Source organism: Methylomonas aurea (genome assembly GCF_024505045.1).
In the GTDB taxonomy this organism is placed as follows: Bacteria; Pseudomonadota; Gammaproteobacteria; order Methylococcales; family Methylomonadaceae; genus Methylomonas; species Methylomonas aurea.
Map to the genome: position 1 here is coordinate 114,787 of NZ_JANIBM010000007.1, position 56,850 is coordinate 171,636.

Sequence of the window (56,850 nt, forward strand, 5' to 3'; positions counted from 1 at the left end):
GTTTCATGTAAGCCCGGTGAAAGTTGCGGTGGCTAGAATCGACGCCACCCAACAATCAGATAAGTGGCTGCCATGAAAAAAACCGTATTAGTGCCGACCGATTTTTCGGAGCCCTCTCTGCAATTGGTCGAACACGTCATTTCCCATTCCGAAAGCCGTCCGCTCGACATTGTTTTGACCTATTGCATGTCGTTACCCGATTCGATCTCCGATTTGTTGTTTTTCTCCAAGATCGAGACCATCCGCGGCCTGCGCAGCCGCGACTACGTCAATGCCTATCGTGCCATGCTGCGCAGGCATGCCGATAAAGACATATCGATCAGAACCGATCTGTTCACCGGTTGGAACCAAGCCGCCTTCAATAACTTTTTGGCGGGGAACCAGATCGACGAGGCGGTAATTCCGAAACATTACCGGCTGGCGCTGCACCGGAAGGACAGCTTCGACCCGCTTCCGTTCATCCGGAAAAGCAAATTGAAAGTCACCGAAGTCGAGATTTGAACCGGCCCTCCCGCTTAACCTCCGTTAATCCCTGAGATGGAACCATGAATTCAATCGAAAAAAACCGCTACCAGCCGGCCGCCAACCGTGCACCGGACCTGCTCGCCAATTCCGATCCGGAACCTTCAGTCACTCTGTTGCAACGGCTGAAAAGCTTCAACACCTTCTGGGATGACCGATTCGAAGATCTGACTCCCGAGACGTGGCTAAAAACCACCTATCGCGACATGAGCGCGGGTTTGGTCGTCGCACTGACGGCAATTCCAATGGCCATGGGCTTCGCCATGGCCATGGGGCTAAGGCCCGAGCAAGGCATCATTGCCGGCGCATTGGCCTGCATTATCGGCCGAACTTGGGGAGGCTCCAAATACCAGGTCTACGGACCGACCGCAGCCTTTATCCCCATCATCGCCGGGCTGATGCAGAAATACGGCGAAGCTAACGGCGGCACCTTCGCCGAGGCGCACGGCTTCCTGGTATTCGTATCGGTGATAGCCGGCGTAATTTTGATGTTGATGGGTTTATTCGGACTCGGCCGCTACGCCAAGCTGGTGCCCAATTCGATCATCGTCGGTTTTACGGTCGGCATCGCCACCGCGATTGCCTTGACCAACCTGGAATCGATCCTCGGGATCGAAAGTTTCAACGAACTGCTCGGAGAAGACGAGGATATCCAAGGCGGCTTGCTGCACAACCTGACGCAAGCATTTTCCAATCTCGGCAGAATCAACCTATGGTCGGTCATGCTGGGCCTGATGACCTTTATCCTGACCAAGGGTTTGCTGCGCATATCGATCTTCATCCCCGCGCCGCTGATCGCAATCGGCATTTCCACGGTGCTGGCCGCTACGGTATTGGCAGACAAGGGCGTCATTTTAGTCCGCGACATTTACGGCTCGATTCCGAATAATTTCTTCGTTTTTACCCCGCCGGCAATGCCCGAATTCACCGCCGGCGTCGTCGGCGACATTGCCTACTTCGTCGCCGCTATCGTGTTCGTTTCCGCCATCGAAAGCCTGTTATGCTCGTCGATGGCCGACCGTCTGGCCGGGAACCGCAAAACGCCGTTCAATCCGGACAAGGAGTTCTGGGGCCAGGGGTTGGTGCAGATTATTACGCCGCTGGCCAACGGCTTTCCTTGTACCGGCGCTCTGGCCCGCACCGCAACCAGCATCAAGGCGGGCGCGGTCACGCCGCTGGCCGGTTATTTCAAAGGCTTGTTCAAACTGACATTGGCGTATTACATTGCCGGTTATTTGGAACTGGTGCCGATGGCCTGCATCGGCGGCATCTTGTTGTGGGTCGCCTCGAACATGATCAAGGTTTCCGAAATCAAAGAAGTGTTCGGCCATAACCGTTTTCACGCCGGCCTGATGGTGTTTACCGCGGTGATGGTGCCGGCCACCGACTTTCTGACCGGGGTTCTGGCCGCGCTGGTAATCTATTTTGCGGCGCGCCGTTTCTGCGACAGGCCCGCGGCAGCCCATAAGGCGGCCGTACCCATCGAACCGGCGGCAAAACTCGACACCCCCGCGGCAGCGCTGATTTTCGATAACGTCAGCGTCGCATTGGCGCTCAGAGACGAAGACGCTAGCTTGCTGCGCTACGTCGAGCGCCTTGCCGAACTTGGTATCGGCAAAACCTTTTACTTTGTCCATGTCGCCAGTCCGAAAGACGAGGCCACCAATCTGTTGGAGCGCATGCGCGAGACCGTACAACAGCGTCTGGCCGCAAAATTGCCGAAAGCCGGAGTGCATTACCGATTGCTGCACGGCCCCAACCGGATCGACGCCTTGGTCGGACACTCGCTTGCGGCAAAATCCGACGTCACCCTGCTCGGACACCGTACCGACCGCAGCGGCCGGCGCTCGTTGGCGCGCCGTTTGGCAATGCTGGGCCAGGGTTGCGTCTGGATGGTGCCCAACGGCAGCAACCCGGAATTCCGCAGCATACTGGTGCCTATCGACTTCTCGGCATCCTCTGCCGCCGGCCTGTCTCAGGCTGCGGCCATCGCCAGGGCCGCCGGCGTCGGCGAGTGTTCGGCAATACACGTGTTCGTTGACGATTCGGTAATTCGTTACGAAGAGCACGACGCGATCAAACGCGGCGAAGAGGAAACCGCATTTGCCCGGTTTGTGGTTTCCGCCGAGACCCAAGGCATCAACGTCATTCCGATTTACGAAGAAGGTTTCGACGCGACGCGCACCATTCTGGAATGCGCGGAACGGCGAAACGCCGGCCTTATCGTGATTAGCACCCACGGCCACAGCCAAGCCGCCGCCGCGTTGCTTGGCAGCACGACTGCGGAAATCATGGCGAACTCCGCCGTACCGGTGCTGGTCGTGAAACATGATAACGACCGTGCGCCGATACGCGAGGTTCTGCTGGCCAATCGTTATTGGCAACGCCAAGACCCGAGAACGAATTGACGGCAAAGGCGCCGGATCAAAATCGGCAAGCCGACCTTGCCGGCTGCCGAACTCCCAACGGCTGGTTGCGAAAGCCGCCGGTGGCCGAGAGGGCAGCGGCGGCCGGCCCACTAATAAATTGGGCGTTTAATCCATGAATATCCTACTCGTCGAAGACGACTCCGTATTGGCGGACGGCTTGCGCCATACCTTGAGGCAATCCGGCTACGACGTGACCTCCGCGGCCACCGCAACCTATGCCGAAGGCATGTTACTGGCAAAAAATTTCGATCTGATCGTGCTGGACCTGGGTTTGCCCGACATGGACGGCCAGAAACTGTTACGGAATTTGCGTACGCGCCAGGTCACCGTTCCGGTTTTGGTATTGACCGCGCGCGATGCGCTCGACGACCGCATCGAAGCTCTGAAAAAAGGCGCGGACGATTATATGGCCAAGCCGTTCGACCTCGCCGAACTGGAAACCCGGATTCATGCCTTGATTAGGCGCAGTTACGGCAATTTCAGCAAGGACATCGTCTGCGGGCGGCTTACCCTCGATACGCTGGAACATAGGGTCCTGGCCGACGGCGAACCGTTGATCCTGTTCGCACGGGAGTACGGCATTCTGGAGTGCCTGATGTTGCAAATCGGCCGGGTGGTCAGTAAGGAAAAGATCGCCCAACGGCTGGCGACCGGGGACGACGAATTGGGCGACAATGCTATCGAGGTCAATATCCACCGTTTGCGCAAACGCATCAAGCCTTACGGTGCGCGCATCCGCACCTTGCGCGGTTTGGGCTATTTGCTCGAACAACACTCCGGCGAAGCCTGAGCATTGCCGGCGGCGCCTGCCGGCAGGGCCGGAAACGCCACTTCGATACGCGTGCCGCGCGAGCCTTGCTCGCCGCGGCCGAGCTCGATCCGCGCCCGGTGGAGATCGGCGATTTCCTTTACGATCGCCAAACCCAATCCGCAGCCGGTACCCGGACCGAGGCGGTAAAACCGTTCGAACACCCGACCGATTTCGCTATCCGGTATACCCGGCCCATCGTCGGATACGGTCAGCTTCGGCTGCGGCCACTCCTGCAACACGACGGAGACATTGCCGCGCTCGAATCCGTAACGAATGGCGTTATCCAGGAGATTGCCCAGTAACTCGCGAAGCAGGGTAGCGTCGCCCGCGACCAACACCGGATGCCCCGGCCCGTCAAAGGCCAGTTCCATCTGCCGTTGCAAAGCCAAAGGCGCCCATTCCATGCAAATCTCGCGCGACAACCCATGCAAATCGACCGGCTCCAACTCGGAACCGCCCTTGATCGGCTCCGATTTTGCCAATACCAGCAGTTGCGAAGTCAAGTGCGACAAACGGTCGGCGCAGTCGCGAATCTGCAATAAGGCCGGCGCGTAGGCTATCGCCCCCGGTTCGCGCAGAACCCGCTCCGCTTGGATTTTCAAGCCTGCCAACGGCGTTCTCAGTTGATGCGCGGCATTGGCAATGAAACGGTTCTGCGTCTCGACGGCTTGGCGGAGTTGGCCCAGCAAATCGTTGATGGTATCCGTCAACGTGCGCACTTCGATGAACGTTTCGATATCCGAAATCGGACTCAATTCGCGCGGCGAACGGCGGGCAACCTGGCCGGCCAATACTTGTAGCGGCTGCAAGCCATGGCGGGTTCCGGCCAATAGGTAGAAGCCCGTCAACATCACCAACAGCAGCTGCGTCACCAAATCGACCAACAAAAAATCGCGCATCATCGTCCTGCGCTTGTTTTTGGTTTCGGCGACGCAAACGAAAACCGGTTCAGCCCCACTCCGCAACTCAATGCGGATCGACACGACTCTGGCCGGCTCCCCATTCAGGCTGGCGTCGTAGACGACGGGAACCGACCAGTCCTCGACCTGTAATGGCGGATCGGGCACGATCGCATCGCCGGCCAGCAGAGCATATTCGGCCGAGACGATTTTGAAATGAATCTTGTCCTCTTCATCCCATTTGAACATTTCCAACGCCACCGGCGGCAATTCCACCGATACCATGTCCTGCCTGACCCTGATTTCCTGAATCAACGACTTGGCGGAATCGGTCAGCCAACGGTCATACGTTTCATTGACGTAATGTTGCGTCACGTAATACGACAGTACCGAGTCGGCAACGACGAAAAACACCAGCGGCAGGCTCAAACTCAATAGCATCTGGTGCTTCAAACTTCTGAGTTTATTCATCCGTGCCCGCCTCCAACAGGTAGCCCAGGCCGCGCACGGTACGAATCGCCACGCCGTAGCCGCCAATGCGTTTACGTAACCGGTACAGGTAAATGTCGATGGCATTATCGGTTTGCGTTTCGTCGTCGGCGGAAAGCAGGCGGCCTATACGTTCCTTGGCGACGACTTTGCCCGCTTGCTGCATCAGGATTTCCAACACCCTATAGTCCCGCGCGGTCAATTCGATCGGCTCGCCGTCGGCGCTGATCCGGCGGAATTGTGCTTCCAACGTCAAGCGTCCCACCGTGGTGCTACAGCCGAACGCGCCATGACAGCGCCGCATCAGGGCATGGATTCTCGCTTCGAGTTCCTGCAGTGCAAACGGCTTAACCATATAGTCGTCTGCGCCCTGGCGGATACCCTCGATCCGGTCTCGCATTCCGTCCCGCGCGGTCAAAATCAGTACGGGTAGCAGGATACGTCGTTCGCGCAGTCTGCGCAGCCAATCCAGCCCGTCCATATCCGGCAGGCCCAAATCGAGCACGGCCAGTTCGAAACTCCGGCTTTGTACTAATTCTTCCGCGCCGATACCGGTTGCAGCCCATGTGACGCGATAACCGCTTTGACTCAGCGCATGAATCAATCCGTCCGCCAAAACAGTATCGTCTTCCACCAAAAGTATCGTCATTTTCGAGCTTCCGTTTTGCGGTTGCGGCGCCGGCCGCAGGATGAGGCACCGGTATGGCCGCGGGAGAAATATCGGCCGGCCTTAGCCGGAATTTGCAATGGTACGGCCCGGATTTTACTAACAGCTCTGCCAATGAGGGCAATTTAACTGCATAGCGGCAGGAATCTGGACGCTACCGATCGAACGATACCCACGCCGACCGAGCACGGGGCAAGGCCGGACGATAGCCGGGGCGACAATGCCGGACCGGCCAATCCGACTTGCCGAAAACAGGCTTATATGGCACCATCCCGCGATTTTCGACGATTCTAAAATTCCAAGGAGAAGCAGATGGCGGGTCGCAATCACCTTTTTGTTCCAGGTCCAACCAACACCCCACACGAAATTCTGAGCGCGATGCACGTGCCGATGGAAGACCACCGCTCGCCGATCTTCCCCAAACTGTTGTCGCCGATTCTGGAAGACCTGAAAAAAGTGTTCCGCACCGAAACCGGCCAATGCTTCGTGTTCCCGGCGACCGGCACCGCCGGCTGGGAAGTGGCGATGACCAACTGTTTGAACCAGGGCGATAAAGTCTTGATTTACCGTTTCGGCCAATTCGGCCATTTGTGGGCGGAAGCCGCTAAAAAATTGGGTTTCGACGTGGAAATCCACCAAGTCGAATGGGGCAAAGGCATTCCGCTGGACCATCTGGAAGCTCGCCTGAGAGAAGATAAAAACCACGAGATCAAAGCGGTTCTGGCGACGCATAACGAAACTTCGACCGGCGTTACCAGCGATATTCCCGGCGTACGCAAAGCCCTGGACGCTGCCGGCCACCCTGCCCTGCTGTTCTCGGACGGTGTCAGCGCGATCGGCAGCATCGATTTCCGCCAAGACGAATGGGGCGTTGACGCCAGTATCGCCGGCTCGCAAAAGGGCTTCATGTTGCCGGCCGGCCTGGCGATCTTGGGCTTCAGCCAAAAAGCCCTGGCCGCAATCGACAACAGCAACTTCCCGCGCTCGTTCTTTTCATTGAAAGACATGGCGGCATCCAATAAAGATGGTTACACCCCTTACACACCGTCCACGCCGATGCTGTACGGCTTGCGTAAAGCGTTGGAGTTATTGCTGGCAGAAGGCATGGAAAACGTCTACGCCCGCCACCACCGTTTAGGCGAAGGCGTGCGCCGCGCCGTGGCGGCCTGGGGCTTGCAAACCTGCGCCCAGGAAGGTTGGGCTTCGGATACCGTTACCGCCATCGTCGTGCCGGCCGATAAGGACGCGCGCCACGTGATCAGCACCGCGTACAACAAATACAATATTTCGTTAGGCGCCGGCTTGAGCGAAGTGGCCGGCAAGGTATTCCGCATCGGCCACGTCGGCGATATGAACGATGTATCTTTGTTGGGCGCGATCGCCGGCGTGGAAATGGCGATGCTGGACCATGGCTTCGACATCAAGGCCGGCAGCGGCGTCGCCGCGGCGATCGAATACTACCGTTCTACCGCGAAGTAACCCTCGCTATCGGTTCGGGCGGCGAATTCCGGTTCGCCGCCCGCTCGCAAACCGGCGCCATTCCTCTCCGCTACCGGCAGTTTGCCGCTCGCAGCGGCGCAAAACACACCAAAATCGATCGGCAGCCGCACCAAAATCCGGCAAAAACTCTCGTCCAACCTGGTCAAACACCGGCCTAAAAACAATTAACCTATTGTAATTCATTAATTTTTTAAATATAGGCGCCATTTTTGCTTTTAAAAGCCGAGGACCAACTGTTATGTAACAGCCAAGGGAGGATGTCATGAAACACTCAGCACTGTTAATCGCGTTATTGGCCACCCCAGCCCAAGTCAACCCGACCGACCGGCCCGACACCGGCCTGACTCCGGATTTTGCGGCTTCGCCCGCGCCTATTCTCGACCCTTTCCACGTTATCGAAACCGAATCCGCGGCCCCAGCTCTGTTTTCCGCGACTATTGCCCGCTGCTCGGCCGATGTCGACCGGCTCGGACAATGTGGGCCGATAGACTGGCCGGCCGTCGATTACATGGCGCTCAGCAGCTTAGCTTGGAACCTAATTCCCGAAGCCAGTTACCGGCTGGCAATCGGCGGATTCGACAGCCCAGTACCGCAACGCGGCATAGCGGACAACCCAGCGGAAGCGCAACGGCTATCCGGCCTGCCGCTAGCTGGCGTTGCCTGGTTTTCGCTGGGTTGCCTGCTCGGCTCGCTGGCCTTGTTGCGTCGCCGCCAAACCGGTATCGGCAACGCCATCGCCTGACGGATTTTCGCGGGTTTATTTGCGCTGAAGCCGCGAGTTGCCTATAGTCGCAGCCACCGATGATTCCATCGGCGGCGGCCGCCGGCAAACCTGCCGATACGCCGCCACGACTCACGACAAGGCGAGAGGCTCAGGCCATGGCGAAAACCTTATACCAATTGCTGAACTTACCGGAATCGGCGACCGCGCAACAAATCCATAGCGCCTTCAAAACCGTGGAACGACTCTACGCCGGGCGCCATGACGATGCGTCGCTGGCGAGTCTGACCCGCGCCAGAGAGGCATTCCTGATCCTGTCGGACGCGCAGCGCCGCCTGGCTTACGACCGCAAATTGGTCATGGCGCAGGTCGCGACCGACTCGGCAAATCTACCGGCCGAGCAACATCGGCCTTTCCAACTTACGCCGCGGCAGGTTGCGGTCGCCGCCGTACTGGCGGCGGCGGCCGGAGTCTGGCTGTACCGGGATTACCAAAAAACCGAACAATTGGCCGCCGCGGCCTCAGCCCTGCTGCGCCAACAAGAATCGCTAGCGCAGCACAGCCGAATCGAGCGCGAACAAGCTCGAATCGAAGCCGAACGCAGTCTGCACCAACAACAAATAGAAGAGGCCAACCGCCTGGCGTCGCAGCAGCTGGCCAACCAACAACGAGCCTTGGAATTATTGCAAAGCCGGGTGGATGCCGAATCCCGGCTGGACGAGCAGGATATCGCCGCCGGCCGGCTGGAAATGCAATACCGAAAGCCCGAATTGGCGCTGGAATTGCAGCAGCAGAAACAGCAGTACGCTGCGACCCAGCGCGAACGCGCACTGCGACAGCACGACGAGAACATTGCCAGTATCAACAGCCTGCGGGCGGCCCGGATCAGAGCTTACGACCGCGAACATACCACCGGCGAGATTTCCCGTTCGAACCCGGCTTTGGACCCTTAGCCGCCGCACCGAAAATCGCCGCCGGCTGGCTTATACTAGCGGCCCGAATCGCAGCCTTACAGGAATTTTTGATGAGCAAACCCAAAGTGTTGATTAGCCGGCGCTGGCCGGCGACCGTCGAAGCCAAATTGCAGGAACTGTTCGATACGACCTTGAATAGCGACGACCACCCGATGAGCGCCGACGAGTTTCGAACGGCCCTGCAAAACTACGACGCAGTCTGCCCGAGCGTTTGCGATGCGCTACCGGCCGAGGTGCTGAACGTCGCCAATAAACGCTGCCGGATCCTGGGAAATTTCGGCGTCGGCTATAACCATATCGACATTGCCGCCGCGCGCGAGCAAGGCTTGATTGTGACCAACACGCCCGGCGTGCTGACGGAAAGTACCGCCGATATCGCCATGACCTTGTTGCTGATGACCGCGCGGCGCGGCGCCGAAGGCGACCGCTTAGTCCGCTCCGGCCGATGGCGCGGCTGGTGTCCGACTCACATGATGAGTAGCGACGTCACCGGCGCCACGTTGGGATTGGTCGGCTTCGGCCGCATCGCCCAGGCCATGGCCCGGAAAGCGCACCACGGCTTCGGCATGAAAATTTTGTACGTCAAACCCAGCCCGGCCGATCCGGAAATCGTCACGAACCTGCAAGCGGTGCGTTGCGAGACGATCGAAGAACTCTTGCCGCAGTGCGATTACGTGTCGCTGCATTGCCCCGGCGGCGCCGACACCCGGCATCTGATCAACGAACGCCGCTTGAACCTGATGAAGCCCAGCGCGCACTTGATCAATACCGCTCGCGGCGATGTGGTCGACAGTAAAGCCTTGATTCGGGTGTTGCGGGAAAAACGCATTGCCGGCGCCGGCCTCGATGTCTACGAAGGCGAGCCGAATATCGACCCCGGCTTTTTGGAATTGGAAAATGCCGCCTTATTGCCGCATTTGGGCAGTGCCACGATCGCCACCCGCACTGCGATGGGCGAAAAAGTGCTGGCCAATTTGCAAGCGTTTTTCGCCGGCCAGGCGCTACCGGACCGGGTGGTGTGAGGCCGGCGGCTCGGTACGTCCGGCCCGGGCGCTCGCCGGCGAAGATCAGGCGGGTTGTTCGCTTCGGCGTTTTTTCAGGCCCAACATGCCGATCACGCCGGCCAGAAACGACCAGACCGCGGCCGGCAGCGGCACCGGCGAGGCCTCCAAATGGTTATCCATCCGCACGTCGGCGTACAAGCCTTCGGTCTGGCCGGCCGCCAATTCGAAGCCGAACAGGCCGCTACTGCCGGCCCGCACCACGTTCAGCTCATTGAACGCGGTATCGGCCCGGTCATAACCTTGCCACAGGCCGTCGCCGTTAAAGAAATCGATAGTGACGGAACTGGAATCGGTCGCCGATCCGGCCGCCGCGCCGAGCAGGTAATCCAGGCGCAAACTGATGGCGTAACTGTCGCTGCCGTTATTGCGAAACTCCAAGCCGTACCAAGCCAAATGGTGCGCATCCAGCATACCCTCAGCCAGCGTGCCGCTGACGGCGAAGGTGTAACTGAAACTGCCGCTGGTGGACAACTCCGGATTGTTGGCGCTGACCAAGCCGCTGCCGTGGATTTGCACTTGCGAATATTCGTCGCCGGGATAGGCCGGCGCATCGATCTGCCGGAAGTAGCCGACTATTTCCAGTCCGGATAGATCCCCCGGATTGTTCAGATTGGCGATACCTTCGATGCTGTAGCTCAGCGCGGCGGAGCTGTTGAAACTGGCGGCGGCATTGGCCGTCTCGGTGGCGGCCAAGCCCAATCCGGCCAATAATGCTAGCGAAACCCTGCTATTGATGGAACTCTGCATATATTAATCTCTACTTGATCATGATGTTCTGAAGGCCCGCGCTGCCTGACGCGACGCGGGCCGCTGTTATCGCAACCGACAATCTACCGGTCAGCGCGCCAACAACTGGTCGAACGGCAACAGCGGATCGGTCGCACCGTTGGCGCCGACCGCAGGCACGACCAGCACTTCATCCTTGGCCAGATCGGCTTGCAACGAATTGCCGGATACCACCGCCTCGTGGTTACCGACATGGCCGTTCGGCACGATTACCTCCGGATGGTCGAACGGCGCTTTTTCGTAGCGCACCCGGTCGTCGGTGAAGGTTTTTAGGTAAGCGATCAGATCGGCCCGGTTAGCCGGCGAATTGATCGAAGACGAGATGGTGCTAACCTGAAAGTGCAAATTTTCGTTATGGAAATTGCCTTGCCGGCCGTAAAACTCGATCACTTGCTCCAGCGTTGCCATACTGCCGTTGTGCATATAGGGGCCGGTCAGTTCGATATTGCGTAACGTCGGCACTTTAAAGGCCGCCTTGACCGCCACTCCCAGATTCGCCGCATTGGCTTCATCGCGCGCCGCGCTTGGCGACGGAATAAAGGCCGTCGCCGGATCGGCACAGTTTTGGTTGCGCAAGGCGCCTTCGCGGCTGCCATCCGCCTGCACCCCTTCCACGGCGGTGAAGTAATAAGGTTCCGGAAATTCGCTATCGATCGCGATCGCGGTGATGAAATCGCAGGCCCGAATATTTCTGACCAGGCTGTCCTTAATGCCTTGCGGACGGTCTTGCAGGTATTGAACATATTGCGAACTGAACGACAGCGGGTTGCCGAAATCGTCCACACCGCCGATCCCCGGATCGGCATGCGGATCGGCAACGCCGGTATTTACATAGCCCAAATCCATCAGCAAGGGCAACACATCGCCGTTATAGTCGCGGGTTACCGGATTGACATACTGGGTCATGCCGGCCGCGTAGGCTGCATTACCCGGTCCGAATGCATTCGGGCCGTAAGAAATCGGCGTTGCTGCCGGGCCGAAAGTTTTGCCCGCTTCCGGTTTTAACAAAGCTGCGTTGGTCGCCACCGCGGCCAGACTCAAGCTCGGCCCGGTATGGCATAAATTGCAGTGGTTGTTGAAAAACAAATTGCTACCGCGCTTCAAGGATTGACGCTTAGCGTCGGTTTCGGCGGGCGTGGCACCAACGATGTTGCTCCAGGTCGGACGCAACCCGGCATCCACCGGACTCAGGTCGAACGGCGACTGGTCCGACACCAAGGTCGACTGGTAAAGCTGCAGCGCCAATCCGAAGAACATCGAGAAATTGGCCTCCATCTGGTTGTAAGCCGCCTGCCCCGGCGGCGCGCCGAACGGGCCGAGGCCGCTATAAGACCAGTATTTGGCATTGAACGCCTGCATTACCAGATTTTTATAAGTGGTATTCAGCCCCGGCTGCAAATTGCCGATACTACTCAGACTGTAAGGCCCCAACACGCTATCTTCGTAGTGAACTTTTTGGTTTTGCAGCGCCTGCCGCGCCAGCAGCTTACGGCCGATATCCGCCCAAGTCCGTTTCTGGCAACTCATCTCGGTATCGCTCAAGCCGGGTCCGGTCGCCAACGATGCCAACGACGAATTCTCCAGACGCAGTTTTTCTTTAACCACCGAACGCGAATTGACCTTGACCCAGACTCCGGCGTTCGGATCGCGCTCGCCCCAAGGGCTGCTGCCGTTGAAGATATTGTTGGCCCTGCCGTCCCAGAAATTGCGTTGGTTGAATACGGCGTTGATTACGGTCGGCGCGTTACGCGGCTCCACCCGCCGGGTGCCGGTTTGATTGACATGGAACACTTCATCGACGCTACGCGCACATTGGTCGGCATTGCCGCTGAAACGCGACGCACCGCTGAATTGTCCGCTGAAGGTACCGGAAGACGCCACGACATCGTCGGTGGTAAAGGTCACGGTACTGAATTTATCCGCAGGATCGGCGACGCGATGCAACGGAAAATCTTCCGGGCGCAAGGTGTGGTTGGGTCCGCCGCTGCCGGAAGCCAAGGTATCGAAAGTTTGGCCGCTGGTATTACTGCTCTTCGCACCCGGATTCAACTGATTCTTGACCCTGGCATCGGCGCCGGCATGAAAGTGGCAGGAACCGCAGGCCATGCCGTCGCTACCGACGTTCATGTCCCAAAACAGGGCCTTGCCTAACGCAATCGCCGCGGATTTATTCACGACAATCGGACTCGAGCCGTCCAGCAAGCCCGGCACCGGCGGCACCGGTACCCGCTGTAACGAGACCGGTACCGGGCCGTGCGCCGCCACCGGCATCGCCGCTAGTGCGGCAATCAATAAAAAAAGGATTTTCGGAAAAAGGTTCATGCCTGCCTCGCAAACCCCTCATGCCTGCAGCGCCGCAACAGCGAGAGGCGGTCCGCAGGATCGGAGATGGGCCGAACGGTTGCGCGTCGCAGATTGCGCCGGTTCGGCCGAAACTTAAGAATGTGGCGCCGGCGGCAAACGCAGAAAACTCTGAAGCCGGCTACTTGTTATGTTGGAAACGGCCGCGAACCGGACTGGTTTCGCACAATCGCCACTAGCGATTGGTTGCGAGAAGAGGCCCGGTTGGCGGTCGCGCTGTATCAAACAGCCAGCGGCTTTTTCCGGCCGAACGCGGTAACGCCGAACAATGCCGAACCGAACAGCCACACCGCGCCCGGCAGCGGAACCGCACTGACGCCGGTGTTGCTGATGGTCATGCGGTATGCCTGGCCGGCGGCCGTGCCGCAATTCTGGCCGTTGGCGTTATCGTCCGGACAGCTTCCGGCCCAGCCGATCAAGTAGTAACCTGCCTTCAACCCCTGTAGCGTCAGCATCGCTTCGCCGGCACTCAAGGTGGCGAAACCGGTGTAGACGTAAGGCGAATTTTCATTGACATTGGCCAATGCTGTGCCGTTCAGCGGATCGCTAGCACCGCCGCCGTACTGGCCAACGTTTCCGGGATTGCTCGCGCCGGCGAATAGACCTTGAACTTTATCGCCGTCGCCGTTAGTAAAGGAGTAACCGGCATTGGCGTAACCGATCCAACCGTCATGGCCGCTAACCAGCGTACCGCCGTTGGATTTCATCCAGCCGTTACTGCCCAGGCTCGGATTGACGCCGACTTCTTTGTCGTGGCCGGCCACTCCGCCATCGGACGGGCCGCGGACCTGGCTCCATTCATGGCCGTAACCGCCGCCCGTGGCCGATCCGACGACCATAGGCGCAGAGCCGCTGGTCCAGATCGAAAAGCCCGGATAATTCATCGGCGACGCGCCGCCGTTTTGTTTCAGATTGACGTTGACGTCGAACCGGGTGCCGGCGGCCAAGTCCGCAGAATTACCGACCTGAAAAATCCGGAACTGTGCGGTGTGAGTCCAGCCGTAGTTGAAGCCGGTACCGTAATCGGCCCAGGCCCGCTTCGGCGCGTTGCCGGAAACCGTCGCGCTGTCGCCGGCGCCGATCACGCCCAAGCTTAAAGGACTGATAGCGGCCGCCTGCCCGGAATATGCGGTCATGGCGCCGGCGCCGAGTACGGCAAGAATGGCATGGCGTAAGCTGTGTTGGTTGATACCCATCATTTGGATGCCTCGATACATGGTTCAAAAATAAGAAATTGCATGATTGCCTGTTCCGGGGCAGTCAGGCCGTCTCCGCACGAGACCCCTGAATTTCCGCATCCTCCTCACGGCAGGTTTGGCTTTTTCCCGACAGTGATATCGTTTCGCGCTATCACACAAGGCATTAAGCACAATCCATACCTATTTTTTTCATTTAAATTTCAATATGTTACAAAATAAATACCAAAGTCTGCGGGATATGCCGCAGTTTTTGCCGATTTGCGGCCCAAAACGGCAAAATCCGGCAAAAACACAATAAAACCAAATTGTTTCAACGCCTTGCGGCCTCCGACCGCTACAGGCCGGATAGCGCTTAAACCGGCTTCCGCCCCGCCTTTGGTTGTAACAGCGGCCGGTCGCAACGGCGGCCAAACCGCTGCGGAAAGAAGCAACCCCATTACGCTATACGATTGTTTTATATCGATTAATTATCAGAAAAAGCCCAAAGCGCTGCAGATATCTAACAACCGGAATCGATCTCAGCCGCACAAATAAACACACAAATTATGTGATTTCACTTGTTTCTGCGGCATATCCCGCAGTTTGCAATCGGCCGCCGCTCCCATTTCCAGGCCGGGTTTCACATGGTGATCCCGAGTGAAGGCGTCGGGAGAAATCGTGCCACCCAATGCCGCAACCCGCTCCGGCTGCGCGCTTCCGGCCGCGGCCAATCCGGCAAAACGGCACGCCGAGACTGTTTTCGACACCGAAACACCGTTTCGCCGACGCAAGGCAGACAAGCGGATAAAATGAATACAACACTTTGATTTAATTGAACTTATCCCAACGCAGGCATGGCTATTGCTTACCGGACTTACCGACTGCCCGCCCCGGCACGGAAATTTGCGGCAACCCTTCAGTAAGGCGTTTGCTGCGATTCTTTCGGCCCCAACGCGCAGCGGCTTTGTCAGTTCGATGGTGGATTTAATATGAAATTACCCTATAAGCGTGCGTTGGCCTTCGCGGCCGCACTCGGAATCGGATTTATCCTTGCGCCGCAGCCGGATGCGCCGTTTACCGGCCACGGCGACCCCGAAGCTCTAAGCCGGTTGTACCAACGCTGGAAAAACGCGCACGAGCAATCCGCTAGTCCGGACACGCTGCAAATCGGCTTGAGCTACTCCAAGGCGCTATCCGCGCGCTTCAGCCCGGCCGCCGGCCGGCTCCAACTCAATCTACGTACCGGCCTGCTGCAGGCAACGGCGTCCGATTTACCCGAAACAAGCCAATACGAACTCTGGTTATTGGATAACCATCAGCAAACCCGGCAACGGCTGCGTATCGGCCGACTAGAGCCGGCAGCGGGCGGCCAACGCCTGACGGTACAACTCGATCCGCAGCAAATGCGCGGATTTACGCTGGACGCTGCGGCGATCGTCCAAGCGGGAACGTCTCCTGATAACGGCGGCCTGTTGTTCGGCTCGCCGAGCCTGCTGCAGCGCCTGTATTTCACCGAGCACGACTGGCCGGGTGCGACGCTGGCCTCCGCCGGCGACATGTCCACCCCGGAGCGCGCGCCGTTCGAATTTCTATTGCCCAAGACTGCCCAAGCCGGCAATTTCGGCCGCGGCCCGCAATTGGCGCAGCTAATCGCCCGCGGCCAGAAGATTTTTACCGAAGAGACCTTCGGCGGTAACGGCCGCACCTGCGCCACCTGCCACCGCCCGGACAATAACCATACGATCGATCCGAATTACATCGCCAAATTGCCGAAGAGCGACCCGCTGTTTGTCGCCGAGATCAAGCCGGAACTGGCCGATTTGGAAAAACCGGCACTGTTGCGCCAGTTTGCGCTTTTCGTCGCCAACGCCGACGGCTTCGACCGGCCGCCGGTAATGCGCAGCGCATCGCACTTACTGGGTCTGGCCAACACGCTGACCTTCGAACGCGCGGTCAATCCGGGCTACGGTAACGGCGAATTCCCCCAGGACGAAGCCTATTTCAACGACCACGATCCTGAAGCGCAGCAGTCCGGCACCCACACCCAAGCCATAGGTTGGTCCGGCGACGGCGCGCCGGACGGCGGTTCGTTGCGCGACTTCGCCAAGGGCGCGATCAAGCAGCATATGCCGAAAACGCTGGTCCGGGCCGAAAACATCGATTTCCGAATGCCCAGCGAGGACGAACTAGACGCCTTGGAAGCCTATATGCTGTCCTTGGGGCGCAGCGGCGAATTGGACCTAGGCAAGCTGTATTTCAAATCGCCGCTGGTACAAAACGGCCTGTTATTGTTCAACACCAAAAACAATCCGAAAGCCGCGGACGGTTCGGTCATTTTCGGCGCCACGGCCAACTGTAACGGTTGCCACTTCAACGCTGGCGGCATCAGTTCCACCACCAACGCCAATCCGACCCGTGATACCGGCGTCGAGCGGATGCGCGACCAGTTGCACCATTTGGCCGATCCGACCCTGGCTTACGACGGCGGCTTCGGCCAGATCCAGCAAAACGATTGCGGCCCGAATTTCGACGAAATCTGTTTTAGCGACGGTAGCGTTGCGCCGAACGGTACCACCTCGCGGCCGGCCGGACACCACGGTTTGAACCGTTTCAACACCCCATCACTGGTCGAGGCAGCCGACACGGCGCCGTTCTTCCATAACAACAGCGTGACGACGCTGGAAGAAAGCGTCGCCTACTACAGTTCCGACGCCTTCAACAGCTCGCCCGGCGCGTTTACCTCCAGTAAAGCGAATCGGCAGGGCAAATTGGACTCGTCGCAAGTCATCGCCGTAGCATTGTTTTTACGCTCGATCAATGTCCTGGAAAACATCCGCAGCTCCAACCTGCTGGACAAAAGAGCCATGGAACAAAACGGCGAGCAAAGCTTGAAGTCAGTGAGATTGGCAATAGCGGATACCCAAGACGCAGTCGAGGTATTGCAGCAAGCCGTCATCAACCCCTATCCGGAGGCGTTGGCAAAGTTACAGCAGGCGCTGAATCTGGAGACGATGGCCGGCAACCGATTTTATCCGGGCAGAATCGGGCTGTTGCGCCAAGCAATTGCGTTAAAGGAACAGGCCCGCAACCTGATGGTGAGCGGCGGTTAGGTCAGAAGGGCGGAATGCGACGGGATATTGCAGCGCAGGCAGGACTGACACCACCGCCTTGCAAATTCTGCCGCAGCCGATTTTCGGCAGGCATAAAAAAAGCCGGCGAGGCGCACCTCGTCCGGCTCTCGAAGGGTTTAGGCTTCGGCCGAAGCTTAAGCTTGAACCAGCGTTTTCCGGCGTCCGGTGTAAAGGAAACCCAACAAAGCGCTTGTCATGAACCAGATAGAGGCAGGAAGAGGAACTACAGAACCACCACCTTGATCAGCAGCAGGCTTGATATCGAAGCCGTACAGCAAAACCAAATTGTTGGAAGGCACGCTTGTTTTGGCAAAACTCAACAAATACATATTGCCAAGCAATGAGCCATTAGCGGCTTCACCCAGCCACTTACCCGCATCCCAAAGGCCCAATTTAAAGCTGCCGGTAGCAGTATAGCTACCAATACCTGTAAATGAGTAAAGTGGTGCGGCGGTGTTCAAATCAGCATTCGCTGCGAAAATACCGAAAGTTTCAGAGCTCGGTAATCCAAACAGGCTAATTGACAGGAAATTACTATCTCCGTCAGTTGATTCCCAAATGGTACTCGCAGAACTTGCAGTCGAAACGGCCAACAATAACGCGGCAAGCCAGAGTCTTAAAGATAAAAGCGTTTTCATGGATATTCCCCATTAATTAACGTTAACAAACGGCCATCCATCTGGCCACCTAGTCCGGAGTTGGAGATTTTTCCAAAATAACCGCCTCCGAACCGAGGATGAAAGCCGCAGCCTTCACCCAAAATTAATTATACAAGAAACATGCCAATAAAATTCAAATATAGATTTCAACGGATTAAGTTTGCCGGATTGAAGCGAATGTAAAATTAGCCGACACTTTTCCCTGTAAATTGAGTGATTAACGTCTCGGCTGCGCCATTTTGGTACTAATCGCACTCCGCCGCCGGCAGCCGCTGCTGCGGAGCGCCTCCGGCCACGGCCCGGGAGGCGCCGAAACGCACGAACAAAGCCTGCCGAGTTTTGCTGCGCTGCCTGACCTCGGCCCGAATACCGCGCGCCGCAAGCTGCTCGCGAAACGACTGCGCCCGGTTCTTCTCGACAAAAACGCCCAAAGACAATGCGCCTTTCAGATCGCCTTCCGGAACCATCCAGATGTCGACAACCCCCTTGGCTTGCAACATCATTTTATTGATCCGGGATTGTTCCGGATCCTTGGCGGCCGGGTAGTAGACTTGATAATCCGCCGGAACCGCCAATTCCCGGTAGTACCGGCGAACCGACAATAAAGATTTACCGTGCAACCAACGTTGCAATTCGCTGTCGTCGGCAAACGGCCCGGCTTCGTAACAATGGATCCGGACCGGCTCGCGTTTGACCTGAAGCGGCCGCGGCGGCTTTTTCTCGGCTGTTTCGCTAAAGCCCACCAGCCGTTGGGGCTGAGCCGGCAAAAGACTATCCAGCCCAGCGAAGCGTTGCAGTTCGGCGGCGTCCCGATCCAGGATGCGGGAAATTGCGGCGCCGCGCCGCGCCGTATTCCATTCTTCGACCAACAAAATCGGCGGCAGCCCGGATGGCGTATCGGCAGTCTGCGTCAACGCACCAAAATGGAGCTCCCAAAAGAAAAACAACACATTGGCCAGACATAGCAGCAAAAAAACCGGCTTCACCCGACCGTCTCCGATTCGACACAGCAACGTAACAGCCCTTTGAATACCAATTGCACATCCAGCACCTTGTCCACCGTCAGTTGCTGAGCCACCAGCGTCGCATCGCCCCCGGTCAGTACCAAACGATAATTCTGCTTTTGGCGGCGCAGCGCCGCTTCGACCAGTCCGGCCGCCGCCCACTGCACTCCGGCCTGGATTGCAGCGTCGGTATCGGTCCCCAGAGCCGTCGCTCCTGCGCCGGCCGCGACCGGCAAGGCATGGGTGTTAGCCGCCAATGCCTGTGTCATCAAACGTAATCCGGGGCAAATCAGACCGCCTTGGTGGCGGCCGTCGGCAGCAACGAAATCGACGGTAATGGCAGTGCCGCAATCGACAACACAATTGGCGCCGGGATAAGCATGCAGCGCACCAATCATCGCCAACCAACGGTCGACACCCAGTTTTTCGGGTTTGCAATAGGCGCTGGTAAGGCCTAACCCCTGCCGGGCCGAGGCCGGTCGCACCCATTTTGCCTCGGGCCACAGGCTTCGCCCGAGCCGGAACACATCCTCCACGACATCGGGAGCGGCGACGGCCGCCAACCCGATGGCCTCGGGTGCCGCCAATTCGCCCCAAGCTTGGGTTAAGGCAGTAATGAAATGGGTTTCGCGGTAGTTCAGATAACGGGTCTCGGCGATCCCGCCCTGCTCGGCCACGGCCCACTTGAAATAGGAATTGCCAATATCGACCAGCAAAATCATGACGGTCTGAAACTGACTTCGCCGGACGCGAAGGCTCGTATCTCGCCGTCGGCCTGGCGCAACAGCAGCAAGCCTTGGGCATCGACGCCGGCCACTTCGCCGTCGAAGCGCTGTTCGCCCAAAAATACGCTGACCGGCCGATGCAGCATGCAGTCGTAACTGCGCCACTCATCCAAGAAATGGGCCAACGTGCGCGATTCGAACTCGGCCAGTGCCGGCAGCAAGTGGTTCAGCAGTTCCGCGGTCAACCGGTTGCGCAAAGTATGTGCATCGCCGGCCAGGATAGCCTGCAAATCCACCCAGGCCTGGTCGATTGCCGCGGCATGCCGGCCGGGCAAGAACACGTTCAATCCCAAGCCCATTACGGCATGGCAGGGCCCGCCGCTTTCGCCGCCGACTTCGATCAATATGCCGGCCAACTTACGCTGCCGCCAATAAATGTCGTTAGGCCACTTCAATCCGACTTCTTCGATGCCCAACGCCCGCAACGCCCGCACCGTTGCCACGCCCATGGCCAGACTCAATCCGCTCAAGCCTGCCGGCCCGCCTTGAAACCGCCAGAGTATCGACAGATACACGTTATGGCCGAACGGAGACACCCATTGCCGGCCGCGACGCCCTCTTCCGGCAGTCTGCAGCTCGGCCAGACAGACCACGCCGCTATCGCCCGAGCTGCGCGCGATTTCCAGCAAATGGGCGTTGGTGGAATGGATACGATCGTGGATTTCGATGCGCTCGAGCAAGGCGGAGGCCTGGTTCGACAAGTGCTCCAGAATCTGTTGCTCCTGCAATAGTTGCAACGGATGGCTCAGCCGGTAGCCTTTACCGGATACGGCGAGCAATTCGACGCCGACGTCGGCCAGCGCCTGCTGATATTTCCACACTGCGGACCGGCTGATTCCCAGTACTTGCGCCAGTTCGGTGCCGGAATGAAATCGGCCGTCGCCTAACAGAGCGATTAGTTGTTTTAGTTTCGGTGCCAGCGGCTTCGCGCCCTCCGCGGCTCCGCTACCGGATTTGGACATCGGGGACGGCGCTCAGGATTCGTTTTTGTCGCGCAATTGCTGTAACTGCTTTTTGATGACATGCTTGATCAACAGCTCTCTGTTATCTTCGGTCAGATTGATATATTCCACGCAAATCGCGAACGGCCGCAACGGATTGTCCGCAGAGATATCCTTGCACTGCACGACTCTGGCGTAGGCGACGATGACCGCCATGCACGAGGTCAGCAACATGCGTAGTTCCAGGATTTCGCCGACCGCTATCGGTGTTTCGTTACTGAAGGCAAGACCGGTCGCGCTCAGGCTGACTTCGCGGGTATCGTGCTCGGAAAAGTTATCGGTTTGAGCGTTGATCGCCTGCGCAATCAAATTGATTTTGGTGTCGATGATCTTCAAATACTCAAACATCTCCGGATCGCGCCGCTCCAAGCGCGGTCCCAGCATCCGGGCTTCCTGGGCCAGTACGTCCAGTGCCGAGGACAACGAACAATTGCTCAATACATCGTTGGAGACATGGCTGGCGGCATCGAAATTCTTTTTGTCGATCACCTTGTGCAACAGATTGATGGTATCGTTGACCCGGAAGTAGCGCCGTTTTTCTTCAATTTCATCCGCCATGGCGTGTTCGATCCTCTTTAATGGAATTGGAATTTTTAAACGGCAATTCTAGCCGATGCCGCGGCGGCCGGGTGTAACGCCGGGATTTCAATCGGGAACGACAGCGAAAAAACCGGCAATCAAAGCGTTAATTTCGCTGCGGCCGACCAATCTCACCGGCAGGATTAAATCTTCCGGGGTCAGCCCTCGCTCCTGCAGCGACTCGCGTTCCACACAAAGCTCCGTGACTTCATAAAGCTCTAACGCCTTAAAAATAGCCGAGGTATCTTTCAACGCCAAACTTTCCGGCTGTTGCCGCGCCAGTAACTGCAATACGCCATCGTCCAGCCACAGTACCGCCACCCGCTGGTCAAAGGCGGCGGCCGTCAACAAGGCGTCCAGCGTTTCGGACAATCGAACCCCGCTGTGGGGCGGCCGGCGCATTACGAACAAAAACGACTTCACGGCAGCCTCAAGCAAATACCAGGCAACGGTCGGCCAGCAACGCGGCTTCCAGCCACTGCCCCAGGCCGGCGATCCGAAATCCGGCCGCCAAATCGTCGTCCTGCTTGCCTTGCCGGCGCGCCTCGTCCGCGCACAACAAACCACGGCGCTGCGCAGCCGAGATGCAAACGGCCAAGTCGACGCCACGGTCGAGCGCCAGTTCGCTCCATAGCCTGCCGAGCTGGATTTCGTCTTCCGGCGGACTGGCGTAGCGAAAAGCGTGGTAAACGCCGTCCTTGTAGAAAAATACGCGCACCACATCGTGGCCGGCCTCGAGCGCGGCCAGGATAAAGCGGTAGGCGCTCAGGCCGGCGTTGCCGGAGCAAGGCCCGGCATTAACTTGAACGGCATATTTCATCGCACTGTAGAATACTGTCATTGCCAATTGATAGCCGCATTTTAATACGCAGCCGCCAATCTTGCCTGTTTTGCCGCTGAGCCGTTTGCGATGGAACCAAATTCGATGCCCCCGGTCCGACCCGCCATGAGATCAATACCCTGCCTACTCGCCCTTGGCTTGAGCCTGTTTTGCCCGCCGCCGCAGGCGTTGGAAATCGAGAAAATCCAGTTGCCGGATATGGGCGATTCCGCCGGCGCCATCATTTCGCCTCTGCAGGAAAAAGAGTTCGGCGAAGCCTTCTTCCGTAACCTGCATCGGCAGGCGGAGATCAATCAGGACGTCGAGATCCAGCAATACATCGAGAATATAGGCCGACAGTTGGCGTCGCACAGCGACACGCCGTCCAACCCATTCCATTTCTTCGTGGTAATGGACCAGAACATCAACGCTTTCGCTGGCCCCGGCGGCTACATCGGCGTCAATTCAGGTCTGATTCTGCTGACCGAAGCCGAAAGCGAACTGGCGTCGGTCATGGCGCACGAGATCGCCCACGTCACACAGCGCCACTTGTACCGCTCGATCGAGAAAGCCAGCAAACTGTCGATTCCGACTGTCGCCGCGACGCTGGCGGCAATCCTGATCGGGACCCAGTCGCCGAACATGGGCCAAGCGGCATTGATGGCGATCCAGGCCGGCAACATTCAATTTCAAATCGACTTTACTCGCGACCATGAGAAAGAAGCCGACCGAGTCGGCATGCAAACGCTAGCCGAGTCGAATTTCGACCCGCGGGCAATGCCGGCATTCTTCGAAAAACTGCAACAGTCGACCCGTTATTACGGCAAAGGCGTTCCTGAGTTCTTGAGAACCCACCCAGTCTCGGAAAATCGGGTTGCCGACACCCGCGGCCGCGCCGAAATTTATCCTTACCGGCAATATCCGGATTCGCTGGCCTACCAGTTGACCAAAGCCAAGTTGGCTGTGGTCACTGCCAAGGACCCCAAAGCGGCGATGCAGCATTTCGCCACATTGGAAATGCAAGGCACCAGCGAACAGCGCGCGGTCGCTCGCTACGGCATGGGTTTGGTGCAGCTACAGAATCTGCAATTCGCTGCGGCCAGCCAGATATTCCAGCAGTTGGCAGAACAATACCCCAATCAACCCCAATACATCGCGGCGTTGGCCCGCACCGCGAGCGAAAGCCACGATTACGAAAAGGCCGGCAAGTTATACGAAGCCGCTCTGGCCCGGTTTCCGAACAACGATGCGTTGAAAATCGAGTACACCCGCAGCCTGTTGAAAGGCAGCCGCGCCGAACGAGCCAAACAGGTTCTGCAAAGCCTGTCCGACGGCCAGAAAGACCAACCCTTTTATTACGAGCTACTGGCGCAGATTTTCGCCGACCTGAAACAACCCGGCGAATCTCACCGCTATACGGCCGAATACTATTACGCCAGCGGCGATACCGAATCGGCAATCATGCAAATCAGGCTGGCCAAACAGCAACCCGATCTCAGCTTCCAGTTGCAAGCCATCCTCAACGAACGCTTGAATTTTTTCCTAAGTGAGGAAGAAACCCGGCGAGCGGAACGTTAGTCGAAATATTAGAACTATCTAACACTTTCTAAGCTTTTGTTTAAACTGATCAATTTCGAGCCGAAACCATTTTTTGTCGAAAAGCGCATTTTTTGTTGGACACCCGATTTTTTTTAAAATACACTTCGCCCACCTTTTACGGAGTGCATTCAACCCGACAGGGTTGCATCTTTGAGGGGGAGGGAAGCGGCCTGTAAAAAAGGCTGACAATAATAATAATAAATAGTAACTGCTTGACTAAACTGCCGTAAGGCAGGCGTCCAATATAATAACAATAATAATTACAACAAACAGGACGGGCCCGCGCTGAGCGGGCTTTTTATTGTCCGTCGCCCTGACTTGATCCCTGCCTCGCATCTGGCTTAAGACTTGCTTTTGCCTTATAATTCAGCTCTCTCCGCTTGAAGCCGTTGCGGCTTTTCAAGCCTCAAATCCCATAAACTCGACCAAGGTTTAATCATGGCACGCGTGACTGTCGAAGATTGCTTAGAAAATGTAGAAAACCGTTTCAAACTGGTGTTGCTGGCCAGCAAAAGAGCCCGCCAACTGGAAAAAGGCGCGGATGAATTCGTGCCGCGCGGCAAGGATAAAGATACCGTCGTGGCGCTACGCGAAATTGCCGCCGGCTTCGTCAACGAGGAAAACATCGACCGCCTGCATCGCTCCAGCTACGTATCGGAAACCCACCTGGAAATCTGAGCAGTATGCCCGAGACAGCTGCCAAGCCCACTCCAGCGCTTCCGGCCATAGAGCATCCGGAAGAAAAGCTGTTGCACCAGCTCTGCGATATTCTGCGCAGCTATCTCGACCAAGAACAAATCAACGATGTCGTCCGCGCCTACCATTTCGGCGCGGCCGCCCACTCCGGCCAATTCCGTCGGAGCGGCGAAGCTTACATTTGTCACCCGGTTTCAGTCGCGATTACGTTGGCCGGCATGCACATGGATGCCCATGGCATCATGGCGGCCATTCTGCACGATGTGATCGAAGACACCCCCATCACCAAGGAACAACTTAGCGAACAATTCGGTTCCGAGGTTGCCGATCTGGTGGATGGGGTCACCAAACTATCCAAGATCGACAGCCGCTCCCGCGCCGAGGCGCAAGCGGAAAACGTCCGCAAAATGTTTTTAGCCATGGCTCAAGATCTGCGGGTGATCGTGGTCAAACTGGCGGATCGGCTGCACAACATGCAAACCATGGGCAATATGCCGTTGGACAAAAAGCGCCGGATCGCCAAGGAAACGCTGGAAATCTACGCGCCGATCGCCAACCGCCTCGGCATGAACGACGTTCGCCACCAGCTTGAATCGCTGGGTTTCAAGGCTCTTTATCCCAACCGTTACGCGGCGATCAACAACGCGGTAAAAAAATCGCGCGGTAACCGCAAGGAAATCATCGACACGATCCAGAACGCGATTCAAAACCGGCTGAAAGAATCCGGGCTGGACGGCACCGTAGCGGGACGGGAAAAAAACATCGCTAGCATCTACCAGAAAATGCTGAACAAACGAATTTCGTTTACCGACGTGTTTGACGTATACGCATTTCGCATTTATTGCTCGCAAGTCGACGATTGCTACCGCGCCCTCGGTTGCGTGCATAACCTGTACAAACCGGTACCCGGCCGGTTCAAGGACTATATCGCCCTGCCCAAAGCCAACGGCTACCAGTCGCTGCACACGATTCTGATCGGCCCTTACGGCGTACCGATCGAGATCCAGATCCGCACCCACGAAATGCACCGCCTGTCCGAGTCCGGCATCGCCGCTCATTGGCTATACAAGTCGGACAACGACAAAAGCGAGACGATACAAGCCCGCGCCAACGAATGGCTGCGCGACCTACTGGAAATTCAGAAATCGGCCGGCGATTCGCTCGAATTCATCGACAACCTCAAGGTTGACCTGTTTCCGCAGGAAGTATTCGTGTTTACGCCGAAAGGTAAGATTATCAAGCTACCGCGCGGCGCTACCGTGGTCGACTTCGCTTACATGGTGCATACCGACGTCGGCAACGCCTGCATTTCGGCGCGGATCGATAAAAAACTGGTGCCGCTACAAACCAAGCTGGAAAACGGTATGACGGTCGAAGTAATCACCGCCGCCTGGGCCAGACCCAATCCGTTGTGGCTGAATTACGTGATCACCGCCAAGGCCCGCAGTTGCATCCGCGCCTATTTGAAGAACTTCAACCAGCAGGAAGCCATCAACCTCGGCCGCCGCCTGTTGGAAAAAGAACTGCACAGCCTGGGCATTCAATTGGAAAGCGTCGACAACACCCGCATTCTGCAGGTGTTGCAAGTCTTGAAAAAACACTCGTTGAACGAATTGCTGGAAGATATCGGCCTCGGCAACCGGATGCCGTTCCTGGTTGCCAAACGCATCAGTCAGACCGACGTCAACGCCGCAGTCAAACTGGACGACAACGAACCGCACCATAAGACCCCGTTGATCATCAAGGGCACCGAGGGCATCGTCGTCAGTCTGGCCAAATGTTGCCGGCCGATTCCGGGGGATCCGATCATCGGTTTTTTCAACCCCGGCAAAGGCATCGTGGTCCACCACCACGAATGCCGCAACAGTAACGAAGTCCGCAAAAAACAAACCACCTGGCTGGATGTGGAATGGAGCCCGGAAGCGAGCGGCGAATTCCCGGCCGAAATCCGGATCGAGTTGCTGAACCAGCGCGGCTCGCTGGCCACGATTGCCTCGACCATCTCCAGCATGGATTCTAACATCGAGAACATCAACGTCGTCAGCCAGGACGACCGGGTCTCGGTGGATTTGCTGGTTCTTGCCGTGCGCGACCGCGTGCATCTGGCCAACATCATCCGCAAGTTGAAAAAGCTGTCCATCGTTTTAAAAATCACCCGCATCAAGGCATAACATGAGCAAGGAAACCGTCTCCACGCCGCTGGCGCCGCAAGCCATCGGCACTTACTCGCAAGCCGTCAAAGTCGACAATACCGTCTACCTGTCCGGACAAATTCCGCTGGATCCGCAAACCATGCAAATGGTCGACGGCGATATCAGCCTGCAAATCCGCCGGGTATTCGACAATCTGCAAGCTGTAGCCGAAGCCGCCGGCGGCAACTTGAACGACATCGTCAAACTGAACGTGTTTCTGACCGATCTAAGCCATTTTCCGATCGTCAACGAAATCATGGCGGAATACTTCCACCAACCCTACCCTGCCCGCGCCGCGATTGGCGTTGCCGCACTGCCCAAATCGGCCGGCGTCGAAATGGACGCCATTTTGGTTTTACCCAACGAATATTACTGACCTCGGCGCCGTGCGGCGGAAACAAACGTCCGCCCCGCCCCTAGTACCGATGCCTACCGAACCGCACCAGCATCCGGACCCGCGGTCGTTGCCGGTCACCACATTGAACGGAATCGGCGCCCAATCCGCCGCCCGCCTGGAAAAACTCGGCATCCGCCATGTGCAGGACCTGTTGTTCCACCTGCCGTTACGTTACCAGGACCGCAGCCGGATTACGCCGCTCAACCAATTGCTGCCCGGTATGACGGTCTTGGTTTGCGGCCGCGTCGAATTCACCGACCAGATTCAACGCGGCAGAAATAGCGTGATTTGCCGCATCGCCGACGGCGGCGGCGAACTGTCGCTCCGGTTTTTTCATTTCTCGGTGCAACAAAGCCAGCAATTGAAGCCCGGCGTACAGATCGGCTGTTTCGGCGAAATCCGTTACGGCTTTGCCGGGCTGGAAATGGTACATCCGGAATACCGACTGGTCGACGATCCGACGCAACTGATCGAGCAGACGCTGACACCGGTGTATCCGTTAACCGAAGGCGTCTCCCAGTCAGCAATACGCAAAGCCGCCCGCCAGGCTCTGAGCCTATGCCTGCACAGCCGCGATGCGATAAAGGACTGGTTACCTGCAGAACTGCTGCAAAGCCGAGACTACCCCAGCCTGCAGGACGCACTGCATACTCTGCATTCACCGCCACCACAACTGTCCGCGCAGATATTGAGCGGAACGCCGTTACCGGCGTTGCGGCGCCTGGCGTTCGAGGAATTTCTGGCCCACCATCTGGCCTTACTGCAAGGCAAACAGGCCTACAAACAATGGCCGGCGCCGGCTCTAAGCCTGGATGGGCAGACCAAACAAGCCTTTCTGGCCGCTTTGCCGTTTCGGCTGACCGCCGCGCAGCAGCGGGTGGCCGCCGAAATCGAGGCCGATTGCCGGCAAAACCGGCCGATGCTGCGCCTGGTGCAAGGCGACGTCGGCTCGGGCAAGACCGTGGTCGCCGCGCTGGCCGCACTGGCTGCACTCGCTTCCGGCTACCAGACTGCGATCATGGCGCCGACCGAATTACTCTCCGAGCAGCATTTCCGCAATTTCACGCATTGGTTCGCCGACCTGCCGACCCGAGTGCTGTTTCTGAGCGGCCAACTGAAGGGCAAAACCCGGCAACAAACGTTACAGGCGCTGGCCGACGGCAGCGCCGGGATTGTGATCGGCACCCATGCCTTGTTCCAGGACAGTGTGCATTTTCACAAACTGGGGTTGATCGTCATCGACGAGCAACACCGTTTCGGCGTCCATCAGCGTTTGGCCTTGCGCGAAAAAGGCCAAACCGGCGGTTTGCGGCCGCACCAGTTGATCATGACCGCAACGCCGATTCCGCGAACCTTGGCAATGCTGCAATATTCCGATTTGGACATCTCGGTGATCGACGAACTACCGCCGGGCCGCAAACCGGTCGCAACCAGCGCGATATCGTCGGAACGCCGGGCGGACGTGATCGGCAGGATCGAACATTGGGTCGCTCAACAACGCCAAGCCTATTGGGTTTGTACCTTGATCGAGGAGTCGGAAGTCCTGCAATGCGAGGCGGCGGAAAAGACCGCCGCCGCGTTGCGCCAAGCGCTACCCAAGGTACGCATCGGCTTGGTCCACGGCCGGATGAAATCTGCCGAGAAGGACGCGGTGATGCAGGCGTTCAAAAACCGGGAGTGCGACCTATTGGTGGCTACTACGGTGATCGAAGTCGGCGTCGACGTACCCAACGCCGGGCTGATGGTGATCGAAAATCCGGAACGGCTGGGACTATCGCAATTGCATCAGTTGCGCGGCCGGGTCGGGCGCGGCAATCAGGACAGTTATTGCCTGCTGCTCTACCAAGCGCCGTTGTCGCAAACCGGCAAACAACGCCTGGCAATTTTGAAACAAAGCAACGACGGCTTCGTCATCGCCGAAAAAGACCTGGAATTGCGCGGCCCCGGCGAAGTGATGGGCACCCGCCAGACCGGACAGATTCAGTTTAAAATCGCCGACCTGGAACGCGACCGCGAACTGCTGGAATCGATTCCGGCCGCCGCGCAGACAATCGTTCAACATCATCCCGAAATCATCCAACCCCTCATCGACCGCTGGATCGGCCGCAGCCGCCATTACGCCGAGGTTTAGCCATTGCCCGACAAGAGTTTTCTATTTAAACGCCCGCCGCTGTGGTCTGCCCACGAGACCGCGGCACAGCGACGATTAACGCCAGCGCTGCAATCCTGGCTAAACGAGACCGGTTCGTTGACCAAGCGCTTGCGCGGGATTTACGGCAACCGCTTCGGTGTCGAGTTACTGTTCCACCGCTGGAAACCGGCATTCAACGACGAGTGCCGGCTACTTCAGTTGCCGCCGGCGCGCTACCAGTTGATCCGCGAGGTTTTGTTGCATGCCGATGGCCGGCCGCTGGTATTGGCGCGTACCGTTTTGCCGGACCCTACCATCAAGATTGCCCACCGCAATCTGTCTCACCTCGGCAACCGGCCATTGGGGGAAGTGATTTTCGCCTATCCCGACCTTGAACGCCGCCAGCGCCAGTTCAGCCGTGCCGAACCAAGCCAATGGACGCCTGCCGTACAGACCAGGATCGCGTTGGAACAGGCGGTTTGGGGCCGGCGCACGGAGTATGCCATTCACGGCCATTCATTGCTGGTCGCCGAATTTTTTCTGCCTGCGCTGTTGCAAAAGATTTAGGCGACTCAGTTACTCGAACAATTTGAAAACCACCGCGGCAATAGCCTCCAAAACCTCGGCTTCGCTGCCGGCCCGGTTAGCGGGCACAGCAGAATCGCTGCGAAATGCGGGTTTGGCGGTTTCGGCTCGGGCCTTGGCTTGGCGTTCCGTCGTCTTTTTTCGATCGAGCAACTGGCCACCGGCCTTTTTCCATTCCAACAAATGACTGATCTGGCCGTTATCCAGCCACACGCCGTGGCCCTTGCAACGGTTGACGACCACGCCGCTCTGGTAGCCGTAAAGCATCCGGTTCATCAACACCTGGCAAACCGGGCATTTCAAATATTTGACCGGACGATCGGCTTGGTAACGTTCGCGATTGATGTTTTGCAGCAGAGGCAGATTGAAGTCGGCCACCGGCGCAACCGAGTCTTCCAGCAGCACCTCCAGTTCGCCCGGATCGAAAAACAAGCCGAAACACTCGGAGCAACGCTCGATATGCAGCGTACCTTCACGGCTCAACGCAACGGTTTGCAGTCCGATTGCGCAGTTAGGGCATTGGCGCTTAACACCGGCGTCGGCGACGCGAACAGCTTGTCGCCCGAGTAAGTCCATGTCGTTGCGCACGCCGCAATATCGGCACACCTGCGTATTGGCCGGCAACGGCGCCGAGCATTGCATGCAAAGAGCCATTAGCGCTCGCTCCGAAAAGGGTTAGCGACCGCAGAATACGACATTTCTGCACGCAAGCCGGCGGATAATTGAGCATCCGCCGCCATCCTGAACTCAATGCCATCCTCGACCCTCATCGCCACCTCGTCACACTGGAGAACACGCGAATTATTGCGTAATATCGCCGCTCAATTATGGCAAAAATACGGAGTTGCAGTGGCAATCAGAATTTATAAAGGTAAATCTCCCCGGGTAGGTGAACGCGTGTTCGTTGACGATGCCGCAATCGTGATCGGCGACGTTGAGCTGGGCGATGACGTTTCGATCTGGCCGACCAGTGTCGTGCGCGGCGACGTCGAGAGCATCAAAATCGGTAGCGGCACTAATGTCCAGGACGGCGCGGTATTGCACGTCTCCCACGCCGGCGATTTTTCGCCGAACGGCCATCCGCTCACTATCGGCCGGGGCGTCACGATTGGCCATCGGGCCGTGGTCCACGCCTGTACGATAGGCGATTACTGTCTGATAGGCATCGGCGCGATCGTCATGGACGACGCCGAACTGGGCGATTACGTGATGCTAGGGGCCGGCGCGCTGGTGGCGCCGGGCAAGAAATTGGAAAGCGGTTTTTTATACGTCGGCGCGCCGGCGAAGCAAATCCGTGCTCTGACCGATGCCGAAAAACAATTTCTGGAGTATTCGGCCAAACACTATGTGCGCTTGAAGAACGATTATCTCGGTTGACTGGTTGGATTTGCCGAGTCCGATCGGTACAGCTTGTGCTTGCCGAAATCGAGACCAGGCCATAATATTGATACGATATTTGTTTGACAAGCCCCGCCACTTGCTTTATTGTTTCGATTCGACACCATTTGACGGATCGAAACGGCCATAAGCAGTTTCATTGATAAGCACTGCCCCATCCGGGCATTGCCGAGGCAACCGTCTCCAGTACCGCCGTCCCGTAGGCAACTCGTTGCCACGACCACGAACACCCAATGCGGCTAGTGTCAGAATGCACGGGTCCGCCCTGATGGCGCGGACACCGGTTTTAATAATCGGTTTCGGCACGTTAGAGGCCAAAGCCACAGCTAGCGAGGCGCAGCACCATGTCACAAGTTACTCAAGAAAAACCGGAAAAAGATAACTTCGTCCTCTACGTCGTCTTGGCCACGGCAGTCGTCGTCGGGGCAATTTTGGCGGTAAAAATGAACGAGAACGAAAAATTCGCCCCCATTAAAGATCAAATCGCCGAAGAAAATCGGCTGATGAACATCCGCGTTATCGCCAATCGCGAGGACTAAGTTATGATCAAAACCACTTTCATCGGCAGCCTGTTCGCCACGCTGTTATTGGCTAATCCGGTTAACGCCACCGAATACATTTATCGCGACATTATGGCGAATACGCTGGCGCCTGAGCATTGCCAAGCCGTATCAAAAGCCAAAGAAAACGCGACGAAAAACTATAACATCGACCGTTTCAGCAAGAAGTTTTGCCAGTCGCAAGGCTACGGCTGGCATGTCGACGAAGTAAAAAGTGTCGGCAATACCGTCTGCGACAGTTGCGGCAATACTCAGGAAGCCAGATGCCACCAGGAAGACGTGGTTGTGGCCTGCAAACGCATCAAACCGGGCACGGTAGGCATGCTGCCGGGCAAAGGCTAATAGTTGATTCCCCGCGGGACAAACTCTGCAACGTCCCGGTTTTTCCAACCCGAATGCCGCCGAAATCCGTTTGTTCGGCGGCACGTTTTCAGGCGGCTAAGGTTGCAACCAGTCGATGATATGATCTTCCAGGTCGGTGACCTGCGATTCCTTGATAGCATAACTGCTGATCGACACCCCTGCATCTCTAACCGAGTCCGCCGAACCGGAAACCAAAGGATGCCAATCCGGCAAAGGTTGACCGTCAGCCAATAGTCGGTAGGCACAGGTTTTCGGCATCCAGCGGTACTCGGCAAAATCATGCTGCTTCAAATCAAGGCAATCCGGCACCAGCGTGCAGCGTTCACTGTAACGGGTACAGCTACAAGTATTCAGATCGATCAAGTCGCAGACAACATTGGTAAACGCAATGTCGCCGGTATCTTCATCCTCGAGTTTATGCAAACAGCACTGGCCGCAATGGTCGCACAAGGACTCCCACTCCTGAGCGGTCATTTGGAGCAAGGTTTTGGTTTCCCAAAATTTCATCGTTTACTGGGGCTTTAGTTGGCGCAGTTGATAATGCAAAACCGCCCAAGAACCCAGCACCGCCAGCGCCGCCGAAATCATCAGCAACAACAAGAACTCGGAAAAGCTCAAAAACAGCAATTCGAACGAACTATTGTAGAGCGTGGAGAGCTTTTCTACCGGGGACTCCAGAATCAGCAACATGACCGTGACGATCAGCCAGCCCAAGAAGCCGGAGATAAAACCGAGCCAGAATCCGGTGTACAGAAACGGGCGCTGGATAAAAGCATGGGTAGCACCGACCAGCTTGGAAATGAACACCTCGTCCTGACGGTTTTGCAATTCCAGGCGAATCGTGTTGCCGGTGATGAAAGTCACGGCAAATCCGAGCAGCAAGCTGACCAAAAGCACACCGCGGCTGGCGATCAGCATAATGGTTTGCAGCCGCGCCACCCATTGCATATCGACCTGGACGAACTCTACTTGCGGCAATTGCTTGAAATCGGCCATCAATTTCTCGATATCCTCGCTATGTTCCAGCGCATTCCGCGGTAACACCTGAATCACGCTGGGCAACGGATTGCGCTCCAGAGCGTTTAACGCATCGCTGAAACCGCTATTGGCTTTGAACTCCTCCAACGCCTGCTTTTTGCTGATGTACTTGACTTCGGCAACGCTCGGGTTTTGTTGCAACTGTTCCATGAGCTTCTGCCCCGCCGCATCGGTAATGCCCTCATGCAGGAACAGCGACATTTGGTTACTCGATTCCAGATTGCCGGTCAACTGCTCGACGTTTGCCACGACGATGTAAAAGCTGCTGGCCAACGATACTGCAATCGCCAACACCAACACTGTCATCGCCGAGGTGAACGGCGTGCGGGTCAAGCGGCCCAGACTGGAAAACAGGCCGTGGGCATGGTTCAGCAGATAGGCCTCAAATAGCTCTACAATACGATTGCCGGCATGTTTACGGCGGATTTGTGTCATCATCAACTTGCTACCAAATGGCCTTTGTCGAGCGTCAGCACCCGATGTTCCAGGTGATTGATCAGTTCTATGTCGTGGGTCGCGACCAATACCGTCACGCCGACCTGCTTGAACTGCTCGAACATATGCATGACTTCTGCCGACAAATCCGGATCCAGGTTGCCGGTGGGTTCGTCGGCCAATATCAGTTTCGGTTTGTTGACGATGGCTCTGGCGATGCCGACCCGCTGCTGCTCTCCGCCGGACAGAGCCAGCGGGTGTTTGCGTTCCTTGCCCAGCAAGCCGACCTTATCCAGTGACGCCCGGACCCGACGCGCGACTTCCTGATGGTTGTAGCCGGAAACCACCAGTGGCAATGCCACGTTATCGAATACGGTCCGGTCGTTCAGCAATTTGTAGTCCTGAAAGATCAAACCCAGGTTTCGCCGCATATAGGGTATTTTCCGGTCGCTAATCCGACTGATATTCTGACCATCCAGAAAGATGTTACCGCGCGTGCACTGCTCCATCATTGCAATCAACTTCAGCAAAGTACTTTTTCCGGCCCCGGAACGCCCGGTCAAAAACGCCATCTCGCCACGTTGCAAATGAAAACTGACGTCGGTCAAAGCCTCGCCGGCATCCGGATAGCGTTTGCTCACGTGTTCGAATTTCAGCATGGGCTCAGTCTTTTACAAACAGCGCATCGACGAAAGTTTTCGCGTCGAAATCCTGCAAATCGTCTATCTGCTCGCCGACGCCGATAAAACGGATCGGCACCCGCAACTGGTTGGCCAACGCGAAAATGATACCGCCTTTGGCGGTGCCGTCCAATTTGGTCAAGGCGATACCGGTCAGCGCGACCGCTTCGTTGAATAACCTGGCTTGCGACAGCGCATTCTGGCCGGTGCCGGCATCCAGAATCAGCAACACTTCATGCGGCGCCGATTCGTCCAATTTGCCCATGATGCGTTTGATCTTCTTCAACTCGTCCATCAAATTGGATTTGGTGTGCAAACGGCCGGCGGTGTCGGCGATCAGCACATCGATGTTCTTGGCTTTGGCCGATTGCAAGGCATCGAAAATCACCGAAGCAGAGTCGGCGCCGGTATGTTGAGCCACAACCTGAACATTGTTACGCTCGCCCCAAGTCTGCAATTGTTCGACCGCCGCAGCGCGGAAAGTATCGCCAGCCGCCAGCATCACACTGTGGCCTTGCTGTTGCAGGCGTTTGGCCAGTTTGCCGATGGACGTGGTCTTGCCGACGCCGTTGACGCCGACCACCAAAATCACGAAAGGCCCTTCCTGTTGCGGAATCCGCAACGGCTGACTGCAGGGCTCCAACAGGGCTTGCAACTGCTGTTTCAAGGCGGCGCTCAGGGCTTCGCCGTCGCTGAGCTGGTCGCGTTCCAGGTTTGCGGTCAATTGCTGGATAATCTGGCTGGTGGTTTCGATGCCCAGGTCGGCCATCAACAGATCGGCCTCCAATTGCTCCAGCAAATCCTTGGTAACGGCTTTTTGGCCGAAGGCCAAGCTTCCCAATACACCGCTCAGTCCGCTACGCGTCTTTTTCAACTGACCGGTCAGCCTCAGGTACAACGATTCCGGACTGGAAGGCTGCGCCACGACCGTTTCGGCCGCCGGCTCGGGAACGAGCGGCCATTCGCCTGGTTCTGCAACCAGTTCGGCTTCGTCGCCCAGGCTGTATCGGCTGAACAGCAACATTGCCAACAAGGGGAGCATCAACAAGGCCGCGAACGCATTATGCGCGACCGCCAGCGCTAACGGCAGCGTGTTTTTGACGCCGAAGACGCCGAGAGCGATTTGAATCAGCAACAGCAGACTCAGGGCATTGCCGGCCATGCGCACTGGCCTCGGGTAACGTTCAGAGGTCGCGACCAACATCAATGCGCTCAATACCAGAAAGGTAAACCCAGCAAATACCCGATGCACCGCCTGAATCGCCATCTTCGCATCGGCAGACAAAGCATCGGCATTGCCGAATAGATCGAATGCGCGTTGGTAATCGGTTTCCGGCAGCCACTGGCCGTTACAACGCGGAAAATCGGCGCAGGCCAGACCGGCGTAATTGCTGCTGACCCATCCGCCCAAACCGATTTGGGCCAGCAATACCAAAATAGCAATCCAGACAAACCAGGTCGGTCCGGACTTCGCCGTTCTCGGCGTCAACTGCGGATGCAACCGCAAATAGCTCCAGGCGATGGCCCAGAACGTGGCAAATCCCAACAGTAGATGGCCGGTGACCACAAGCGGCATGGTGCCGGAGGCAACGGTCCACATGCCCAGTGCAGCCTGAGCGGCAATCAGAAACAATGCCAACCCGCTCCAAGCCAACGCGGCGGCCCGCTCACTCTGGCGCCAAGCGAATCCGAACCAGACCAGTGCCAAAACGGCCAAGCCGCCCGCCAAATAACGATGTGCCATTTCTTTCCAGGCCTTGGCGGTATCGAGCGCTTGCTGCGGAAATCCGGCCGCTGCTTCGGCTTTGAATTGCGGACTGTCGCTGACGAAGGCTTTACCGTAGCAGCCGGGCCAATCCGGGCAGCCGAGGCCGGCATGAGTCAAGCGCACATAGGCGCCGACGACGATGACAAGCAGCGCTAGTAGCGTGCAACACAGGGTTAGTTTTCTGAACATGTGATCAACCGATTTGTGAAATTCTGAGTAACTTGCTCAAGTCGTCTCTGACCTGATATGGATCGTAACCGGGTGCGTATTTCATCATTACGTTGCCCAACGGATCCATGATCAGCAGGCTACCATCCGGTAGCGGACTTGGATTTATTGTTGTAAGTTTTTGTTGCAAGCTTGGCGCAGGCGAAACCTTCAGCAGACGGCCGTCGTCGCGCCACTCGGCCGGCAGGGGCAATTTGTTATCGAATAGCAGTGCCAATCGCCGAATCCTGGCAATGTCCTTACCCATCATCAAGCCGATTTGATTGGTCTTATGGAGCGCAACCCGACAGGTTTCGCCGCATTCGCCCGCCACCGGATTGATCAAGACCCAATGTCCTTTCAACTCGCCGATATGTTCCGCGGAAAAAGGATCGACTCCGGAATACTCCCCGGCGTCCGTAATCAACGGCGGACTGATCAATTCGCCGTGGTTGGTACCTAGGCGGACAATGTCAGGGTGTTTCGCCAAATACCAGGCAATGCCGAACGGAATCACAGACATTGCGAAAATCACCAAAATGGTGATGCGGTTTTTACGATGTTGTTTATCCACGATATGTTTTGCGGCTACTGTGCCAAACAAACAGCACGGTTAAGGTCAATGCTAAACCGAACCATTGTACTGCATAGGCCCGGTGTTTTTCAGGCGGGATCGTTACCGCGGTCTTCCATTCGCGGCGATAGCCCGCGGGCTGATCCGGATTCAACTCGATTTGGTAATCCGCCACGGCGTAACCCAATTTCGCGGCCACCAATCGGGTATCGATCACTTGCACCCTCACCGGCCAACTATCGCCGGGAACTTCGGCGCCCTGTAAGCGGATACCGGGCTCGGGGAAACGATTGATCCTCCCCTGCACCTGATCGACTGGGTCGGCAATGCTCAAATCGGGTACTGTGTCGCGCGACCCGCCCATTGCGACCCAACCCCGGTTTACCAATACGGCGGCCTGGCCGTTGCCGGGTAGAAAAGGCGTCAACACCAAATATCCCGGCTTACCGTCCATCACCTGATTGTCGAGCAAAATCTGATGTGCTTGATCGTAATGTCCGCGCAAACTCGCTGGGCGGTAACGGTACTCCGCCGCATCGATCAACACGTCGCCGTTCAAGTCCAGAGTCGGAGCGAACAGAGCAGCCTGTTGCGCATCCAACAAGGCTTGCTTTTCCACTGCACGCCGCAATTGCCAAAAACCCAAATTGCATAGCAAGGCCAGCAACACCAAGTAAGCCGTGAATATCGGCCAACCGAGCCGCAACTCGACGCCGAAGGCATTGAATTTAATCACCATTTTCCCAACCGTTACCCCGCTATTGGCAAGCACACGCTATTCGCCGACAATGATTATTTTTACCCGGTTCCGCCGACATGCTCATCAAAATCCTCATCGTTGCCGCATTTATCGCCATTATCACCAGCCTCGGCTCCGCCCTGTTCCATATCGTCAAACATAAAGACGACGAGGATTCGAAAAAGACTGCAAGGGCCTTAACCGTCAGGATTGGCGTGTCGTTGGGCGTGTTTATTTTGCTGTTTATCGCCTTTGCCACCGGCCTGATCCAGCCGCACGGCATAGGCACACGCATGCATGGCGCTCCAACAACGTCGACCAATCCATCAGCCCCCTGATTTCGAACAAAAAAAAAGCGCGATCCGAAAAGACCGCGCTTTTTATTAAGTGGCGATTGGATTTACAGCAGGTAAACGAACACGAACAAGCCTAACCAGACCACGTCGACGAAGTGCCAGTACCAGGCAGCGGCTTCGAAGGCAAAATGGTTTTCCGGGGTGAAGTGGCCTTTCCAGCTTCTGAACAAGACTACCGACAGGATGATCGCACCAACGCAGACGTGGAAACCGTGGAAACCGGTCAACATGAAGAAGGTCGAGCCGTAGATGCCGGAGCCCAAAGTCAAACCCATTTCGGCATACGCTTCATGGTACTCGCTGGCTTGGAAGGCCACGAACAAAAAGCCCAAACCGACGGTCGCCGCCAAGCCTTTGATCAATTGGCTACGATTTTTCGCCAACAAGCCGTGATGGGCCCAGGTGCAGGTCACGCCGCTGGTCAACAGAATCAGCGTGTTCAGGAACGGCAAACCGAATGCGCCCATCGGTTCGAAATCGCCGCCGACTTTGCCGGGGCCGTTGGTGGGCCAGACAGCCTGGAACGCAGGCCACAATACATCGTGAGTGGAACGGCCCGGACCGCTGACGGCGCCGGTTTCGCCCAACCAGGACACCGACAGGTTACGGGTGTACCACAACGCGCCGAAGAAAACGGCAAAGAACATCACTTCCGAAAAAATGAACCACATCATACCCATACGGTAGGAAATACCCACGCCGTGGTTATACATGCCGGACTCGCTCTCGGTGGCTTGCAACGCAAACCAGGCCCCCAGCATTGCAATGAAAACCAGCAAGCCGGTAATCATCATGCCGGAACCGGCCGAATTACCGTTCAAATAATTGGCAAACCCCGCCAGCGTCAGCATCAAGCCGGCGGTCGCCATCACCGGCCACGTGGCTTTATGCGGGATGTAATAAGCTGTGTTTGTCGACATAACCTTCCCCTTTGTTAATTTTCAGAATTTTCAGTAATTTCAAAAAAAGTGTAAGACAGCGTAATGGTTTTATAGCGCTCCGGCAGCTTGGGATCGACCACCAGACGCACGGTCATATTTTTTTCTTCGTTAGGCTCGAAGATCTGCTCCAATTCGCAAAAGCAAATCACTTTGGTTACGTAATCCTTGACCTGGCCCGGCGAATAAGTCGCCACCGCCCGCACCTTCAAGCGCCTGTCGCTCAGATTCTTGGCATAAAAGCCCACCGAGTAATACTGCCCCGGATGCACTTTCAAGCTCGGCGTCTCGGCCTTGAACGCCATCGGCACCGACCGGTTCAACGACGTCAGGAACTCCATCGTCACCTCGCGGTTTTGCTCGGGCTGGAATGCCGTTTCCTGTTTTGCCACGGTCTCGACTTTGGCGTTCTGCCCTACCAAATCGCATAACACGTTGTAGAGCGGAACCAGGGCGTAACCGAATCCGAACATCATTGCGGCGAACAAAACCAGCTTCACCGCCAAACGAGTATTTTTTTTATCTAAACCGTCGTCGCTCATTGCGACATGGCCTTCATGACCGCGAACACGTAGATGGTTATCGCAATCACCGCCAGCACCACCGCCGTCAAAATATTTTTCTTTTTAATATCCATGTTGCTCCTCGAGACGCTCCACCGGTAATTTCCCGATGGAGCAGTCAACCGGCGTCGCTAAGACCGAATCAGAAATGCTCGGTCGGAATTTTTTCCGGTGGAGTGGTAAAGGTGTGGTAAGGCGCAGGCGAAGGCACGGTCCATTCCAGACTGTGCTTGCTGGCGTCTTCCCAGACTTCGTCGCTGACTTTCTCGCCGGTTCCGCCGCGAATCGTGTCGATCACGATGTAGACGAACAACAACTGGCTGAAACCGTAAATGAAGGCACCGATACTGGACACCATGTTCCAGTCCGCAAACTGCACCGCGTAATCAGGAATCCGGCGCGGCATGCCGGCCAAGCCCAGGAAGTGTTGCGGGAAGAACAGGATGTTGACCGAAATCGCCGACAACCAGAAATGCAATTTGCCGATTTTCTCGTTGTACATATTGCCGGTCCATTTGGGCAACCAGAAATAACCGGCGGCCATCAGGATGAAGACTGAGGCCGGTACCAACGTATAGTGGAAGTGGGCAACGATAAAGTAAGTATCGTGGTATTGGAAATCCACCGGCGCCACCGACATCATCAAGCCGGTGAAACCGCCCATCGTGAACAACACGACGAACGCGATCGAAAACAGCATCGGCGTTTCGAAAGTCATCGAGCCTTTCCACATCGTGGCGGTCCAGTTGAAGACTTTTACCCCGGTCGGAATCGCGATCAACATCGTCGCGTACATGAAGTACAACTCGCCGGCGATCGGCAGACCGACAGTAAACATGTGGTGAGACCAAACGATGAACGACAGGAAGGCAATCGCACCGGTCGCATACACCATAGAAGCGTAACCAAACAGCGGTTTACGGGCGAATACCGGAATGATGGTCGAAGCCACGCCGAAGGTGGGCAGAATCATCACATACACTTCCGGATGACCGAAGAACCAGAAGATGTGTTGGTATAACACCGGGTCGCCGCCGCCGGCTGCATCGAAGAAACTGGTATCGAAGAATTTATCGGTCAACAACATGGTTACCGCACCGGCGAATACCGGCATGATCGCGATCAGCAGGAATGCGGTGATCAGCCAGGTCCAGACGAACAACGGCATTTTCATCAGGGTCATGCCGGGAGCACGCATGTTGAAGATGGTTGCGATTACATTGATCGCACCCATGATCGACGAAATGCCCAACATGTGTACCGAGAAGATCGCAAACGGAAACGCTTTTCCGGTTTGCAATACCAACGGCGGATACAAAGTCCAACCGGCGGCAGGCGCACCGCCTTCCATGAACAACGTGCTGGCCAGCAATAAAACGCCGGCGACCAACATCCAGAAGCTCATGTTGTTCATCCGCGGCAACGCCATATCCGGCGCACCGATCATCATCGGAATCATCCAGTTGGCCAGACCGACGAAAGCCGGCATAACCGCACCGAACACCATCACCAAAGCGTGCATGGTGGTCATCGAGTTGAAGAAATTCGGATCGACGAATTGCAATCCGGGCTCGAACAACTCGGAGCGGATGATCAGCGCCATGGTACCGCCGACGAAAAACATCGCCAGCGCAAATACCAAATACAGGGTACCGATATCCTTATGGTTGGTGGTGATTATCCACCGTAAGATGCCCTTCTCCGGGCCGTGATCGTGGTGATCGTGATGATCATCATGTTCAGCTACGACAGCAGTCATGTTTTATACCTCAGCAAAAATTAGAAAATGAGTTCAATGCGTACATCAACGAATTACTCATCATCGTCCCATTTGGGTGTGATTTTGTTGGGCTGAATTTCATCACCCACGTTGTTGCCCAGTGCCGGAGCGTTTCTGATGTAGGTGATCAGCTCGGCCAACTCGTTATCCGGTAATTTGCGGAAGGCCGGCATTTTGCTGGTACCGGCTTGGATGAAGCCGATCAATTGGTCCATGTTGCCGGTAACTTTGGCACTGCCCCTCAAAGCTGGAAACCAACCCGGAATGCCATTGCCGTCGATCTGGTGGCAGGCCACGCAGTTTTTCAGATAAACCGATTCGCCGTGAGCCATCAGCGAGTTACGGGTTTGGTCGCTCAAATCGGGAGCTTGGTTTTGCTTGTCCAGAGTTGCTTTAACCCAGGCGTCGTATTGGTCCTGCTCCATCGCAATTACGACTACCGGCATAAAGCCGTGGTCGCGGCCGCACAATTCGGTACATTGGCCGCGATAGGTACCGGGCTTGTCGACGTAAGTCCAGGCCTCGTTGACAAAACCGGGGTTGGCATCTTTTTTCCAGCCCAGTTCGGGAACCCACCAAGAATGGATCACGTCGGCCGCGGTAAACAGGAAACGGATTTTCTTTTTGACCGGAACCACCAACGGTTTGTCGACGTTCAACAGGTAGTTAGGTACCGAACGCGGGTCCATGGAACTGACGCGGTGGACTCGTTCACTGGCTTCGTCCAGATGGCTTTCGAAGTGAATGCCGTTGTCCAGGTACTCGTAATCCCAGTACCATTGCTTGCCGGTCACCTTGATCGACATTTCCGATTCTTGGGTCCGGTCCAGGTCGACCACGGCTTTGGTCGCCGGAATCGCCATACCGACGAGGATCAGAGTGGGGATGATGGTCCAGATGATCTCGACCGTGGTGTTTTCATGGAACTGCTCGGCTTGATGGCCTTTTGATTTGCGGTGGTGGTAAATCGAGTAAAACATCGTGCCGAATACCGCGATACCGATAAAAACGCAGATCCACATGATCAACATGTGCAGGTCGTACAACTCGTTACTGAGCTGGGTCACGCCTTTCGTCAGATTGAGTGTGTAGTCCGCATGCGCCGATCCGAGCCCTAAAGCCATCAGAACCGGACATGCGAGCAGTTGCTTAGTTTTCTTCACGGAGCAGCCCCCATTGGTAGTTATAAACTTGTATGCGTTATATCGTTGTAATCTTGTCGCCCGACACCGAACAGGCAACAAATTCCTTTTACAGATAATTGTCATAAATAAACTGGGCAATTTTAACCCATGACTCCCCGGCAGACCAGAAGAGCTTTTCCCGTTCGTATCCGATGAATGCAAAAAAGGCTTGCGGACATCGCTGCCCGCAAGCCTTCACGGCATTGCTACCGAATATTCCGGTTGACTTAACTTAGCACTTCTGCGTAGGCCTTGTCATAAGTCGGAATATGGTTGTCTAGCCAACCCTTCACCATTTGCCCCACCTCGTCGGTCACTTCGGCTTCGCCGGCATGAAATTTTTTCTGCAAATCGGCGCAAATACCGACCAGTGCGTCGTGTTCGGCCTTATGCCGCTCGTAACCGCCGAAACCCTTGGCCTGCATTTCCTTTTCCTCGTGGGCGAAATGGTCGACTACATAAGCGATCAACGCATCTAGAGAAGCACCGACGGTTGCCCGCGGCGCGCCGCCGGTTGCTTCGTCGTACAACTTGTTCAACAAGCCGAACAGGGTTTGATGCTCTTGATCTGCAAAGCCAACGTTGGTGCCGTATTGTCCTGCGGTCCAAGTGATTAAAGCCATAAAACGTCTCCTGGTTATAGTTGTAATGGAGCCGTCATTCTCAACATCCGCGGATTAATTTTCTTGATGCAGATCAATATTTTGCCAGGTTGGCAGCCGCAACTCGCTTGACAAGAACTCGAAATCACGTGCTTTCGAATAGGGCAAGACCCCAAGTAACGGCACCGACAGCGCAGCCTGCAAATACGCCACATTTTCGGCAAAGTAGGGCATATTCTCGACGATTTGCACGCCAATCCAACCGGCGCAGCGCAAGCCGGATTCAGCGATGGCCTGCAACGTCAAACGCGCGTGGTTCAGGCAACCGAGCCTGATACCGACCACGACCAGCACCGGCAAACCCAATATCCGCGCCAAGCCGGCATTATCCAAAGTGCGGCTCATCGGTGAATACCAGCCCCCCGCTCCTTCGACCAAAACGATTTGAGCGCGCTGCTGCAATTCTTGAAAAGCAACCAAGATCTTTGCCGGCTCAACGACTTGTTCGCCGCAGGCCACATGCGGCGACACCGGCTGTTCGAAGGCATAAGGATTGACCAACTCGTATTCAGCGTCGACCGATGCATTTTGCATCAACAGCAAGGCGTCTTGGTTTTGCAACTTGCCACCGCATCGCTCGCAACCGGCAGCCACCGGCTTCATTGCCGCGACCGAATAGCCCTCGCGCCGAAAACGGCGCAATAATGCGGCAGTGGCCCAGGTTTTACCGATATCGGTATCGGTCCCGGTAACAAAATATCCGATCTTCATCGCATCGCTCGTAGATAAATAATTTCATAACTCGCAACAATCCCGCCGCCGGCCATTGCCGCTTCGTAATGGGCAATCATGCTTTGTAACGACGTCCGACTGGTTGGCCGGGGATTACGGTAAGTACTGACGTTGTGCGCGCCGATTCCTTTCAACTCGAGCATCAGCGCCATGACTGACGGATATGACTGGGTGATTAACTCGGTTTCCAGTTCGAACCGGCTCCAACCGGCTGCAGCCAGAAACCGGCCAATCTGCTCGATACTGTAAAACTCGTTGACGTGAACGAAATCGTCGACTTGGCTCCACGCCGCCTTCAATTCCGCCAAGGTGCACGGACCGAAAGTCGATAACACCAAACAACCGTCGGCGCACAGCACTCGTCGGCAATCGCCTAGCAACGCGCTCAAATCCCCACACCACTGCACTGCCAAATTGGAATAGATCCCGCCGATACTGCCATCCCGGAACGGCAAACGCTCGGCATCGGCACAGACGTAAGCAACCGGCAAACCGGCGCAGTTTCGCTGCGCGGCTTGCAACATCGGCACGGCGATATCCAGCGCCACGGCAGCCGGTACCCGGCTAACCAAATGCCGGGTCAGAAATCCGGTACCGCAGCCGATATCCAACAGCGGCCGGGACTGGCCGACGCAGGGAAATTTTGCCAACAAGGTCTCGCCGACCCGGCGCTGCAGACCCGCTACCGCATCGTAACCATCGGCCGCGGCGGCAAACGACTGCCGGACTTTGGCCTTGTCCAACAACGCAGAATCAGTCATCGCCCAGCACAATATCGGCCAAAGCTTGCGGATGGGTGAGAAACGGCACGTGCCCGGCGCCTGGTAACACCTTCATCTGCAACGCCGGCTGCAAATTCCGCAATGCCGTCGCCGTCGCTACCGGCACCAAAGTATCTTTATCACCCTGGATCACCCGTATCGGCAGCGTTAATGCCGCCAAGCTATCGCGCGCATCGTGCTGCTTCAGAATCCGCAACCCGCCCTGCAGCGCGCCGAAATCCGGCGCGTCGCATTCCGAGATACTCTGCTTCAGTTGTTGCAACACGGTTTTGGCATGCGGCAACCCCTGCACTTGCAAGCCCAAAAACCTTTGCAGCGTCTGTTTAGAGTCGCTACTCAGCAATTCGGCAAAACTGTCTAGCACCTCGGGCTTAACTCCCGGCCAGCCGGGTTCGCGGACAAAACGCGGATTACCCGCCAACAATGTTAAGGAACGGACCCGGTCGGGACACTCGGCCGCCAGATTGATGGCGACCGTCGCGCCCAACGACCAGCCCAACAAATCGAAACTCGGTACCGGAATCGCCGCTAGCAAGGCCTCGACGATGGCCGGCATTTCGAAACGAGCTAACGGCGCACTACGCCCGTGTCCCGGCAAATCCAGACAAATTACTTGCCGCTGCTCCGCCAACTGCCGGGCGAACTGGCGCCAAATGCCGCTGTGCATGGCCCAACCGTGCAGCATCAGCAACGGCCGACCGTGGCCGTAGGTTTCGCAATGGATGCCGCTCACCGCAACACCTCACCCAACGCCGCCAGTAAGGCATCGACCTGCTGCAGACTGTGGTGCGCGGTAAATGTGATACGCAAACGGGCGCTACCGGCCGGCACGGTCGGCGGCCGAATCGCACCGACCCAAAATCCCAAATCCGCCAACTCCCGGCTCGCAACTAGCGCGCGACCACTATCGCCGACCAACAGCGGCTGAATCGCCGTGGCTGACGCCATCAGCCGCAAGCCCTGTTGTTCGGCACCGCGGCGAAAATGGCCGACCAAGGCTTGCAACTGCTCCCGCCGCCAGGATTCGGCTTGCAGCAACCGCAAGCCGGTGCGGGTGGCTTCGGCCACCGCCGCCGGCAAGGCCGTGGTGTAAACGTAAGTTCTGGCTTTTTGCATCAGATACTCGATCAATTCTGCGGAACCGGCAACGAACGCGCCGAAGGTGCCGAACGCCTTTCCCAGTGTGCCGACCAAGATCGGCACGTGCTCGGCGGAAAGACCGAAATGCTCCACCACGCCGCCGCCGTTGCGACCCAATACACCGAAACCGTGGGCGTCGTCGACCAGCAATCCGGCTTGATATTTGTCCGCCAATCGCGCCAAGTCGGGCAAAGGCGCCACATCGCCATCCATACTGAATACGCCGTCGCTGACGATCAGCACCCTGCCCTGGGTCCGATCAAGCTTGACCCGCAGATCGTCGGTGTCTGCGTGGCGGTAGCGTTGAAACCGGGCACCGGACATTAAGCCGCCGTCCAACAACGAAGCATGGTTGAGCCGGTCCTCCAACACGCAGTCGCCGCGTCCGACCAAAGCTGAGATGGCTCCGAGATTGGCCATATAACCGGTCGAAAACAGCAAGGCCCGTTCCCGTCCGGTGAACGCGGCCAATTCCTCTTCCAAGGCGTGATGCGCCGAGCTGTGGCCGCAAATCAAATGCGCCGCGCCGCTGCCGCAACCGTAGCGGTCGGCGCCGGTCTTGAATGCCTCGACCACGTCCGGATGATTGGCCAACCCCAGATAATCGTTGCTGCAGAAATTCAGCAAGCGGCGGCCCTCGACCTGCAATTCGACCGCCTGCGGCCCGTCGACGACGCGCCGGCGCCGATACAGATTTTGCTGCTCTAACTGCTGCAGGCTCGCGGAAAAATCGTAAAACCGATTCGACATCAGGCGTAGCTGGAGCCGCCCATCCGCACGCCCAAGCGAGCGAATAATTGCTTATCCTGGTTGGTCATCGGATTGTCGGTGGTCAGCAACTTATCGCCGTAGAAAATCGAGTTGGCACCGGCCAGAAAACATAAGGCCTGCATCTCGTCGCTCATTTGCGTACGTCCGGCCGACAACCGCACTCGCGAATGCGGCATCATGATCCGGGCCACGGCTACAGTGCGCACGAATACGATCGGATCCAGCTTTTCGGTACCGTGCAGCGGCGTGCCCTGCACTTGCACCAACATATTGATCGGCACGCTTTCCGGGTGCTTGGGTAAATTGGCCAACTGCAGCAGCAATTTGGCGCGGTCGGTTTCCGACTCGCCCATGCCGACGATACCGCCGCAGCAGACGTTGATACCGGCATCGCGCACCCGCTCCAGCGTATCCAATCTATCCTGGTAAGTGCGGGTGGTAATGATTTCAGAATAATAATCTTCCGACGTGTCCAGATTGTGGTTGTAGTAATCCAAACCGCCTTCTTTCAAAGCCTGGGTTTGCTTGTCGGTCAACATGCCCAGCGTGACGCAGGTTTCCATGCCCAGCGCTTTGACGCCCTTAACCATTTCCACCACCCGTTCGATATCGCGATCTTTCGGACTACGCCAGGCTGCGCCCATGCAGAAGCGCGATGCGCCCTCGGCCTTGGCCCGCTGCGCAGCCTGCAATACCGCGTCGACCGGCATCAGAGCTTCCGGCGCCAAGTCCGAATCGTAGCGCGCGCTTTGCGGACAATAACCGCAATCCTCCGAGCAAGAGCCGGTTTTGATACTCAACAGACTGCTGACCTGGACTTCGTTCGGATCGAAACAGGAGCGGTGTACGGTTTGCGCCTGAAATATAAGATCGTTGAACGGCAGGCCGAACAAGGCTTCGACTTCGTGCAATTGCCAATCGTGGCGTACGGCGACCGGTTCCAAGGGTTTTTGGCTGGCGGACATTCTGTTACTCTCCGAAAAATAGTTAGCGAGGCCGGGGCGTTACCGCCACTTATCAACCCAATAGTAAAAAAATGGTAAACAACTGGCTTAAGATTATACAACGAAAGCTGGTGCCGCCGCGCTGCGCATTATGCGGCGACACCGGCTTTGCCGATTTCGACTTGTGCGCGGGCTGTTTGGACGATTTGCCGCGCAATTTGCGCTGCTGTTACCGCTGCGGCGAACCGTTCGAGAGCGAGATTGCTCTGCCCAGTTTGTGCGGGCGCTGCTTGAAACGCTCGCCGCAGTTCGACGAGACCTATGCGCCGTATCTGTACCGTTACCAGATGCCCTACCTGATCGGCCAGTTGAAATTCGGCCGCGATTATAAAAATGCGCGCCTATTGGCCCTGCTGCTCGGCGAACATATTGCCGCCGATGCCGAATTGCCGGAACTGCTGCTGCCGATGCCGTTGCATCCGCACCGGTACCGGGAACGCGGCTTCAACCAGTCGATCGAGATCGCCCGCCATTTGGCGCGGCGTTTCGAGCTACCGCTGGATTTGTATAGCGTAGTACGCAGCCGGGACACCTTGCACCAGACCGGCCTGCCGGCCAAACAGCGGCGCAAGAACATGCGCGGTGCATTTCGTTTGCAGAAATCGCTAAAAGCTGACCATGTGGCAATCGTCGACGATGTGATGACCACCGGCGCAACCGCTTCGGCCCTGGCCGGTGTACTGAAGCAGGCCGGTGTCGGCCGGGTGGACGTTTGGGTCTGTGCCCGGGCTTAACGGTCCATTGATGCCGGCGGCGCAAACGGTAAAGTTTTGTCCTGCACGGTTTTGATCGCGGCCAACAGTTTTTCGCGGCGCGAGCAGAGCGACTGGAAACCGTGCATCAAGATTGCAAACTCCTCCTGCAGGTTCTGTTGGTCCACCGCCATTGCATTCAACGCTTCGACGGTGGAATTGAGTAACAGCTCGTACTGGTTTTGGTAAGGACGTTTGAAGCGGGCCTGAAACGCGTCGCGTAATTTCTGCAGCAGATCTTCGAAACGTTGCTCGGTGAATTCTTCGCTGGTAATGCTTGCCAACAAAACCTGCTCGGCGTCGAACGGATCGCATTGGTAAGCCTGCCGGAACGCGGCGCGTAACTGTTCGATCGCATCCCGGTGCTGCTCCGGCTGGTCCTGCACCTGGGCTAGCAGGCGCGCCACCGCTTCAGGCAGGTTGTACATCGGTGTCTGATGATGCATTGCATACAGCGCATCCAAGGTGGCAGCCAATTCCAGCAAGCGCGGCGCGGCATAGTTTTCGGCTTCCAACCAGCGGTAAAACAGCGCCTTGAACGCCTGCGGAAAGGTACCGAATTGCTCGTAATAGGCTTCGACGAAGGCACCGGTAAACTGCTCCAAAACCGCCTGATCCAGGGCTTGGCTTTTGATGTCCGCCAACAGGCGTTGCGGCGAATCGCAGCCGGCCGGCACACTACGCGCGCGAACCGCACCGCGCAAATCAAACTGGGGTTCGGCGGCGCCAGCGATTTCCATGGTTGCGGCTGAAGCCGGGGGAACCGGCGCGGCTGTCAGCAATCGCAGCCAATAATCCGCCAATCCCGGCGCCTCGCGGTCGCTGCCGATATGCTTGACGATGTTGTCGGCCAACGAAAACAAACAGCGGCTGGCCGGCGAATTGGCGGCCAGATCGATCACCGTCATCTGCAAAGCCACTGCCTTGGGTACATTCTCGTCGCGGACGACGAATCCGCCGTATTCGACTTTTTGTTTTAGACATTTTTCGCTGACCGCAGCGAACCGCCGGTAAGTTTCGGTCGCCGTCGGATAATCGGCGGCCTGGTTGACCACAACCCGCAAACTGCCCCGGTAATTTCTGGCATTCAACGCTTTCAGCAACGAAAAGCTGTCGGTCAATGCGGCCGGGTCGGCGCTGACCAACAAAAACGCGTATTTGGCTGCCTCGACAAATTGCAATACCTTTTCGGTCAGGACGGCCGGCAGGTCGATGAAAAAATAATCGTATTGGCCTTCCAGTTCCCGCACGATCCGATCCAGATTCGAGCGCTGGTCAGGGGCCATAGGCCTGCCGAGCAAGATTTGCGCGCCAGGCAATATCGCCACGCCTTCGTGGGTTTTGACGATCGCTTCCGCCAACGTCTTCTCGCCGTCGGCCAGTTGTTCCAAGCCGAACGCCGGCCTCAACCCTAGCAAGTTACCGGTATTGGACAGCCCGGTATCGGCATCGATGATACAGACGCCGGCGCCGCGCGCAGCCAGCGCCGCGGCCAGATTGCCGACCAGACTGGATTTGCCGACTCCGCTCTTGCCGCTGGCGAACACCAGCACGCGCGGCGTTTTGCGGAGGATGCTAGTATCCTGCAATTCTGAAACTGGACTTTCCATAATAATATGGCAATCGGAACGGTAGCGGCCGGCAATAGGCGATTCGATGATATTCGGACAATTCGGCCCGGCATTGTACGCCGAATCCGATAATTCCCAATTGGCTAAATGGACGATTCAAACCGATGGGCCATCGCCGACCAAACGCCACGGTCGCCTAGACGGCATTTGCCGCGAGTCTTCACGTATAATGCCGCGACCCGCAACCTAACCGAAACGCCATGACCACGCCACGCCTCGCCTGGGCTATCACCGGCTCCGGACATTACATCGAAGAATGCCTCGAATTCATGCTGACGTTGGATAACGTCGATCTTTACCTGAGCCAGGCCGGCGAGGAAGTGCTGAAAATGTATGGCATCAAACTGGACGATATCCGCGCCAAGATGCCGATTTATCGGGACAAAGCCGCTTCGGCACCGCCGGTGGGACTGTTTTACAAAGGCTATTACCACACCTTCGTAATGGCGCCGACCACCTCCAACACCATCGCCAAATGCGTGCTCGGCATCGCCGACTCTTTGGTGACCAACTTGTACTCGCAAGCGGGCAAATGCCGGATACCCAGCATTGTCTACCCGTGCGATACCGCGCCGGAAATCGAGACCACCGCGCCGGGCAAGAAAAAGTTCATGGTCTATCCGCGCCCGGTCGACCTGGAGGCTACCGATAAAATTCGCAGCTTCCCTTACACCCAAGTCGTCGACGACGTCCAACAACTGATCCTGGCGGTAAACACCCGCCTGGCCGGGCTATGAGCGAAAAAATCCTGTTCATCACCGGCCGCCTGGCCGAAAAACAGGTCCGCCAGGTGCTGGAAAAAATGCAGCCCGACTTTTATTACAAGGTACATGTGATGGGCGTGACGGTCGCGGCACTAATCACCGCGGAAATGATCGCTCGCCGGCTGACCGACACCGGCGGCGCCGACCGTATCGTGATACCGGGCCGCTGCCGCGGCGATCTGGACATGCTGTCCCGGCATTACGGCATTCCGGTCGAGCGCGGCCCGGAAGAGATCAAGGACTTGCCGCAACATTTCGGCATGGCTGCGCACCATTACGACCTGAGCCAATACCAAACCAAAATCTTCGCCGAGATCACCGACGCGCCGAATATCGGCGTCGATGCCGTAGTCGAGCGCGCGCATTACTACAAAGCCAACGGCGCCGACGTAATCGATATCGGCTGCCTGCCCGGCACGCCATTTCCGCATCTGGCGGACTGCATCTCGACTTTGAAGCAGGAAGGCTTTTACGTCAGTATCGACTCGCTGGAAGACGCCGACTTGCTGGCCGGCGGCAAGGCAGGCGCCGATTACCTACTGAGCCTGACCAATAAGAGCCTGTGGATTGCCGATGAAGTGGCGGCAACGCCGATCCTGATTCCGGAAGTCCACGGCAATCTCGCCACACTGGATCAAGCCATCGAGACCTTGAGCGCCAAAAACCGCGCCTTCATCGTCGACCCGATCCTGGACCCGATCCATTTCGGCTTTACCGAATCCATTGTCCGCAATTACCAGTTTCGCCAACGCTACCCGGACATCGAAATGATGATGGGCGTCGGCAATCTGACCGAACTGACTCACGCCGACACCTCCGGCATCAATGCCATGTTGTTGGGCATTTGCTCGGAACTGAACATCAACCACATCCTGGCTACCGAGGTCAGCAAACATGCACGGCGAGCGATCAAGGAAGCCGACGTGGCGCGGCGCATGATGTATGCCGCCAAACAGCACAATACGTTGCCCAAACATATCAGCCCGGACTTGATGACGGTGCACGAGACTGCGCCGTTTCTGAACAGCCGCGAAGAAATCGAAAGTCTGGCGGCGCAAATCAAAGACCCCAGCTACCGAATCCAGGTCAGCAGCGACGGCATCCACATTTTCAACCGCGACGGCCTGCACAGCGCCACCGACCCGTTCGATCTATACCCGAAACTGCAGGTCGAAACCGACGGCGGCCACGCTTTCTATCTGGGCGTCGAATTGGCCCGTGCCGAAATCGCCTGGCAACTGGGCAAGCGTTTCACCCAGGACCAACCCTTAAGCTGGGGCTGCGCCGCGCAAGGCGCCGAGCCGGCCGTGGACTTGCACACTTTCAAACCGGCCGGCAGCACGCTGAAAAAACACGAGGAATAAGGGGGCTCTATGGCCAGCCAAACTGCGCTCCTGATCCTGATTGCCATACTCAGCGCGGTAATGCTCTGGTTATGGCGGCACTGGCGCCGCGCCGCCCGCGCCGATTTCATTCGCCGCTACGCCTTCCCTGCCGGCCTATTCGAAAAATTGCAGAAGCGCCGGCCGCAATTGGCGCGCAAGGATTGCGAATTGACCGCCCGCGCCTTGCGCCAGTTTTTTCTGGCTTATCTGCATGGCGGCCGTAACTTCGTGTCGATGCCGTCGCAACTGGCCGACGACTTGTGGCACGAGTTCATTTTGTATACCCGGCATTACGAGCAATTCTGCCGCCAAGCCTTCGGCGGCTTTCTGCACCACACGCCGGCCGTAGTGTTGAGCCGGAACCGCCAGACCAATGCTGGCCTGCGCCGAGTCTGGTGGCAGTGCTGCCGGGAGGAAAACATCAACCCGAGAAAACCCAGCCGGCTACCGCTCCTGTTTGCACTGGACAGCAAATTGCAGATCGCCGACGGTTTCAGCTACGTGGTCGATTGCCGCGGCCAGATCGCCCGCGCCGGCGACGACGGCCGTAGCGGCACGCCCTACTGCGGCGCCGACTTCGCCGACAGCAGTTTCGACGGCGACACCGACGGCTTCGGCGACGATAGCGGCAGCGGCGACAGTGGCGGGGATGGCGATTCCGGAGGCTGCGGCGGCGGTTGCGGAGGCGGCGGCGACTGATTGCCGGCAGCGTTGCGCTATGCGCCGGACGCAGTTCAGCGCCGGTTTGTCGGTTTTGACCTGTCGCAAACCCGACAACCCATTCTCCCGCTATAGCCGCAGCCCGCGGCCGGCCAGGGTTGTACTTCTGGTATCGGACTTGCTAATCAAGTCCTGACCACCACCACTTTTGCCACGATGAAACCGAGATTCGCTGCTGTCCATTCGGCCATAGCCCTCCGACCAACCTCGGAGTCAGGACTATGCTAGAACCGACCCTGAAACTCGCCGTTGCCACTAAAGACGGCATCTCGATCAACGAACATTTCGGCCACGCCAAAAAATTCGGCATCTATAACGTCGGCGAAAACGGCTGCCAGCTCCTGGAAACCCGCGACGTCGATAATTATTGCCTGGGCCAGCACGCCGACCAATCGGCGATGGCCGGCATCCTGGAAACGATCAAGGACTGCCACGCCGTTTTCGTGGCCCGCATCGGCGACGGCCCGACCGCGAAAGTCAACGCGATCGGCGTCCGTGCGGTCTCCGCATACGCCTATGCGGCAATCGAGGAATCGCTGCTGGATTACGCCCGACGCAACGCCGCCGGCGAGGATATCGGATGACGCCGGAACATGTCGCAGCTTGGACGTCATCGCATGCCTTGACGCCGATTCAGATCGATTGCGCCGTGACGGTGATGTTGAAAATCCTGGACGGCAAATGCAAGATGCCGGCGCAGGAAAAAGTCGTGATGGAGTTGCTGTACGACCGGATCAAACATCTTCCCGGCCAATTGCTGGACCGCAGCATACACGCGTTAATCGCGGCGGCGCGCAACGCCAATGATGCCGAGGCGCTGAAAAATGTGATCTACGAAAAACGCCTGCTAGCCGAAACCGCGATCTCGCGGCCGGTGATGAAAGGTTTTAAAGCGATGATCCGCACCGAAGGTTTGCTGCCGGCGAAAACCGCAACCGACAGCGAGGACTAAATGCCGCCCGCGCTGAGTGCCGGATAGCTGAACAGCAAAAAGTGCAGACAATTCAGAGCAAAGTGGCTCAGGATCGCGGCTTCCAAGCGGCTGCTTGCCAGATAGGCGCTGCCGTAACCGATACCGGCCAGCGTCGCCAATCCGGCGTAAGTCCAGCCGCCCGGCAGATGCTTCCAGCCGAACAGAACCGCCGCCACTACAATCGCCCACTTTTCGCCGTGGCGCGAACGCATCAACCACCGCATCAAGCCGCGCAGTAACAAACCTCGGAAAAAGGCTTCCTCGACCAAACAGGTCGACAATAAATTGCCCCAGGCCCACAGCCAAAACAGCTCGCTCCATTTCGGCTGCCAGCGTACAAACTCCAGAGCCAGCGATGCGCCTAAAACCGCGATCATCGTCAGCAACAGAATCAGCAACACCCGTTTCCCGAGTTGCCGCCATTCGTCGACGTTGCGCAGGCGGTGCCGCGTGCAACCCAGCACGCAAACGCCGAGCAAAATGCCGTCGAAGTTCAAATACTTGCTATACGGCAAAGAATCCGGACCGAAGCGCCAATCGGCGATGACTTCAGGATTGGCGAACCCCGGCAACCGATGAAATATCAACCCGGTAGCAACGATGAGCGCGACCAGCCAGGCCAGAGTCCGCCAAAACCTGGCCAGAGCAACACGTTCGGCCAGCAGCAATCCGGCCGCCAACAGCACAGGCCACAGCAACGCCACCGGCTGCAGGATACGGCCGTAGAATCCGGCCGCAATCGCCGCGGCTAAGGTCAACGGCGTCAGCCAGGGCTTGCCGGGCTGCCAAAAGCCAAGCACGGCAAGACTCAGCAACCCGTAAGTCCAAAAAACATCGGCGTCAAATACACCACTCAGCCGACTCAGTCGAAAAAATCGAAACTCATCTGCCCGCTCGGGTCGGGTTTGCGGAACACATCGCTACGCAATGCCGGCAAGGCGCGGTCCATGCCCAGTTTCTTGCAGATCAAGCCAAAGCGCTGGGCAATCAGATCGGCGTAAGAGCCGCTGCCGCGCAAGCGCTGATGGAACGCGGCATCGTAGGGCTTGCCGCCGCGGCTGTCGCGGACCCGGTTCATGACATGCTCCGCTTTCAGCGGAAAGTGGTGTTGCAGCCATTCTTCGAACAGCTCCGCGGTTTCCAGCGGCAGGCGCAGCAGAATGTATTCGGCACTGAGCGCACCGGCCGCGTGCGCGGCGGAGACGATTCGCTCCAATTCGTAGTCGGTCAATACCGGAATCAACGGCGCCACCATTACGCCGACCGGCACGCCCGCCTCGCGTAAGCGCGCCAAGGCGTCCAGCCGGCGTTGCGGTGCCGAGGCGCGCGGCTCCAGGGTTCTGGCCAGACTCCGATCCAAGGTCGTGACCGACAGGCATACCGAGGCCAAACCCTGTTGCGCCATCTCGGCCAAAATATCGATGTCGCGTTCGATCAACGCCGACTTGGTGACGATACTGACCGGATGCCGGGTCTCGGCCAGCACTTCCAATATGCCGCGCATGATGCGCTGCTGGCGTTCCAGCGGCTGGTAGGGATCGGTGTTGGTGCCCAAGGCCAACGGCGCACACCGGTAATTGCGCTTGCCCAGCTCTGCCCGCAACAATTCGGCGGCATTGGGTTTTACCAGGATTTTGGTTTCGAAATCCAAGCCCGGCGAATAGCCCAGGTAAGCGTGGGTCGGCCGGGCGAAACAATAAATGCAGCCGTGCTCGCAGCCGCGATAGGGATTGATGGAACGGTCGAACGGAATATCCGGCGAATCGTTATAGGTGATCAGCGATTTGCTGTTATCGACGACGATTTCGGTCGGCAGCGGCGGCAGATCGTCATCCAGGCAGCCCCAGCCGTCGTCCTCGGCTTGGCCGCTTTGCTTCTCGAACCGGCCGGCGGCATTGCTGATGCTGGCGCGGCCTTTGTAAATCAGGGGTTTGGACATGGTTTGCTCCGCAAAACCGCGTACGGCGCTAAGGTTGTCGATCGATGCCGGCATTATACCCGGCGCGGTAGCCGCCGAAACCGGCTGCGAGCGGGCGCAACCCACCAGGGAAAAATTGCACCGGCGACCGGTGAAATAATCGATAGTTCGGCACCGGCCGTTTGCTTAGAGTGCGAATGGGCGCGGCGCAGCTCGGTCCGGACAAAGCCCGCAGCCAGCCGCGCTTGTGCCCTATTTCCATTGGCTACCGCAACGAGGAGACCGCCATGCACCGACCGCTTAATCCCGCATTTAGCAAAGCCGGCACCCTGATCGCCGAACACCAGCTCCAGCGAATTTCCGGCGGCGAAACCGCGATCAGACCGGCGCCGCAGATTCCGCAATACGTGCCGTTATCGCAAAGCCATCCCAAAGTCGAACGCGACCTGCCGCGGGTGTCTTACCAATAAATTTCCGCCCGGCCGGGTGCCCCCCTGTACCGGCCGGCCGGCTCTCCCGCGGCGCTCGGACTGACGCTCGAGCCGCCGCGGCTTTTTTAGCGTCCAATCCACCGCCGCCAAACCGCTAATTGTTCATACCCAGCCTTGGCAGTATCGGCCGCCACACTCCGCAATAAAGCGCGATATTTCGTAAATCGCGCGACATCTCGTAGCCCCCCTCTGTCGCCCGCGCCAGCCAACCGCCATAAAAACTCTGCAAAACCAATGACTTGGTCTTCACCGGCAGGCTTGGCACGCGCTTTGACTATCGATTATGGAAACCCATTCGGGCCCGACCCGACCCATAACGACTTCGCCAAAACACAAGAGGAAAACCCAATGAAAACCGTCAGATCGCCTAATTCGGCCCACACCAAGCCTACAGCCCATCCGGGCAACCACCGCTCCGGCACCGCTAAAAGCCTGGTCGCCGCCATCGCATTGCTATTGGGTGGCCACATCGCCCCTGCCCAAGCCGCCAGCTTCGATCCGAACATCGTCATCAAAGGTTCGGCGGAATTCGACAGTACCGGCTCGCCGTTCGAGCCGATCA

Annotated in this window: 58 protein-coding genes (1 of these 58 only partly in view); 26 read left to right on the forward strand and 32 right to left on the reverse strand. The window is 57.3% G+C overall.

The features are described from left to right. The first annotated feature begins 72 nt into the window (after nt 1-72). The 3 genes from NP603_RS08470 to NP603_RS08480 all read left to right on the forward strand — a co-directional run bounded on the left by NP603_RS08470 (nt 73) and on the right by NP603_RS08480 (nt 3,741). Nucleotides 73-501: a putative universal stress family protein gene (locus tag NP603_RS08470; protein WP_256610428.1), complete on the forward strand. Its 429-nt coding sequence runs from the start codon at nt 73-75 to the stop codon at nt 499-501. A gap of 44 nt (nt 502-545) precedes the next feature. Further along, entirely contained in the window at nt 546-2,930 is a 2,385-nt protein-coding gene (locus NP603_RS08475) for a SulP family inorganic anion transporter (protein ID WP_256610429.1), read from the forward strand. Between the two features lie 133 nt (nt 2,931-3,063). Then, on the forward strand, nt 3,064-3,741 hold the full coding sequence (locus NP603_RS08480) for a response regulator (protein ID WP_256610430.1): 678 nt from the start codon (nt 3,064-3,066) through the stop codon (nt 3,739-3,741). Here NP603_RS08480 and NP603_RS08485 read toward each other — a convergent pair. Both NP603_RS08485 and NP603_RS08490 read right to left on the reverse strand, forming a co-directional pair. Beyond that, nucleotides 3,708-5,132, reverse strand: coding sequence for a sensor histidine kinase (locus tag NP603_RS08485; RefSeq protein ID WP_256610431.1), 1,425 nt, complete (start codon nt 5,130-5,132; stop codon nt 3,708-3,710). The two genes, NP603_RS08480 and NP603_RS08485, sit on opposite strands and share 34 nt — an antisense overlap. Continuing rightward, the gene (locus NP603_RS08490) at nt 5,125-5,799 is read right to left on the reverse strand and encodes a response regulator (protein ID WP_256610432.1); all 675 of its coding nucleotides are present in this window, start codon (nt 5,797-5,799) and stop codon (nt 5,125-5,127) included. The genes NP603_RS08485 and NP603_RS08490 overlap by 8 nt, the downstream gene beginning before the upstream one ends. Nucleotides 5,800-6,129: 330 nt before the next feature. Between NP603_RS08490 and NP603_RS08495 the strand changes: the two genes are divergently transcribed. The 4 genes from NP603_RS08495 (at nt 6,130) to NP603_RS08510 (ending at nt 10,034) form a co-directional block, all read left to right on the forward strand. Beyond that, on the forward strand, nt 6,130-7,296 hold the full coding sequence (locus tag NP603_RS08495; protein WP_256610433.1) for an aminotransferase class V-fold PLP-dependent enzyme: 1,167 nt from the start codon (nt 6,130-6,132) through the stop codon (nt 7,294-7,296). Nucleotides 7,297-7,579: 283 nt separating this feature from the next. After that, nucleotides 7,580-8,059 carry a hypothetical protein gene (locus tag NP603_RS08500; protein ID WP_256610434.1) on the forward strand — a complete coding sequence of 160 codons (480 nt, stop codon included), beginning with the start codon at nt 7,580-7,582 and terminating at the stop codon, nt 8,057-8,059. A gap of 137 nt (nt 8,060-8,196) precedes the next feature. Beyond that, nucleotides 8,197-8,991 (forward strand): hypothetical protein, encoded by a 795-nt coding sequence (locus tag NP603_RS08505; protein WP_256610435.1) that lies wholly within the window; start codon nt 8,197-8,199, stop codon nt 8,989-8,991. Nucleotides 8,992-9,062: 71 nt separating this feature from the next. Then, entirely contained in the window at nt 9,063-10,034 is a 972-nt protein-coding gene (locus NP603_RS08510; protein ID WP_256610436.1) for a 2-hydroxyacid dehydrogenase, read from the forward strand. Between the two features lie 45 nt (nt 10,035-10,079). Here NP603_RS08510 and NP603_RS08515 read toward each other — a convergent pair whose 3' ends face one another. From NP603_RS08515 to NP603_RS08525, 3 genes are all read right to left on the reverse strand, one after another. After that, entirely contained in the window at nt 10,080-10,823 is a 744-nt protein-coding gene (locus tag NP603_RS08515) for a VPLPA-CTERM sorting domain-containing protein (RefSeq protein WP_256610437.1), read from the reverse strand. 90 nt (nt 10,824-10,913) lie between these two features. Beyond that, nucleotides 10,914-13,184: a cytochrome c peroxidase gene (locus tag NP603_RS21870; protein WP_305891365.1), complete on the reverse strand. Its 2,271-nt coding sequence runs from the start codon at nt 13,182-13,184 to the stop codon at nt 10,914-10,916. A gap of 260 nt (nt 13,185-13,444) precedes the next feature. After that, the gene (locus NP603_RS08525; protein WP_256610438.1) at nt 13,445-14,422 is read right to left on the reverse strand and encodes a hypothetical protein; all 978 of its coding nucleotides are present in this window, start codon (nt 14,420-14,422) and stop codon (nt 13,445-13,447) included. 968 nt (nt 14,423-15,390) lie between these two features. Here NP603_RS08525 and NP603_RS08530 point away from each other — a divergent pair. Next, nucleotides 15,391-17,511 carry a hypothetical protein gene (locus NP603_RS08530; RefSeq protein ID WP_256610439.1) on the forward strand — a complete coding sequence of 707 codons (2,121 nt, stop codon included), beginning with the start codon at nt 15,391-15,393 and terminating at the stop codon, nt 17,509-17,511. 155 nt (nt 17,512-17,666) lie between these two features. On the opposite strand, the gene NP603_RS08535 is transcribed toward NP603_RS08530, so the two are convergent. The 7 genes from NP603_RS08535 to tusD all read right to left on the reverse strand — a co-directional run bounded on the left by NP603_RS08535 (nt 17,667) and on the right by tusD (nt 22,380). Then, nucleotides 17,667-18,170, reverse strand: a complete 504-nt coding sequence (locus tag NP603_RS08535; RefSeq protein WP_256610440.1) for a hypothetical protein — start codon at nt 18,168-18,170, stop codon at nt 17,667-17,669. A gap of 266 nt (nt 18,171-18,436) precedes the next feature. After that, nucleotides 18,437-19,177 carry a hypothetical protein gene (locus NP603_RS08540; protein ID WP_256610441.1) on the reverse strand — a complete coding sequence of 247 codons (741 nt, stop codon included), beginning with the start codon at nt 19,175-19,177 and terminating at the stop codon, nt 18,437-18,439. Continuing rightward, nucleotides 19,174-19,917 carry a type III pantothenate kinase gene (locus NP603_RS08545; RefSeq protein WP_256610443.1) on the reverse strand — a complete coding sequence of 248 codons (744 nt, stop codon included), beginning with the start codon at nt 19,915-19,917 and terminating at the stop codon, nt 19,174-19,176. The genes NP603_RS08540 and NP603_RS08545 overlap by 4 nt, the downstream gene beginning before the upstream one ends. After that, a complete protein-coding gene (gene birA, locus NP603_RS08550) occupies nt 19,914-20,942 on the reverse strand; it encodes a bifunctional biotin--[acetyl-CoA-carboxylase] ligase/biotin operon repressor BirA (RefSeq protein WP_256610444.1) in 1,029 nt (342 codons plus the stop codon). Before birA ends, NP603_RS08545 begins: the two co-directional genes overlap by 4 nt. Nucleotides 20,943-20,954: 12 nt before the next feature. Beyond that, on the reverse strand, nt 20,955-21,539 hold the full coding sequence (locus NP603_RS08555) for a PilZ domain-containing protein (protein ID WP_256610445.1): 585 nt from the start codon (nt 21,537-21,539) through the stop codon (nt 20,955-20,957). 87 nt (nt 21,540-21,626) lie between these two features. Beyond that, nucleotides 21,627-21,983 (reverse strand): sulfurtransferase complex subunit TusC, encoded by a 357-nt coding sequence (gene tusC / locus NP603_RS08560; protein ID WP_256610446.1) that lies wholly within the window; start codon nt 21,981-21,983, stop codon nt 21,627-21,629. 7 nt (nt 21,984-21,990) lie between these two features. After that, the gene (tusD, locus tag NP603_RS08565) at nt 21,991-22,380 is read right to left on the reverse strand and encodes a sulfurtransferase complex subunit TusD (protein WP_256610515.1); all 390 of its coding nucleotides are present in this window, start codon (nt 22,378-22,380) and stop codon (nt 21,991-21,993) included. A gap of 126 nt (nt 22,381-22,506) precedes the next feature. On the opposite strand from tusD, the gene NP603_RS08570 reads away from it, so the two are divergent. From NP603_RS08570 to NP603_RS08595, 6 genes are all read left to right on the forward strand, one after another. Continuing rightward, nucleotides 22,507-23,958 (forward strand): beta-barrel assembly-enhancing protease, encoded by a 1,452-nt coding sequence (locus NP603_RS08570; RefSeq protein ID WP_256610447.1) that lies wholly within the window; start codon nt 22,507-22,509, stop codon nt 23,956-23,958. 459 nt (nt 23,959-24,417) lie between these two features. Then, a complete protein-coding gene (gene rpoZ, locus NP603_RS08575) occupies nt 24,418-24,657 on the forward strand; it encodes a DNA-directed RNA polymerase subunit omega (RefSeq protein ID WP_256610448.1) in 240 nt (79 codons plus the stop codon). A 5-nt stretch (nt 24,658-24,662) separates the two neighbouring features. Continuing rightward, on the forward strand, nt 24,663-26,846 hold the full coding sequence (locus NP603_RS08580; RefSeq protein WP_256610449.1) for a RelA/SpoT family protein: 2,184 nt from the start codon (nt 24,663-24,665) through the stop codon (nt 26,844-26,846). A gap of 1 nt (nt 26,847) precedes the next feature. Further along, the gene (gene ridA, locus NP603_RS08585; protein ID WP_256610450.1) at nt 26,848-27,243 is read left to right on the forward strand and encodes a deaminase RidA; all 396 of its coding nucleotides are present in this window, start codon (nt 26,848-26,850) and stop codon (nt 27,241-27,243) included. A 49-nt stretch (nt 27,244-27,292) separates the two neighbouring features. Beyond that, on the forward strand, nt 27,293-29,395 hold the full coding sequence (gene recG, locus NP603_RS08590; RefSeq protein ID WP_256610451.1) for an ATP-dependent DNA helicase RecG: 2,103 nt from the start codon (nt 27,293-27,295) through the stop codon (nt 29,393-29,395). Nucleotides 29,396-29,398: 3 nt separating this feature from the next. After that, a complete protein-coding gene (locus NP603_RS08595; RefSeq protein ID WP_256610452.1) occupies nt 29,399-29,962 on the forward strand; it encodes a chorismate--pyruvate lyase family protein in 564 nt (187 codons plus the stop codon). Nucleotides 29,963-29,971: 9 nt separating this feature from the next. Here the strand turns inward: NP603_RS08595 and NP603_RS08600 are convergent, their stop codons facing one another. Then, entirely contained in the window at nt 29,972-30,634 is a 663-nt protein-coding gene (locus tag NP603_RS08600) for a zf-TFIIB domain-containing protein (RefSeq protein WP_256610453.1), read from the reverse strand. A gap of 195 nt (nt 30,635-30,829) precedes the next feature. Between NP603_RS08600 and NP603_RS08605 the strand changes: the two genes are divergently transcribed. The 3 genes from NP603_RS08605 to NP603_RS08615 all read left to right on the forward strand — a co-directional run bounded on the left by NP603_RS08605 (nt 30,830) and on the right by NP603_RS08615 (nt 32,280). Continuing rightward, the gene (locus NP603_RS08605) at nt 30,830-31,357 is read left to right on the forward strand and encodes a gamma carbonic anhydrase family protein (protein WP_256610454.1); all 528 of its coding nucleotides are present in this window, start codon (nt 30,830-30,832) and stop codon (nt 31,355-31,357) included. 365 nt (nt 31,358-31,722) lie between these two features. After that, on the forward strand, nt 31,723-31,917 hold the full coding sequence (locus NP603_RS08610) for a hypothetical protein (protein ID WP_256610455.1): 195 nt from the start codon (nt 31,723-31,725) through the stop codon (nt 31,915-31,917). Nucleotides 31,918-31,920: 3 nt separating this feature from the next. After that, complete coding sequence (locus NP603_RS08615; RefSeq protein ID WP_256610456.1) at nt 31,921-32,280, forward strand: hypothetical protein; 360 nt, start codon at nt 31,921-31,923, stop codon at nt 32,278-32,280. 96 nt (nt 32,281-32,376) lie between these two features. On the opposite strand, the gene NP603_RS08620 is transcribed toward NP603_RS08615, so the two are convergent. The 6 genes from NP603_RS08620 to NP603_RS08645 are packed head-to-tail and all read right to left on the reverse strand — an operon-like array spanning nt 32,377 to nt 37,742. Then, nucleotides 32,377-32,808 (reverse strand): YcgN family cysteine cluster protein, encoded by a 432-nt coding sequence (locus NP603_RS08620; RefSeq protein ID WP_256610457.1) that lies wholly within the window; start codon nt 32,806-32,808, stop codon nt 32,377-32,379. Between the two features lie 3 nt (nt 32,809-32,811). Continuing rightward, nucleotides 32,812-33,774 carry a permease-like cell division protein FtsX gene (ftsX, locus tag NP603_RS08625; protein WP_371928803.1) on the reverse strand — a complete coding sequence of 321 codons (963 nt, stop codon included), beginning with the start codon at nt 33,772-33,774 and terminating at the stop codon, nt 32,812-32,814. A gap of 2 nt (nt 33,775-33,776) precedes the next feature. After that, the gene (gene ftsE / locus NP603_RS08630; protein ID WP_140910672.1) at nt 33,777-34,433 is read right to left on the reverse strand and encodes a cell division ATP-binding protein FtsE; all 657 of its coding nucleotides are present in this window, start codon (nt 34,431-34,433) and stop codon (nt 33,777-33,779) included. A 4-nt stretch (nt 34,434-34,437) separates the two neighbouring features. Next, nucleotides 34,438-36,411 carry a signal recognition particle-docking protein FtsY gene (gene ftsY, locus NP603_RS08635; RefSeq protein ID WP_256610459.1) on the reverse strand — a complete coding sequence of 658 codons (1,974 nt, stop codon included), beginning with the start codon at nt 36,409-36,411 and terminating at the stop codon, nt 34,438-34,440. Between the two features lie 4 nt (nt 36,412-36,415). After that, nucleotides 36,416-37,003 carry a redox-active disulfide-containing membrane protein gene (locus tag NP603_RS08640; protein ID WP_256610460.1) on the reverse strand — a complete coding sequence of 196 codons (588 nt, stop codon included), beginning with the start codon at nt 37,001-37,003 and terminating at the stop codon, nt 36,416-36,418. Beyond that, nucleotides 36,996-37,742 carry an SURF1 family protein gene (locus NP603_RS08645; RefSeq protein ID WP_256610461.1) on the reverse strand — a complete coding sequence of 249 codons (747 nt, stop codon included), beginning with the start codon at nt 37,740-37,742 and terminating at the stop codon, nt 36,996-36,998. The genes NP603_RS08640 and NP603_RS08645 overlap by 8 nt, the downstream gene beginning before the upstream one ends. Before the next feature lie 77 nt (nt 37,743-37,819). Here NP603_RS08645 and NP603_RS08650 point away from each other — a divergent pair, with 77 nt between their 5' ends. Further along, nucleotides 37,820-38,080, forward strand: coding sequence for a twin transmembrane helix small protein (locus tag NP603_RS08650; RefSeq protein WP_256610462.1), 261 nt, complete (start codon nt 37,820-37,822; stop codon nt 38,078-38,080). A 62-nt stretch (nt 38,081-38,142) separates the two neighbouring features. On the opposite strand, the gene NP603_RS08655 is transcribed toward NP603_RS08650, so the two are convergent. From NP603_RS08655 to bioB, 10 genes are all read right to left on the reverse strand, one after another. Beyond that, nucleotides 38,143-39,018, reverse strand: a complete 876-nt coding sequence (locus NP603_RS08655; protein WP_256610463.1) for a cytochrome c oxidase subunit 3 — start codon at nt 39,016-39,018, stop codon at nt 38,143-38,145. 14 nt (nt 39,019-39,032) lie between these two features. Then, a complete protein-coding gene (locus NP603_RS08660; protein ID WP_256610464.1) occupies nt 39,033-39,578 on the reverse strand; it encodes a cytochrome c oxidase assembly protein in 546 nt (181 codons plus the stop codon). Between the two features lie 163 nt (nt 39,579-39,741). Beyond that, nucleotides 39,742-41,358 (reverse strand): cytochrome c oxidase subunit I, encoded by a 1,617-nt coding sequence (ctaD, locus tag NP603_RS08665; RefSeq protein ID WP_256610465.1) that lies wholly within the window; start codon nt 41,356-41,358, stop codon nt 39,742-39,744. 53 nt (nt 41,359-41,411) lie between these two features. Next, the gene (gene coxB / locus NP603_RS08670; protein WP_256610466.1) at nt 41,412-42,542 is read right to left on the reverse strand and encodes a cytochrome c oxidase subunit II; all 1,131 of its coding nucleotides are present in this window, start codon (nt 42,540-42,542) and stop codon (nt 41,412-41,414) included. Between the two features lie 248 nt (nt 42,543-42,790). Beyond that, nucleotides 42,791-43,186, reverse strand: coding sequence for a bacteriohemerythrin (locus NP603_RS08675; protein WP_256610467.1), 396 nt, complete (start codon nt 43,184-43,186; stop codon nt 42,791-42,793). 54 nt (nt 43,187-43,240) lie between these two features. Continuing rightward, nucleotides 43,241-43,936, reverse strand: a complete 696-nt coding sequence (gene bioD / locus NP603_RS08680) for a dethiobiotin synthase (protein WP_256610468.1) — start codon at nt 43,934-43,936, stop codon at nt 43,241-43,243. Then, complete coding sequence (gene bioC, locus NP603_RS08685; protein WP_256610469.1) at nt 43,933-44,718, reverse strand: malonyl-ACP O-methyltransferase BioC; 786 nt, start codon at nt 44,716-44,718, stop codon at nt 43,933-43,935. Before bioC ends, bioD begins: the two co-directional genes overlap by 4 nt. Then, nucleotides 44,711-45,472 (reverse strand): pimeloyl-ACP methyl ester esterase BioH, encoded by a 762-nt coding sequence (gene bioH / locus NP603_RS08690; RefSeq protein WP_256610470.1) that lies wholly within the window; start codon nt 45,470-45,472, stop codon nt 44,711-44,713. Before bioH ends, bioC begins: the two co-directional genes overlap by 8 nt. Continuing rightward, nucleotides 45,469-46,629, reverse strand: coding sequence for an 8-amino-7-oxononanoate synthase (gene bioF / locus NP603_RS08695; protein WP_256610471.1), 1,161 nt, complete (start codon nt 46,627-46,629; stop codon nt 45,469-45,471). The genes bioH and bioF overlap by 4 nt, the downstream gene beginning before the upstream one ends. Continuing rightward, the gene (gene bioB, locus NP603_RS08700) at nt 46,629-47,615 is read right to left on the reverse strand and encodes a biotin synthase BioB (RefSeq protein ID WP_256610472.1); all 987 of its coding nucleotides are present in this window, start codon (nt 47,613-47,615) and stop codon (nt 46,629-46,631) included. Before bioB ends, bioF begins: the two co-directional genes overlap by 1 nt. Before the next feature lie 110 nt (nt 47,616-47,725). Here bioB and NP603_RS08705 point away from each other — a divergent pair, with 110 nt between their 5' ends. Beyond that, nucleotides 47,726-48,388, forward strand: coding sequence for a double zinc ribbon domain-containing protein (locus NP603_RS08705; RefSeq protein WP_371928795.1), 663 nt, complete (start codon nt 47,726-47,728; stop codon nt 48,386-48,388). Here NP603_RS08705 and NP603_RS08710 read toward each other — a convergent pair. Further along, nucleotides 48,385-50,016: a MinD/ParA family ATP-binding protein gene (locus tag NP603_RS08710; RefSeq protein WP_256610474.1), complete on the reverse strand. Its 1,632-nt coding sequence runs from the start codon at nt 50,014-50,016 to the stop codon at nt 48,385-48,387. The two genes, NP603_RS08705 and NP603_RS08710, sit on opposite strands and share 4 nt — an antisense overlap. Nucleotides 50,017-50,237: 221 nt before the next feature. On the opposite strand from NP603_RS08710, the gene NP603_RS08715 reads away from it, so the two are divergent. From NP603_RS08715 to NP603_RS08735, 5 genes are all read left to right on the forward strand, one after another. After that, nucleotides 50,238-50,774 carry a flavoprotein gene (locus NP603_RS08715; protein WP_256610475.1) on the forward strand — a complete coding sequence of 179 codons (537 nt, stop codon included), beginning with the start codon at nt 50,238-50,240 and terminating at the stop codon, nt 50,772-50,774. Then, a complete protein-coding gene (locus NP603_RS08720) occupies nt 50,771-52,165 on the forward strand; it encodes a DUF6513 domain-containing protein (protein ID WP_256610476.1) in 1,395 nt (464 codons plus the stop codon). The genes NP603_RS08715 and NP603_RS08720 overlap by 4 nt, the downstream gene beginning before the upstream one ends. 9 nt (nt 52,166-52,174) lie before the next feature. After that, complete coding sequence (locus tag NP603_RS08725; RefSeq protein ID WP_256610477.1) at nt 52,175-52,885, forward strand: glycine-rich domain-containing protein; 711 nt, start codon at nt 52,175-52,177, stop codon at nt 52,883-52,885. 242 nt (nt 52,886-53,127) lie between these two features. Continuing rightward, on the forward strand, nt 53,128-53,490 hold the full coding sequence (locus NP603_RS08730) for a NifB/NifX family molybdenum-iron cluster-binding protein (protein WP_256610478.1): 363 nt from the start codon (nt 53,128-53,130) through the stop codon (nt 53,488-53,490). Beyond that, nucleotides 53,487-53,858 (forward strand): hypothetical protein, encoded by a 372-nt coding sequence (locus NP603_RS08735; RefSeq protein ID WP_256610479.1) that lies wholly within the window; start codon nt 53,487-53,489, stop codon nt 53,856-53,858. The genes NP603_RS08730 and NP603_RS08735 overlap by 4 nt, the downstream gene beginning before the upstream one ends. On the opposite strand, the gene NP603_RS21995 is transcribed toward NP603_RS08735, so the two are convergent. Together NP603_RS21995 and NP603_RS08745 are read right to left on the reverse strand one after the other, a co-directional pair. Beyond that, nucleotides 53,855-54,679, reverse strand: coding sequence for a CPBP family intramembrane glutamic endopeptidase (locus NP603_RS21995; RefSeq protein WP_256610480.1), 825 nt, complete (start codon nt 54,677-54,679; stop codon nt 53,855-53,857). The genes NP603_RS08735 and NP603_RS21995 overlap by 4 nt on opposite strands. Nucleotides 54,680-54,741: 62 nt before the next feature. After that, complete coding sequence (locus NP603_RS08745) at nt 54,742-55,818, reverse strand: PA0069 family radical SAM protein (RefSeq protein ID WP_256610481.1); 1,077 nt, start codon at nt 55,816-55,818, stop codon at nt 54,742-54,744. Nucleotides 55,819-56,084: 266 nt separating this feature from the next. Here NP603_RS08745 and NP603_RS08750 point away from each other — a divergent pair, with 266 nt between their 5' ends. After that, nucleotides 56,085-56,267, forward strand: a complete 183-nt coding sequence (locus NP603_RS08750) for a hypothetical protein (protein ID WP_256610482.1) — start codon at nt 56,085-56,087, stop codon at nt 56,265-56,267. Nucleotides 56,268-56,636: 369 nt separating this feature from the next. Next, nucleotides 56,637-56,850, forward strand: the 5' portion of a protein-coding gene (locus NP603_RS08755; protein WP_256610483.1) for a PEP-CTERM sorting domain-containing protein. 725 nt of this gene lie beyond the right edge of the window; the window shows 214 of its 939 coding nt (coding positions 1-214); its start codon is at nt 56,637-56,639; the stop codon falls past the right edge of the window.

Bases quoted from the DNA above. Each gene is read 5' to 3' on its own strand.
- bioC (WP_256610469.1), bottom strand. From the start codon at position 44,718: ATGACTGATTCTGCGTTGTTGGACAAGGCCAAAGTCCGGCAGTCGTTT.
- NP603_RS08745 (WP_256610481.1), bottom strand. From the start codon at position 55,818: ATGTCCAAACCCCTGATTTACAAAGGCCGCGCCAGCATCAGCAATGCC.
- tusD (WP_256610515.1), bottom strand. From the start codon at position 22,380: ATGAAATATGCCGTTCAAGTTAATGCCGGGCCTTGCTCCGGCAACGCC.
- NP603_RS08735 (WP_256610479.1), top strand. From the start codon at position 53,487: ATGACGCCGGAACATGTCGCAGCTTGGACGTCATCGCATGCCTTGACG.
- NP603_RS08510 (WP_256610436.1), top strand. From the start codon at position 9,063: ATGAGCAAACCCAAAGTGTTGATTAGCCGGCGCTGGCCGGCGACCGTC.
- bioD (WP_256610468.1), bottom strand. From the start codon at position 43,936: ATGAAGATCGGATATTTTGTTACCGGGACCGATACCGATATCGGTAAA.
- NP603_RS08505 (WP_256610435.1), top strand. From the start codon at position 8,197: ATGGCGAAAACCTTATACCAATTGCTGAACTTACCGGAATCGGCGACC.
- bioF (WP_256610471.1), bottom strand. From the start codon at position 46,629: ATGTCGAATCGGTTTTACGATTTTTCCGCGAGCCTGCAGCAGTTAGAG.
- NP603_RS08620 (WP_256610457.1), bottom strand. From the start codon at position 32,808: ATGAAATTTTGGGAAACCAAAACCTTGCTCCAAATGACCGCTCAGGAG.
- NP603_RS08500 (WP_256610434.1), top strand. From the start codon at position 7,580: ATGAAACACTCAGCACTGTTAATCGCGTTATTGGCCACCCCAGCCCAA.
- NP603_RS08570 (WP_256610447.1), top strand. From the start codon at position 22,507: ATGAGATCAATACCCTGCCTACTCGCCCTTGGCTTGAGCCTGTTTTGC.
- recG (WP_256610451.1), top strand. From the start codon at position 27,293: ATGCCTACCGAACCGCACCAGCATCCGGACCCGCGGTCGTTGCCGGTC.
- ftsE (WP_140910672.1), bottom strand. From the start codon at position 34,433: ATGCTGAAATTCGAACACGTGAGCAAACGCTATCCGGATGCCGGCGAG.
- NP603_RS08580 (WP_256610449.1), top strand. From the start codon at position 24,663: ATGCCCGAGACAGCTGCCAAGCCCACTCCAGCGCTTCCGGCCATAGAG.
- NP603_RS08720 (WP_256610476.1), top strand. From the start codon at position 50,771: ATGAGCGAAAAAATCCTGTTCATCACCGGCCGCCTGGCCGAAAAACAG.
- NP603_RS08660 (WP_256610464.1), bottom strand. From the start codon at position 39,578: ATGAGCGACGACGGTTTAGATAAAAAAAATACTCGTTTGGCGGTGAAG.
- NP603_RS08750 (WP_256610482.1), top strand. From the start codon at position 56,085: ATGCACCGACCGCTTAATCCCGCATTTAGCAAAGCCGGCACCCTGATC.
- ridA (WP_256610450.1), top strand. From the start codon at position 26,848: ATGAGCAAGGAAACCGTCTCCACGCCGCTGGCGCCGCAAGCCATCGGC.
- birA (WP_256610444.1), bottom strand. From the start codon at position 20,942: ATGTCCAAATCCGGTAGCGGAGCCGCGGAGGGCGCGAAGCCGCTGGCA.
- NP603_RS08650 (WP_256610462.1), top strand. From the start codon at position 37,820: ATGCTCATCAAAATCCTCATCGTTGCCGCATTTATCGCCATTATCACC.
- NP603_RS08515 (WP_256610437.1), bottom strand. From the start codon at position 10,823: ATGCAGAGTTCCATCAATAGCAGGGTTTCGCTAGCATTATTGGCCGGA.
- NP603_RS08730 (WP_256610478.1), top strand. From the start codon at position 53,128: ATGCTAGAACCGACCCTGAAACTCGCCGTTGCCACTAAAGACGGCATC.
- NP603_RS08725 (WP_256610477.1), top strand. From the start codon at position 52,175: ATGGCCAGCCAAACTGCGCTCCTGATCCTGATTGCCATACTCAGCGCG.
- NP603_RS08530 (WP_256610439.1), top strand. From the start codon at position 15,391: ATGAAATTACCCTATAAGCGTGCGTTGGCCTTCGCGGCCGCACTCGGA.
- NP603_RS08715 (WP_256610475.1), top strand. From the start codon at position 50,238: ATGACCACGCCACGCCTCGCCTGGGCTATCACCGGCTCCGGACATTAC.
- NP603_RS08655 (WP_256610463.1), bottom strand. From the start codon at position 39,018: ATGTCGACAAACACAGCTTATTACATCCCGCATAAAGCCACGTGGCCG.
- NP603_RS08615 (WP_256610456.1), top strand. From the start codon at position 31,921: ATGATCAAAACCACTTTCATCGGCAGCCTGTTCGCCACGCTGTTATTG.
- ftsX (WP_371928803.1), bottom strand. From the start codon at position 33,774: ATGACACAAATCCGCCGTAAACATGCCGGCAATCGTATTGTAGAGCTA.
- NP603_RS08485 (WP_256610431.1), bottom strand. From the start codon at position 5,132: ATGAATAAACTCAGAAGTTTGAAGCACCAGATGCTATTGAGTTTGAGC.
- NP603_RS08600 (WP_256610453.1), bottom strand. From the start codon at position 30,634: ATGGCTCTTTGCATGCAATGCTCGGCGCCGTTGCCGGCCAATACGCAG.
- ctaD (WP_256610465.1), bottom strand. From the start codon at position 41,358: ATGACTGCTGTCGTAGCTGAACATGATGATCATCACGATCACCACGAT.
- ftsY (WP_256610459.1), bottom strand. From the start codon at position 36,411: ATGTTCAGAAAACTAACCCTGTGTTGCACGCTACTAGCGCTGCTTGTC.
- bioB (WP_256610472.1), bottom strand. From the start codon at position 47,615: ATGTCCGCCAGCCAAAAACCCTTGGAACCGGTCGCCGTACGCCACGAT.
- NP603_RS08555 (WP_256610445.1), bottom strand. From the start codon at position 21,539: ATGGCGGATGAAATTGAAGAAAAACGGCGCTACTTCCGGGTCAACGAT.
- NP603_RS08645 (WP_256610461.1), bottom strand. From the start codon at position 37,742: ATGGTGATTAAATTCAATGCCTTCGGCGTCGAGTTGCGGCTCGGTTGG.
- NP603_RS08470 (WP_256610428.1), top strand. From the start codon at position 73: ATGAAAAAAACCGTATTAGTGCCGACCGATTTTTCGGAGCCCTCTCTG.
- NP603_RS08610 (WP_256610455.1), top strand. From the start codon at position 31,723: ATGTCACAAGTTACTCAAGAAAAACCGGAAAAAGATAACTTCGTCCTC.
- NP603_RS08480 (WP_256610430.1), top strand. From the start codon at position 3,064: ATGAATATCCTACTCGTCGAAGACGACTCCGTATTGGCGGACGGCTTG.
- NP603_RS08525 (WP_256610438.1), bottom strand. From the start codon at position 14,422: ATGATGGGTATCAACCAACACAGCTTACGCCATGCCATTCTTGCCGTA.
- NP603_RS08475 (WP_256610429.1), top strand. From the start codon at position 546: ATGAATTCAATCGAAAAAAACCGCTACCAGCCGGCCGCCAACCGTGCA.
- NP603_RS08545 (WP_256610443.1), bottom strand. From the start codon at position 19,917: ATGATTTTGCTGGTCGATATTGGCAATTCCTATTTCAAGTGGGCCGTG.
- NP603_RS08710 (WP_256610474.1), bottom strand. From the start codon at position 50,016: ATGGAAAGTCCAGTTTCAGAATTGCAGGATACTAGCATCCTCCGCAAA.
- rpoZ (WP_256610448.1), top strand. From the start codon at position 24,418: ATGGCACGCGTGACTGTCGAAGATTGCTTAGAAAATGTAGAAAACCGT.
- NP603_RS08675 (WP_256610467.1), bottom strand. From the start codon at position 43,186: ATGGCTTTAATCACTTGGACCGCAGGACAATACGGCACCAACGTTGGC.
- NP603_RS21870 (WP_305891365.1), bottom strand. From the start codon at position 13,184: ATGAACCTTTTTCCGAAAATCCTTTTTTTATTGATTGCCGCACTAGCG.
- NP603_RS08490 (WP_256610432.1), bottom strand. From the start codon at position 5,799: ATGACGATACTTTTGGTGGAAGACGATACTGTTTTGGCGGACGGATTG.
- NP603_RS08495 (WP_256610433.1), top strand. From the start codon at position 6,130: ATGGCGGGTCGCAATCACCTTTTTGTTCCAGGTCCAACCAACACCCCA.
- NP603_RS08535 (WP_256610440.1), bottom strand. From the start codon at position 18,170: ATGAAAACGCTTTTATCTTTAAGACTCTGGCTTGCCGCGTTATTGTTG.